At 74.8% G+C, this 56,427-nt stretch carries 51 protein-coding genes and 1 riboswitch (1 of these 52 only partly in view); of the genes, 25 read left to right on the forward strand and 26 right to left on the reverse strand.

The genetic code is table 11. The annotated features are described in order from the left end of the window. Positions 1 to 435 carry a VOC family protein gene (locus C5N14_RS25170; protein ID WP_207892865.1) on the reverse strand — a complete coding sequence of 145 codons (435 nt, stop codon included), beginning with the start codon at positions 433 to 435 and terminating at the stop codon, positions 1 to 3. Positions 436 to 545: 110 nt separating this feature from the next. Here C5N14_RS25170 and C5N14_RS31835 point away from each other — a divergent pair, with 110 nt between their 5' ends. After that, positions 546 to 761 (forward strand): hypothetical protein, encoded by a 216-nt coding sequence (locus tag C5N14_RS31835; protein ID WP_128763656.1) that lies wholly within the window; start codon positions 546 to 548, stop codon positions 759 to 761. A 60-nt stretch (positions 762 to 821) separates the two neighbouring features. Further along, the gene (locus tag C5N14_RS25175; protein ID WP_128763657.1) at positions 822 to 1,469 is read left to right on the forward strand and encodes a lipoprotein; all 648 of its coding nucleotides are present in this window, start codon (positions 822 to 824) and stop codon (positions 1,467 to 1,469) included. Positions 1,470 to 1,564: 95 nt separating this feature from the next. Here the strand turns inward: C5N14_RS25175 and C5N14_RS25180 are convergent, their stop codons facing one another. The 8 genes from C5N14_RS25180 to C5N14_RS25215 all read right to left on the reverse strand — a co-directional run bounded on the left by C5N14_RS25180 (position 1,565) and on the right by C5N14_RS25215 (position 11,384). Further along, complete coding sequence (locus C5N14_RS25180) at positions 1,565 to 2,494, reverse strand: ROK family protein (protein WP_243640014.1); 930 nt, start codon at positions 2,492 to 2,494, stop codon at positions 1,565 to 1,567. A gap of 127 nt (positions 2,495 to 2,621) precedes the next feature. Continuing rightward, positions 2,622 to 4,079: an argininosuccinate lyase gene (locus tag C5N14_RS25185; protein WP_117671332.1), complete on the reverse strand. Its 1,458-nt coding sequence runs from the start codon at positions 4,077 to 4,079 to the stop codon at positions 2,622 to 2,624. 65 nt (positions 4,080 to 4,144) lie between these two features. Then, on the reverse strand, positions 4,145 to 5,098 hold the full coding sequence (locus C5N14_RS25190; RefSeq protein ID WP_117671334.1) for an amidohydrolase family protein: 954 nt from the start codon (positions 5,096 to 5,098) through the stop codon (positions 4,145 to 4,147). Then, complete coding sequence (locus C5N14_RS25195) at positions 5,095 to 6,084, reverse strand: creatininase family protein (RefSeq protein ID WP_165878218.1); 990 nt, start codon at positions 6,082 to 6,084, stop codon at positions 5,095 to 5,097. The genes C5N14_RS25190 and C5N14_RS25195 overlap by 4 nt, the downstream gene beginning before the upstream one ends. After that, positions 6,081 to 7,874: an iron ABC transporter permease gene (locus C5N14_RS25200; RefSeq protein ID WP_243640015.1), complete on the reverse strand. Its 1,794-nt coding sequence runs from the start codon at positions 7,872 to 7,874 to the stop codon at positions 6,081 to 6,083. Before C5N14_RS25200 ends, C5N14_RS25195 begins: the two co-directional genes overlap by 4 nt. Next, the gene (locus C5N14_RS25205) at positions 7,871 to 8,944 is read right to left on the reverse strand and encodes an ABC transporter ATP-binding protein (RefSeq protein ID WP_117671338.1); all 1,074 of its coding nucleotides are present in this window, start codon (positions 8,942 to 8,944) and stop codon (positions 7,871 to 7,873) included. Before C5N14_RS25205 ends, C5N14_RS25200 begins: the two co-directional genes overlap by 4 nt. 185 nt (positions 8,945 to 9,129) lie before the next feature. Further along, the gene (locus tag C5N14_RS25210; RefSeq protein ID WP_117671340.1) at positions 9,130 to 10,182 is read right to left on the reverse strand and encodes an extracellular solute-binding protein; all 1,053 of its coding nucleotides are present in this window, start codon (positions 10,180 to 10,182) and stop codon (positions 9,130 to 9,132) included. A gap of 38 nt (positions 10,183 to 10,220) precedes the next feature. Continuing rightward, positions 10,221 to 11,384 (reverse strand): ROK family protein, encoded by a 1,164-nt coding sequence (locus C5N14_RS25215; RefSeq protein ID WP_117671342.1) that lies wholly within the window; start codon positions 11,382 to 11,384, stop codon positions 10,221 to 10,223. A gap of 415 nt (positions 11,385 to 11,799) precedes the next feature. On the opposite strand from C5N14_RS25215, the gene C5N14_RS25220 reads away from it, so the two are divergent. Further along, positions 11,800 to 14,493, forward strand: coding sequence for a sugar-binding protein (locus C5N14_RS25220; protein WP_117671344.1), 2,694 nt, complete (start codon positions 11,800 to 11,802; stop codon positions 14,491 to 14,493). Positions 14,494 to 14,569: 76 nt separating this feature from the next. On the opposite strand, the gene C5N14_RS25225 is transcribed toward C5N14_RS25220, so the two are convergent. Beyond that, positions 14,570 to 16,306 (reverse strand): glycoside hydrolase family 3 protein, encoded by a 1,737-nt coding sequence (locus C5N14_RS25225; RefSeq protein WP_117671346.1) that lies wholly within the window; start codon positions 16,304 to 16,306, stop codon positions 14,570 to 14,572. An 87-nt stretch (positions 16,307 to 16,393) separates the two neighbouring features. Next, the gene (locus C5N14_RS25230; RefSeq protein WP_117671348.1) at positions 16,394 to 16,885 is read right to left on the reverse strand and encodes a DUF3145 domain-containing protein; all 492 of its coding nucleotides are present in this window, start codon (positions 16,883 to 16,885) and stop codon (positions 16,394 to 16,396) included. A gap of 420 nt (positions 16,886 to 17,305) precedes the next feature. Between C5N14_RS25230 and C5N14_RS25235 the strand changes: the two genes are divergently transcribed. From C5N14_RS25235 to C5N14_RS25255, 5 genes are all read left to right on the forward strand, one after another. Then, positions 17,306 to 17,635, forward strand: a complete 330-nt coding sequence (locus tag C5N14_RS25235) for a hypothetical protein (protein ID WP_117671350.1) — start codon at positions 17,306 to 17,308, stop codon at positions 17,633 to 17,635. 279 nt (positions 17,636 to 17,914) lie between these two features. Next, positions 17,915 to 18,838 carry an alpha/beta fold hydrolase gene (locus C5N14_RS25240; RefSeq protein WP_117671352.1) on the forward strand — a complete coding sequence of 308 codons (924 nt, stop codon included), beginning with the start codon at positions 17,915 to 17,917 and terminating at the stop codon, positions 18,836 to 18,838. A 203-nt stretch (positions 18,839 to 19,041) separates the two neighbouring features. Beyond that, entirely contained in the window at positions 19,042 to 21,159 is a 2,118-nt protein-coding gene (locus C5N14_RS25245; RefSeq protein WP_117671475.1) for an AAA family ATPase, read from the forward strand. A gap of 105 nt (positions 21,160 to 21,264) precedes the next feature. After that, a complete protein-coding gene (locus C5N14_RS25250; RefSeq protein WP_117671354.1) occupies positions 21,265 to 22,179 on the forward strand; it encodes a cation diffusion facilitator family transporter in 915 nt (304 codons plus the stop codon). A 153-nt stretch (positions 22,180 to 22,332) separates the two neighbouring features. Further along, positions 22,333 to 22,462, forward strand: a riboswitch (cyclic di-AMP (ydaO/yuaA leader). A 3-nt stretch (positions 22,463 to 22,465) separates the two neighbouring features. Further along, positions 22,466 to 23,542, forward strand: coding sequence for a hypothetical protein (locus tag C5N14_RS25255; protein ID WP_117671356.1), 1,077 nt, complete (start codon positions 22,466 to 22,468; stop codon positions 23,540 to 23,542). 82 nt (positions 23,543 to 23,624) lie between these two features. On the opposite strand, the gene C5N14_RS25260 is transcribed toward C5N14_RS25255, so the two are convergent. Together C5N14_RS25260 and C5N14_RS25265 are read right to left on the reverse strand one after the other, a co-directional pair. Continuing rightward, entirely contained in the window at positions 23,625 to 24,095 is a 471-nt protein-coding gene (locus tag C5N14_RS25260; protein WP_117671358.1) for an SRPBCC family protein, read from the reverse strand. A 96-nt stretch (positions 24,096 to 24,191) separates the two neighbouring features. Continuing rightward, a complete protein-coding gene (locus tag C5N14_RS25265; protein WP_117671360.1) occupies positions 24,192 to 24,554 on the reverse strand; it encodes an STAS domain-containing protein in 363 nt (120 codons plus the stop codon). Positions 24,555 to 24,907: 353 nt separating this feature from the next. Here C5N14_RS25265 and C5N14_RS32385 point away from each other — a divergent pair, with 353 nt between their 5' ends. From C5N14_RS32385 to C5N14_RS25280, 4 genes are all read left to right on the forward strand, one after another. Further along, positions 24,908 to 25,054, forward strand: a complete 147-nt coding sequence (locus C5N14_RS32385; protein ID WP_165878219.1) for a hypothetical protein — start codon at positions 24,908 to 24,910, stop codon at positions 25,052 to 25,054. A 157-nt stretch (positions 25,055 to 25,211) separates the two neighbouring features. Next, positions 25,212 to 25,610 (forward strand): hypothetical protein, encoded by a 399-nt coding sequence (locus C5N14_RS25270; protein ID WP_117671362.1) that lies wholly within the window; start codon positions 25,212 to 25,214, stop codon positions 25,608 to 25,610. Between the two features lie 316 nt (positions 25,611 to 25,926). Beyond that, entirely contained in the window at positions 25,927 to 26,604 is a 678-nt protein-coding gene (locus C5N14_RS25275) for a BON domain-containing protein (RefSeq protein ID WP_117671364.1), read from the forward strand. Positions 26,605 to 26,668: 64 nt separating this feature from the next. Next, positions 26,669 to 27,217, forward strand: coding sequence for a DsbA family protein (locus tag C5N14_RS25280; protein WP_117671366.1), 549 nt, complete (start codon positions 26,669 to 26,671; stop codon positions 27,215 to 27,217). Between the two features lie 24 nt (positions 27,218 to 27,241). On the opposite strand, the gene C5N14_RS25285 is transcribed toward C5N14_RS25280, so the two are convergent. Next, positions 27,242 to 30,058: a LuxR C-terminal-related transcriptional regulator gene (locus tag C5N14_RS25285; protein ID WP_117671368.1), complete on the reverse strand. Its 2,817-nt coding sequence runs from the start codon at positions 30,056 to 30,058 to the stop codon at positions 27,242 to 27,244. 200 nt (positions 30,059 to 30,258) lie between these two features. Here C5N14_RS25285 and C5N14_RS25290 point away from each other — a divergent pair, with 200 nt between their 5' ends. The 5 genes from C5N14_RS25290 (at position 30,259) to C5N14_RS33835 (ending at position 35,384) form a co-directional block, all read left to right on the forward strand. After that, positions 30,259 to 30,714 carry a hypothetical protein gene (locus C5N14_RS25290; RefSeq protein ID WP_117671370.1) on the forward strand — a complete coding sequence of 152 codons (456 nt, stop codon included), beginning with the start codon at positions 30,259 to 30,261 and terminating at the stop codon, positions 30,712 to 30,714. Further along, positions 30,711 to 31,886 carry an alcohol dehydrogenase catalytic domain-containing protein gene (locus C5N14_RS25295; protein WP_117671372.1) on the forward strand — a complete coding sequence of 392 codons (1,176 nt, stop codon included), beginning with the start codon at positions 30,711 to 30,713 and terminating at the stop codon, positions 31,884 to 31,886. The genes C5N14_RS25290 and C5N14_RS25295 overlap by 4 nt, the downstream gene beginning before the upstream one ends. Before the next feature lie 89 nt (positions 31,887 to 31,975). After that, complete coding sequence (locus C5N14_RS25300; protein WP_117671374.1) at positions 31,976 to 33,154, forward strand: trans-acting enoyl reductase family protein; 1,179 nt, start codon at positions 31,976 to 31,978, stop codon at positions 33,152 to 33,154. Between the two features lie 95 nt (positions 33,155 to 33,249). Next, the gene (locus C5N14_RS25305; RefSeq protein WP_117671477.1) at positions 33,250 to 34,332 is read left to right on the forward strand and encodes a MerR family transcriptional regulator; all 1,083 of its coding nucleotides are present in this window, start codon (positions 33,250 to 33,252) and stop codon (positions 34,330 to 34,332) included. 140 nt (positions 34,333 to 34,472) lie between these two features. After that, positions 34,473 to 35,384 carry a L,D-transpeptidase gene (locus C5N14_RS33835; protein WP_117671376.1) on the forward strand — a complete coding sequence of 304 codons (912 nt, stop codon included), beginning with the start codon at positions 34,473 to 34,475 and terminating at the stop codon, positions 35,382 to 35,384. Between the two features lie 12 nt (positions 35,385 to 35,396). Here C5N14_RS33835 and C5N14_RS25315 read toward each other — a convergent pair whose 3' ends face one another. Next, positions 35,397 to 35,651: a hypothetical protein gene (locus C5N14_RS25315; protein WP_117671479.1), complete on the reverse strand. Its 255-nt coding sequence runs from the start codon at positions 35,649 to 35,651 to the stop codon at positions 35,397 to 35,399. Then, positions 35,648 to 35,962, reverse strand: a complete 315-nt coding sequence (locus tag C5N14_RS25320) for a DivIVA domain-containing protein (RefSeq protein WP_117671378.1) — start codon at positions 35,960 to 35,962, stop codon at positions 35,648 to 35,650. Before C5N14_RS25320 ends, C5N14_RS25315 begins: the two co-directional genes overlap by 4 nt. A 362-nt stretch (positions 35,963 to 36,324) precedes the next feature. Between C5N14_RS25320 and C5N14_RS25325 the strand changes: the two genes are divergently transcribed. After that, positions 36,325 to 37,203, forward strand: coding sequence for a helix-turn-helix transcriptional regulator (locus C5N14_RS25325; protein ID WP_207892866.1), 879 nt, complete (start codon positions 36,325 to 36,327; stop codon positions 37,201 to 37,203). Then, a complete protein-coding gene (locus C5N14_RS25330) occupies positions 37,196 to 37,387 on the forward strand; it encodes a DUF397 domain-containing protein (RefSeq protein ID WP_117671382.1) in 192 nt (63 codons plus the stop codon). Before C5N14_RS25325 ends, C5N14_RS25330 begins: the two co-directional genes overlap by 8 nt. Before the next feature lie 240 nt (positions 37,388 to 37,627). On the opposite strand, the gene C5N14_RS25335 is transcribed toward C5N14_RS25330, so the two are convergent. Then, positions 37,628 to 38,302 carry a cytidylate kinase family protein gene (locus tag C5N14_RS25335; protein ID WP_117671481.1) on the reverse strand — a complete coding sequence of 225 codons (675 nt, stop codon included), beginning with the start codon at positions 38,300 to 38,302 and terminating at the stop codon, positions 37,628 to 37,630. 399 nt (positions 38,303 to 38,701) lie between these two features. Next, complete coding sequence (locus C5N14_RS25340) at positions 38,702 to 40,792, reverse strand: prolyl oligopeptidase family protein (RefSeq protein ID WP_117671384.1); 2,091 nt, start codon at positions 40,790 to 40,792, stop codon at positions 38,702 to 38,704. Between the two features lie 91 nt (positions 40,793 to 40,883). Between C5N14_RS25340 and C5N14_RS25345 the strand changes: the two genes are divergently transcribed. Continuing rightward, entirely contained in the window at positions 40,884 to 42,026 is a 1,143-nt protein-coding gene (locus C5N14_RS25345; protein ID WP_117671386.1) for a site-2 protease family protein, read from the forward strand. Positions 42,027 to 42,162: 136 nt separating this feature from the next. Here C5N14_RS25345 and C5N14_RS25350 read toward each other — a convergent pair whose 3' ends face one another. From C5N14_RS25350 to C5N14_RS25365, 4 genes are all read right to left on the reverse strand, one after another. Further along, on the reverse strand, positions 42,163 to 43,401 hold the full coding sequence (locus C5N14_RS25350) for an FAD-binding protein (protein WP_117671483.1): 1,239 nt from the start codon (positions 43,399 to 43,401) through the stop codon (positions 42,163 to 42,165). Positions 43,402 to 43,562: 161 nt separating this feature from the next. Then, entirely contained in the window at positions 43,563 to 44,492 is a 930-nt protein-coding gene (locus C5N14_RS25355) for an LLM class F420-dependent oxidoreductase (protein WP_117671388.1), read from the reverse strand. Between the two features lie 85 nt (positions 44,493 to 44,577). Then, on the reverse strand, positions 44,578 to 45,255 hold the full coding sequence (locus C5N14_RS25360) for a response regulator transcription factor (RefSeq protein WP_117671390.1): 678 nt from the start codon (positions 45,253 to 45,255) through the stop codon (positions 44,578 to 44,580). 50 nt (positions 45,256 to 45,305) lie between these two features. Continuing rightward, entirely contained in the window at positions 45,306 to 47,558 is a 2,253-nt protein-coding gene (locus tag C5N14_RS25365; RefSeq protein ID WP_117671392.1) for a sensor histidine kinase, read from the reverse strand. Between the two features lie 430 nt (positions 47,559 to 47,988). On the opposite strand from C5N14_RS25365, the gene C5N14_RS25370 reads away from it, so the two are divergent. Beyond that, entirely contained in the window at positions 47,989 to 49,161 is a 1,173-nt protein-coding gene (locus C5N14_RS25370) for an acyl-CoA dehydrogenase family protein (protein ID WP_117671394.1), read from the forward strand. Positions 49,162 to 49,389: 228 nt separating this feature from the next. On the opposite strand, the gene C5N14_RS25375 is transcribed toward C5N14_RS25370, so the two are convergent. From C5N14_RS25375 to C5N14_RS25395, 4 genes are all read right to left on the reverse strand, one after another. Next, a complete protein-coding gene (locus C5N14_RS25375; protein WP_117671396.1) occupies positions 49,390 to 52,578 on the reverse strand; it encodes an ATP-binding protein in 3,189 nt (1,062 codons plus the stop codon). Next, positions 52,575 to 53,279 carry a hypothetical protein gene (locus C5N14_RS25380; protein ID WP_117671398.1) on the reverse strand — a complete coding sequence of 235 codons (705 nt, stop codon included), beginning with the start codon at positions 53,277 to 53,279 and terminating at the stop codon, positions 52,575 to 52,577. The genes C5N14_RS25375 and C5N14_RS25380 overlap by 4 nt, the downstream gene beginning before the upstream one ends. 15 nt (positions 53,280 to 53,294) lie before the next feature. Then, on the reverse strand, positions 53,295 to 54,374 hold the full coding sequence (locus C5N14_RS25385; RefSeq protein ID WP_117671400.1) for a DUF559 domain-containing protein: 1,080 nt from the start codon (positions 54,372 to 54,374) through the stop codon (positions 53,295 to 53,297). Between the two features lie 126 nt (positions 54,375 to 54,500). Continuing rightward, positions 54,501 to 54,902, reverse strand: coding sequence for a hypothetical protein (locus C5N14_RS25395; protein WP_117671404.1), 402 nt, complete (start codon positions 54,900 to 54,902; stop codon positions 54,501 to 54,503). 212 nt (positions 54,903 to 55,114) lie between these two features. Between C5N14_RS25395 and C5N14_RS32390 the strand changes: the two genes are divergently transcribed. From C5N14_RS32390 to C5N14_RS25410, 4 genes are all read left to right on the forward strand, one after another. After that, a complete protein-coding gene (locus C5N14_RS32390; RefSeq protein ID WP_165878217.1) occupies positions 55,115 to 55,405 on the forward strand; it encodes a DUF6403 family protein in 291 nt (96 codons plus the stop codon). A 29-nt stretch (positions 55,406 to 55,434) separates the two neighbouring features. Then, positions 55,435 to 55,977: a hypothetical protein gene (locus C5N14_RS33405; RefSeq protein ID WP_243640019.1), complete on the forward strand. Its 543-nt coding sequence runs from the start codon at positions 55,435 to 55,437 to the stop codon at positions 55,975 to 55,977. A gap of 135 nt (positions 55,978 to 56,112) precedes the next feature. Continuing rightward, positions 56,113 to 56,397, forward strand: coding sequence for a type II toxin-antitoxin system Phd/YefM family antitoxin (locus C5N14_RS25405; protein ID WP_117671406.1), 285 nt, complete (start codon positions 56,113 to 56,115; stop codon positions 56,395 to 56,397). Then, positions 56,394 to 56,427 carry the start of a Txe/YoeB family addiction module toxin gene (locus C5N14_RS25410; protein WP_117671408.1) on the forward strand. 221 nt of this gene lie beyond the right edge of the window, so only the first 34 of its 255 coding nucleotides appear in the window; it begins with the start codon at positions 56,394 to 56,396; the stop codon falls past the right edge of the window. The genes C5N14_RS25405 and C5N14_RS25410 overlap by 4 nt, the downstream gene beginning before the upstream one ends.

Consider the following 56,427-nt stretch of genomic DNA (forward strand, 5'->3'; position numbering starts at 1 on the left):
CTAGGACCTTTCGGCGAGGATTCCGGTGGCCTGGCCGAGCTCGATGAGGTAGCCGTCGGGGTCGCGCAGGTAGCACCGGATCTCCACGCCGTGGTCCTTCGGCTCGGTGAGGAACTGTCCGCCCCGCGAGCACCACAGCTCGTAGACGGCGTGCACGTCGGTCACCCGGACGTTGAGCGCGCTGTTGAGCAGGTTCGGGTCCGTCGGCGCCTGGGCGAGGACGGTCGGCTTGTCGTCGGTCGGGCCGCCCTCGTCGTTGATCACGAGGTAGCTGTTGTGCAGCCGCAGGATGGCGGGCTGGCGCTCGCGTACCACCGTCGCGCCGAGCACCGTCCGGTAGAACTCACGGGAGCGCTCCACGTCCCGCACGATCAACAGGTGGGTGAGCACCATGCCGTGTTCCGGCTGGAAGTAGTCCGGGGCCTCGTTCGTCACTGCCGCCTCCCTCGGGATGGCCCGTCGGGTACCCGCGTGCGGCGGCGGCACACCTGCGACGCCCGGTCAGGTCCGTCGCCGGACAGGTCCGGAAGGACCCGGCACGCGGCATGGCCGAGCCACCACCGGATCAGGTGTCCTGCCCGGCGGGGGTACGCAGACGGGTGACGAAGGTCCGCCAGGCCGAGGGGGCGAAGGCCCGGCAGATGTTCGAGGCCGACGCCGACCTGCGGGCGTTGCAGCCGGGCGGTCCGCCGCTCGGGGCCGAGATGTTCCGGCGGTTCCTGCACTGGGCACGCCGGCCGGCACCGCCCCCGACCGGCTAACATCCATCGGCCGTCCGGGGTGGACCGGGCGGCGCGGACGACCACGGGGGAAGTGGAACGGTGTTTCGACGTATCGGGGCGGCCGTGCTGGCCGTGCTCACCATCGCGACGGCGGCGGGCTGCGCCGGGGGCTCGCCGCGGCCGGCCTCGGCCCGGGCCGAGGCCGGCCCCGCACCGTCGCCCTTCGTGACCGGCCCGCCGTGGTACGACGAGGTCGCCCCGGCCGAAGCGGGCGTCACCGTCGGCGCGAGGGGCACCCCCTGCGAACTGCCGATCACGTTCTCCCTGCCGGCCCGCTGGATCGCCGAGCCGGTGGACGACGCGTCCGGGATGACGTTGGGCGGTTCCCGGCTGCGCTGCGAGGTCGACGCGAAGCCGGCCGGCAGCGTGGGCTTCCTGCGGGTCTGGGCGGTCGACGAGGCCACCGGCGACGTGCGCGCCGCGCTGGAGGAGTTCCTCGCCGAGTACGGCCGGGTCAGCGAGATCGAGTACCGGCGGGTGCGGCGCGGCCCGCTGGACCTGGTGGAGGCCACCTACCTCCAGCGCACCAGGCTGAGCGGCGGCCCGAACCGGCAGCGGGCGCTCGTGGCGCCCGCCTCCGGCGGCGGGGCGGTGCTGCTGACCTTCGGCGGAATGGACACCGGCGAGTTCGAGGCGATGTTCCCGGCGTACCAGCTCGCGACGGGCACCCTCCGCGCCAGCCGCTGACCGGGCCGGGCCCGCCCGGGCTCCGGGCCAGGTCGCGGGCTCCGGGTGCGGTTGTCCGTCCCTGGCGACGACAACCGCACCCGGAGATCACCCCGTCAGCGGGGGGCCGGAACCGCCTCCCGGGCCAGGACGACCGCGCCGAGCAGCGCGGCGTCGTCGGCGAAGCCGGAGAGCACCACGTCCGGCCGGTACGGCAGCACGGCGGCCAGCCGCTCGACCAGCAGGCCGCGGATCAGCTCGCTGCCGGCCACCCCGCCGACCAGCACCACCCGCTGCGGGTCGAGCAGCAGGCAGCAGGTGACCAGGTGGCGGGCCAGCTCGTCGACCCGGCCGGTCAGCGCGTCCCGGGCCGGGCCGGGCCGCTCGGCGGCGGCGGCCAGCCCGGCCGCCGCCCCCGGCACGCCGAGGTCGTCGGCGAGCCGGTCCAGCGCCCGGCCGGAGAAGTCCAGCTCCAGCATGGTGCCGGGCCACGGGCCGCCGGCCACGGCGTACCCGATCTCGCCGGCCGCGCCGTGGTGCCCGGCCAGCACCGACCCACGCACGGTGAGCGCCGCCGCGACCCCGGTGCCGAGGCCGACCACCAGGCCGGGGTCGGCGTCGCGGAGCGCGCCGAAGCGCAGCTCGGCCAGGGCGGCGGCGTTCAGGTCGTTGTCGACCGCCACCGCCGGCACGCCGAACCGGTCGCGGACCGCGTCGGCCAGCCGGAGCCGGTCCCAGCCGGGCACGTTCGGGGCCAGGTCGATGCCGTCGGGCCGGACCACCCCGGGCGAGGCGATCCCGGCCGCCGCGAGCGGGCCGCCGACCTCCCCCACCAGCTTCGCGGCCAGGTCCAGCGCCCGGTCCAGGGCCTGCGGGGCACCCCGTTCGGCGTGCGTCGGCACGCGCTCGCTGGCCAGCAGCCGGCCCTCGCCGTCAGCCACCCCGACGGCCATCTTGGTGCCGCCGAAGTCGATGCCGAGCAGCACGGGCGTGTCACCGGCCGCCGGCGCGGGCTGAGCAGCCCGACCGGCCACCCGCACGCTCACCGTGCGGTCCTTCCGTCCGCGACCGCGGGGCCCGCCTGCGCCGCGCCCGGCCACCGGCCCAGGCCGCGCCGCGCACTCCCCGCGCACACCGGGCCGCCCCTTCGACGTGCCCCGCGAAGGCCCCCGCTCATCGGCCCGCTCGCTCGGCGGCCACGGCGTCCAGCGCCTCGTCGGCCCGGGCCAGCCGGTCCCGCACGGCGGCCAGCCGGCCGGCCACGGTGTCGAAGGTGTCGCGCAGCACGGTCACCTGGGCCCGGACGGCGTACGCGCCGGGCCCGTCGACCTGGGCCCGGTCGAGCACCAGCTCGGGGCGGACGGCGGCGGCGATCAGGTCGCCGATCGCGTCGTCGTCGAGCCGGTCGGTGATCTGGTCGGCCGCCGCCCGGACGCCCTCGGGGGTCCAGGTGTCCGGCGCACCGCCCCGGACCAGCCGGCCGACCACCGAGTGGGCGGCCCGGAACGGCACCCCGTGCCGGGTCAGCGCGTCCGCGGCGGCGGTGGTGGTGGCACCGGAGGCGACGATCTCCTCCCGGGACGGCGGCTCCAGCGGCTCGATCTCGGCGAGGAAGCCGCCGAGCAGGGCGAAGAACCGGTCGGTGCGGTCGTTGCTGTCCCAGAGCCGCACCTGCACGTCGGTGGTGGCGTTGTTGGAGTCCTCCCACCAGGCCGCGCCCACGTTGTTGAGCACGCTGGCGGCGTCGGCGGCGGTGGCCCCGGCCATCGAGACCAGGTGCTCCAGCACCACCGGGTTGCGCTTCTGCGGCATGATGCTGCTGCCCTGGGTGAAGTCGCCGGGGGTGGTCACCCAGCGCCAGGTCAGCCAGTCCATCAGGGTGCGGGCCAGCCGGGCCCCGGTGGCCAGGGCCTGCGCGTTGAGGGTGCCGACCCGGACCAGGTGGTCGGCGCCGGCCACCGCCTCGTACGAGTTGGTGACCAGGCCATCGAAGCCGAGCAGCTCGGCCACCCGGGCCGGGGCGATGTCCAGGTCGGTGCCGGCGAACGCGCACGAGCCCAGCGGCGAGGTGTTGAGCTGGTCGATCAGGTCGGCGTACGCGACGGCCTCGCCGGCCAGGGCCTCGGCGTACCCGGCTAGGGCGTGGCCGATGGTGGTCGGCTGGGCCGGGCGGCGGTGGGTGTAGCCGGTGATGACCACGTCGGCGTACCGGTCGGCGGAGTCCAGGGCGGTGGCCCCGGCCGCGAGCACCCGGTCGAGCACCCCGAGGAGTTGGTCGCGCAGCAGCATCCGGAACACCCCGGCGTCGAGGTCGTTGCGGCTGCGCGCCATCTGCACGTCCAGCTCGGAGGTGGGGAGGCCGCACGCCGCCGCGAGCCGCTTCTCCATCAGGTAGTAGGTGTCCTCGAAGCTGCCGTCGAAGGCGGGCGCGGGGCCGGTGTCGGCGCGCAGCTCCGCCAGCCCGCGCAGCAGCCGGGCACCCCGCTCGGCGGGAATCAGCCCCTGCTCGGTCAGCATGACCACGTGCGCCTGGCTGGCCCGCACCATGGCCGGGAAGAGGTACCCGACGTGGTGGTCGTATGTCGGCCGCAGGTGGTGCCGCTGGTAGGTGGTCAGCGCGGGTGTGCTCATCAGGAGTCTCTGCTTCCTTCCAGGCCGGGCGCGACGCTGCTCGCCGCGCCCGGACGTCAGCCGGTCTACTCGTGCAGGCCGAGCAGGCGCTCGGCGTTCCCGGCGAAGATCGCGCCCAGGTGGTCGTCGGGTAGGCCCAGTTCCCGGCAGATCCGGAGCTGGTCGTCGAGGTAGCGGGTGACGTACCCGCGCGGGAACCACGACGAGTCGCTGCCGTACACGATCCGGTGCGGGCCGATGGTCTCGTAGCAGCGCCGGAACAGCTCCTCCAGCGTGAGCTTGTACGGCATCCACCGCACCCACTGGTTCGACCCGGACGTGTCGACGTGGACGTTCGGGCAGCCCCAGGCGGCGAAGAGGAGGTCCTGCACGTGCTGGACGCCGAAGTGCGGCACCACCACGGCCAGCTCGGGGAAGCGGCGGGCCATCCGGGCCAGCTCGTCCGGGCCGCCGTACCGGCCGTGGGACAGGCCGCCGGCGCTGCCGTAGTGCCCGATGTGGATCAGCACCGGCACGCCGAGCCGCTGGGCGGTGGCCCAGAGCGGGTCCAGGTCGGCGTGGTCGAGGGGGCCGCGCAGCAGCGGGGCGAACAGCTTCAGCCCGCGCAGGCCGCGTTCGGTGACCGCCCGGTCCAGCTCGCCGGCCGCGTCGGGGCCGTACGGGTCGTGGTGGGCGAAGCCGAGCAGCAGGTCCGGGTGCCGGTCCACGACGTCGGCGACGGTGTCGTTGCCGCCGCCGGTGACGAAGACCGCCCGGCGGACGTTCACCCGGCGCAGCTCGTCGGCCCACCGGTCCGCCTCGTCCTGCCAGCGCTCGGCCGGCGGCTCCGGGTCGGGGAAGGCCCACGCCTGCCGCCACTGCCGGGCGTACGGGGCGGAACCGGCGGCCCGGACGGCCCGCTCGTGCTCCCCGCCGGGGTGCATCCCGGCGGCGTGCTCGCACGCCTGGATCGTCGGGTCGGTGCCGATGCGGAAGTGCAGGTGGAAGTCGACGATGTCGAGTCCCCGGTCGACGATCATGATTCTCCCTCGGACGGCAGCGGGTCGGCGGTGGGCGGGGCGGGCGGCGGGGCGGCCACCCAGGCGGCCACCACCTCGCGCAGCCGCGTCCCGGCCAGCTCCCGCACCCGCCGGCCGGCGGGCTCGCCGGCCAGCGAGATGTGCCCGGACCAGCCCTGCCACGGGTCGGGCCGGGACTCCACCAGCACGTACGGGTGGGTCACCGGCAGCTTCGGCCTCGGCGGCAGGTCGTCGACCGCGTCGAGCCGGACCGCGCCCGGGTCGAAGCCGAGCACCCCGGAGGTCTCGTACGCCCCGCCGTGCCCGCGCGAGGTCAGCGGGCCGTACAGCTCGGTGGTCTCGGCGGGGGTGACGAGCTGGAACCAGTTGACCAGCAGCAGGCTGGCGGTGCGCCGCCCGGAGACCCACTCCATCGCGGCCCGGACGGTGGACATGTTGGCGTCGTGCCCGTTGACGATGAGCAGCCGGGGGAAGCCGGCCGCGACGATGCCCTCGATCACGTCGGCCAGGTAGCCGACCGCGATCTCGGGCCGGATCGCCACGGTGCCGGGCCACGGCCGGGTCTGGCCGGGGCAGGCGGCGTACGGCACGGCGGGGAAGAGCACCCCGCGCGGGCCCGCCGGGGTCGCGGCCTCGTCCGGGGTCCCGCCGCCGGACGAGGCCGCGTCGACTCCGGCCGTCGGGGCGAGGCCGCCCCCGACCGGCCAGGCCGCGCCGGGGCCCGCCGCGCCCCCGCCGGGCCGGGCGGGCCCGGTCGCGGCGGAACTGGTCGCGCTCTCGGCGGCGAAGCCCTCGGCGAGGATCAGGTCGGTGCCCAGCGGCAGGTGCGGGCCGTGCCACTCGACCGCGCCGACCGGCAGCACCGCGAAGTCCGCCGCCCCGGCGACCGCCGCCAACTCCCCGCCGGGGACCCGGGCGACCGGGACCAGCCCGCCGTGGGCGAGCCAGGCGGCCACGTGGTCGCCGTCGGGGGTCACGCCCGTCACGCCGTCCACCGCGCCGCCTCCCGGCTCGACCGCCGGCCGCCCTCCAGCCGGCCGGAGACCACCATCACCACGAAGATCAGGACCACCTGGAGCATGCCGTACGCGGCGGCGGTGCCGACCTCGAACGAGTACATCCGGTTGTTGATCTCCACCGAGATCGGCGCGGTCTGCGAGGTGTAGATGAGCACCGAGGCGACGAACTCGCCGACCCCGTGCACGAAGGCGAGCAGCGCGCCGGCCAGCACACCCGGGAGCATCAGCCGCAGGGTGACCGTGCCGAACGCCCGCCACCAGGACGCCCCGAGGTTGCGGGCGGCCTCCTCCAGCGACGGGTCGATCTGCGCCAGGGTGGCCGAGCTGGACCGGAACACCAGCGGCAGGAACCGCACGAAGTAGGCCAGCGGCATGATCCAGAAGGTGCCGATCAGCACCTGGCCGAAGCTGAACGCGTTGCCGGTGCTGAACGCCGAGATCAGGTTGATCGCCACCACCGTGCCGGGCAGCGCCCAGGCCAGCATGACCGCCACGTCCAGCAGCCCCCGGCCGCGGAAGTTCAGCCGGCGCACCGCGTACGCGATGAGCACGCCGACCACGACGCAGGCGACGGTCGCGATCAGGCTCATCTGGAGCGAGTTCAGGATCGGCTGGAACGCCCGGGGCTCGGAGAAGATCGTGACGAAGTTCTGCATGGTGTACTGGGCCGGGATCACCTCGGTGGTCCACGAGCCGTCCTCGGAGAACGCCACCAGGGCGATGGTCGCCACCGGGGCCAGCAGCACGGCCGTGGCCAGCAGCGACGCGGCCAGGGCGAGCCACTTGCCGAGCGGGTTGGTGATCTCACGCCGGTGCGCGGCCACGCCCTTGGACTGGGAGCGGTAGCTGCGCCGCCCCTCGTACCAGCGCATGCCGAGCAGGAACAGCACCGAGACGACGCCGAGCACGGAGGCGTACGTGGAGGCCATCGGCAGGTCGCCGTTGGTGCGGTTGATGTAGATCTGCATGGTCATCGTCTGGTCCACCCCGAACAGCAGCGGGGCGGTGTACGACGCCAGCGAGGTCATGAACACCAGCAGCGACGCGGAGACCAGCGCCGGGGTGAGCATCGGCAGCAGCACCGTGCGCCAGACCCGGACCCGGCCGGCCCCCAGGTTGTACGCCGCCTCCTCCACCGACGGGTCCATCCCGCCGAGCGCGGCCGAGGCGGACAGGTAGAAGTACGGGTACATGGTGAACGTGTGCACCACCAGCACCCCGGCGATGCCGCTGAACGGCAACACCGGGTTCTCCGCGCCGAAGAGCTGCTGGAGGCCGCGCGGCAGGATGCCGGTCTCGCTGTAGAGGAGCTGGAACGAGATCGCCCCGATCAGCGGCGGCAGGGCCGCCGGCACCAGGATGATCGCCTCGATCAGCTTGCGGCCGGGAAACGAGAAGCGCTTGAGCAGGAACGCCATCGCCACGCCGACGATCCCGCAGAGCAGCACGCTGGCCGCGGAGATGACCAGTGAGGTGACCAGGGAGGACCGGGCCACCCCGTCGCTGGTGAGGAAGCTGCCGTAGTTCTCCACCCCGTCCACGCCGACGCTCTCGGCGAAGGTGGCGAACATCGGCTGCACCACGTACCCGAACAGGACCAGGGCGAGCGGGAAGACCAGCACGTACGGGAACCAGCGGGAGCCGGTGCCGCCGGCGAACCGGGCGGCGAGCCGGCGGCGCGGTCCCGGCGGCGGCGTCGGGTCCTTGGTCACCGGCGCGACGGTCGCCGGGCTGGGGGTCGCGGGAATGGTGGTCACGGGCGCACCACCCACATCCGCTCGCGGTTGAGCCGCAGCCCGACCTGGTCGCCGACGGTGATCCCGGCCGGCACGTCCACGGCGGCCACCTGCACCTGCTCGCCCGCGGTGTCCACCACCAGGTTGGTGGCCATGCCGGTGAACTCCAGCTCGGTGACCCGGCCGGGCAGCGCGCCGGGCTCGGTGGTGGCGGTAAGGCCGATGTGCTCGGGACGGACGGACACCAGGGCGGTCTCCCCCTGGCTCAGGCCGTGGTCGGCCGGCGCGGGGACGACGATCTCCCCGCCGCCGGGCAGCCCCACCGTGACGGTCTGCGCCGTGCCGGCGAGCACCGGCAGGGTGAGCACGTTGCTGCGGCCGATGAACCGGGCCACGAAGCTGGTGGCCGGGCGGTGGTAGATCTCCTGCGGGGCGCCGATCTGCTGCACCCGGCCGGACTGCATGACCGCGATCCGGTCCGACATGGCCATCGCCTCGGCCTGGTCGTGGGTGACGTAGATGCCGGTGGTGCCGGCCTCCTTCTGGATCCGGCGGATCTCCGTCCGGGTCTCCTCGCGCAGCTTGGCGTCGAGGTTGGACAGCGGCTCGTCCAGCAGCAGGGTCTTCGGCCGGATGACCAGGGCGCGGGCCAGCGCCACCCGCTGCTGCTGGCCGCCGGACAGCTCGTCGATGCGCCGGTCGCCGTACCCGCCGAGGTGCACCTGGCCGAGCGCCTCCTCGACCCGCCGCCTCGACTCGGCCCGGTTGACCTTGCGGATCTTCAGCCCGTACGCGACGTTCTGCGCGACGCTCATGTGCGGGAAGAGCGCGTAGTTCTGGAACACCATGCCGGTGTCGCGCTTGTTCGGCGGGCGCCGGGTGACGTCCTCCGCGCCGAACCGGATCCGGCCCGAGGTCGGGAAGTAGAACCCGGCCACCATGCGCAGGGTGGTGGTCTTGCCGCAGCCGCTCGGGCCGAGCAGGGTGAAGAACTCCCCGGCGGCGATGGTGATGTCGACGTCGTCCACGGCTGCGGTGTCGCCGCCGCGCGCGAAGCGCTTGCTCACCGACTCCAGCGTGACATCGATCATGATGTCCTCTCCTTACTGCGGTACCGGACCGGGGTCGGTCGTGTGACGGGTGGGCGGGAGACCGAAGGACGGCCACCCGACGCCTCCGGCGGGGAAGGGCTCCCCGCCGCACACCGTCTTCGGGCGCCCCGCGAGCGGGCGGCGCCGGGGGCGGACGGTTCCCGTCCGCTCCCGGCGCCCGCCGGTCAGCCCTTGTTCTTGATCTGGCTGTTCCAGTGGTTGATCCACTCGGTCTCGTTCTTGCCGATCACGTCCCAGTTGACGTCCAGCGGCTTGAGGTTGAGCTGGGCCAGCCACTCCGGCTTCTCGGCGATGTCCACGGCCGGGATCTGGAAGTAGTCCTTGGCCAGGTCGGCGCGCAGCTTGTCGTCGAAGAGGAACTCCATGAACTTCTGCGCGCCGGTGGTGTTGCCGCCCTTGACCGCGGCGATGCCGTCGACCAGCACCGGGGCGCCGGAGGCCGGCATCACGTAGCCGAACGGCATGTTCGACTGGTTGGCCTGGAGCAGCACGTCCTGGAGGTTCCAGGCGCTGAGCACGCCCTGCTGGCGGGAGAGCTTCAGGTACAGGTCGGCCGGGTTGGCCGCGTACGAGCCGGTGTTGGCGTCGAGCTTCTTCAGCCAGTCGTAGCCGGGCTGCGGGTTGCTGCCGTCCGCGGACTGCCGCGTGATCATCGCGGCGTAGATCGACCGCATGGTGCCGGACGCGGCCACGTCCCGAATGATGATCTTGTCCTTCCACTCCGGCTTGAGCAGGTCGTCCCAGTCCTTCGGGGCCTGCTCCGGGGTGAGCGCCTTGTTGTTGTACATGATGACCTCGGGCAGCAGGATCTCCCCGAACCAGCGGCCCTGGGCGTCCTTGTACTTGGCGTCCATCTTGCCGGCGAACGCCGGCTGCCAGCCGGTCAGCAGGTCCTCGGACGCGCCGGCGGAGAGCCCCTGCTGGGTGCCGCCCCACCAGACGTCGGCCTGCGGGTTGGCCTTCTCCGCCCGGACCCGCTCCAGGATCTCCTGCGCGCCCAGGTTGAGGACCTCGACCTTGCCCTTGTACTCGGGGTACTTCGCGGTGAACTGGTCCACCACGTAGGTCGAGACCTTCTTGTCGCGGGCCGTGTAGATGGTGAGCTTCTCGGCGCTCGCGCTGCCGGTCTTGTCGTCGTCACCGCCGCCGCTGCCGCAGGCGGTGCCGGCGGCGAGGACGGTGGCGAGCGCACCGGCGAGGAGAAGACGACGTCTCATGGGGTACCTCCGAGGGGATATAGGGGGAAACTCGTGGGTCAGGGACTGGGTAGCAGGTTCGGCAGGCCGGCCGTGGCGGCCGAGAGCGCGTAGCTGACCGCGCCGTGCAGCACGGCCCGGTCGCCGAGCACCGCACGGCGGACCTCGGTGGCGCTCGGCGCGACGGCGGCGACCAGCGACTGGAGCCGGTCGACGGCCGGGTCGTCGAGCTGGGCGGCGGCCCCGCTGAGCAGCACCCGGCCGGGGTCGATGACGCAGACGCAGGAGACGATCAGCCGGGACCAGGCGGTCAGCACCTCGTCCAGGTACGTGGCGGCCCGCTCGTCGGCGCGGGCCAGCTCGGCCAGGGCGGCCACCGGCGCGTCCGGCCGGCGCCCGGGGGCCAGGGCCACCACCCGCTCGGCGATGGCGTTCTCCGACCAGCGGGCCTCGAACGGGCCGATCCCGTCGTGGCCCCGGTCGGCCGGGTCCAGTGGCAGGAAACCCACCTCGCCGGCGGCCCCGCCCGCGCCCCGGCGGACCTGGCCGTCGAGCACCAGGCCGGCGCCGATGCCGTCGGCGACGTGCAGCAGCAGCAGGTCGGCGACGTCGCTGCCGGCACCGACCGCGTGCTCGCCGGCCGCCATCAGGTTGACGTCGTTGTCCACCACCACCGGCACCCCGAGGTGCCGCTGCACCGACTCCCCTATCGGCCGGCCCTCGACGAGGCCGACCGAGGGGGCCAGCCGGACCGCCCCGCCGGAGGAGACGCCGGGCGCGGCGATGGCCACCCCGCGCAGCGCCGGCAGGCCGTCGCCGGCCAGCTCGGGCACCGAGCGGCAGATGGTGTCGATGATATCGCCGGTGAGCCGGACGGCCCGGTGGGCGACCACCGTGCCGTCGCTGTCGGCGATCTCGCAGCTGATCCGGGACGGCTCCAGCGAGACGGCGGCGACCAGCTCGGCGCGCGGGTTGAACTCCAGCATCGCCCGGGGGCGGCCGGAACGGGACGTTCCGGGCCCCCGCTCGATGAGGTATCCCTCGGCGATCAGCTCGCGCACGAGCGGGGTGAGCGTGGCGGGGCTCAGGCCGGTGAGCTCGGTCAGCTCGGCGCGGGAGAGCAGCCGGACCTGGCGGGCGGTGGAGATCACGGATAACCGCTTGATCTCCTTCGACCGCTCCCGGCTCACCGGGCTCGTTGGTGGCGTCACCACGTCAGTCACACTTCCTTCCTACGGCGAACGAACTATGGAGTCAAGTAACGAAACCGTCTCGGACTTCGACGAACCCCTCCGCCATCAGGGGAAACGTCCCCCTTTGGCACCGCAGTCGGGTTGGGCACATACGGCCACGCCGGCACTGACGGGGGCAGTCCGGGCGTACTTTCTTTCTTTCGCAAAGAAAGAAAGACCTTGCAAAGCATTGACTGGCCGCCGCACCGGTCCTTAGCGTCACCGGGCGAAGGCCTTCCAGTGTGTACGGACCACCGTGCCACTGCTGTACCCGGTGACCCCTGCGCCCATCGGCGCCCACCGGCCCGTCCCACCCACTCGCCGTCCGCTCACGACCCCCGCGTCGACGCCCCGCGTCCGACGACGGTGGTCGCTGCCCGGACCTCGTGGTTCCGGAAGGATCTGCATGCGTATCAAGGCGTTCCTGCTACCCACGGCGCTCGCCCTGGCCCTGTCCGGGGTGCCCGCCACCGCTCTGGCCGCCCCCGCCGGCGGCCCCGCCGCCGACACCGTCGACCTGGACGTCCTCTTCGTCAGCGCCCACCCCGACGACGAGGCGGGCAGCCTCGCCACCCTCGGCCAGTGGAAGGAGAACCACCGCGCCAAGGCCGGCGTCGTCACCATCACCCGGGGCGAGGGCGGCGGCAACGCCGTCGGCCTCGAGGAGGGCCCGCCGCTCGGCATCATCCGGGAGCGCGAGGAGCGCACCGCGATCGGCAAGGCCGGCGTGGAGAACCTCTACAACCTCGACCGGGTCGACTTCTGGTACACGGCCTCCGCTCCGCTGTCCGAGCAGATCTGGGGGCACGACGACACCCTGGCGCAGATCGTCCGGGTGATCCGGCAGACCCGGCCCGAGATCATCATGACGATGAACCCGTCGCCGACCCCGGGCAACCACGGCAACCACCAGCAGGCCGCCCGGTTCGCCGCCGAGGCGTTCCAGGCCGCCGCCGACCCGGCCGCGTTCCCGGAGCAGATCAGCAAGGAGAAGCTGAAGCCGTTCCGCGCGGCGAAGTTCCTGCGCAGCGGGGGCACCGGCACCTCGGCCGCCGGGCCGCAGTGCGCCACCAGCTTCGTTCCCACCGTCCCGACCGACCAGGTCTTCGGCGTCTGGGAGGGCACCCGGAGCAGCACCGGCAAGACCTGGGCCGAGATCGAGGTCGACGCCCGCCGGGAGTACGTCACCCAGGGCTGGGCCGGCACCGCCGCCGCCCCCACCGACCCGGCGAACATGCGCTGCGACTTCTACACCCTGATCGACAGCCGCGTCCCGTACGACCCGGCGGACACCTCCCCCGAGGCGATCCTGCGCGGCTCCGTGCTGCCGAACGCGGCCGGCGGCCTGCCCAAGGGCACCGAGCTGTACCTCACCACCGACCGGTTCGACCTCGCCCCCGGCGAGACCGTCGAGGTCACCGCGCACGTGCGAGCGCCCCGGGACCGGGCACTGGCCGCGCCGCGGATCGACCTGCGGCTGCCGCAGGGCTGGACCGCCAAGGGCGCCGGGACGCTGAACAGCGCCGTACCGGCCGGCAAGGAGCGGACCAGGAAGTTCACGGTCACCGTGCCGGCGAACAGCGACACCAACCAGCAGCAGCTCATCGGCGCGACCCTGACCACCCGCCAGGGCGTCGGCCGCACCGACCGGGCCGTCCGGGTCGTCGCCGACGTGCGCGGCACCCTGGAGCCGCTGGAGGAGGTCGGGGTGTTCCGGCAGTGGGCCGGCGAGGGCGGGTACCCGCAGCTCGACACCCTGATCAAGCCGGTGCTCACCGTCGGCTCCGGCCAGAGCCGGTCGGTCCGGATCGACCTGCGCAACCACGGCAAGGCCGCCCAGAGCGGCACCGTCACCCTCGGCCTGCCCGCCGGCTTCACCGCCGACGCCACGACGAAGAGCTACGCCGACCTGGCCCCCGACGCGACCGGGGCGGTCACCTTCACCGTCACCGCCGACGCCAGCCTGCCGACCGCCAACGAGGGCGGCACGGGCGGCGACTACGGCATCACCATCACCACCACCAGCGCCGCCGGCAGCACCGTCGAGACCGGCGCCCTGGAGATCGTGCCGACCACCGAGGTGCCGCAGGCCGGTCACGACCACGCCGTCGACGGCGTGGCCTCCCCCGGCGAGTACCCCGGCGCGGAGCTGGACCTCTCCCGGATCTGGGAGGGTCAGGCCACCACCCCGCAGGACGCCTCGGCGAAGGGCCGCATCGCCTGGACCGCCGACGCGCTGAAGGTGTACGTGCAGGTCACCGACGACGTGCTCGGCACGAAGGTGGTGCCGCAGGACTGCAAGCGGCAGCGCCGCACCGACAGCGTGGAGATCATCGTCGACCCGAAGGGGAACTCGGCGGACACCTCCACCGTGTTCAAGGCCGGCATCTTCCCGATCACCGACGACCCGGCCAACGGCAACCCGCCGTGCTGGCAGCGCGACGCCGACAACCGGCAGGGCCCGGGTGCCACGACCGCGCCGGGGATGACGGTGGTCAGCAAGGTCACCAGCCCGTACACCGGCTACACCATCGAGGCGAGCATCCCGTTCGCGGTGCTGCCCGACGCGGTGGACCCGGCCCGGATGGGCTTCAACGTGCTGGTCTACGACTCGGACACCCAGGACCTCAGCTCCCAGTCCCGGCTGGGCTGGTCCACCTTCACCGGCGTCCGGGCCGACCCGTACCGCTACGGCCTGGCCACCCTGCCCGGTTACACCCCGGCGCAGCAGCAGCCCAGCACCCCGGTGTTCCCGGACACCTCCGCGCGCAGCGTGCACAGCCCGCAGACCATCGCCCAGTCGGCGGTGGACGGGGTGGCCCCGGCCGCCGTTGCCAAGCTGCCCGAGAAGGCACTGCGGCTGACCGACCAGCGCCGGGTGGCCGGCGGGGTGCTGGTCACCCTGCGGGCCGACCGGGCCGGCACGGCGTACCTGTACGCCTGGGACGGCACCAACGCCCTCGGTGACAAGACGGTCGAGCTGACCGCCGGCCGCCCGGTGACCGTCGTGGTCCCGGTCGCCTCGGGCCGCTCCAAGGCCCTGCTGGCCGCGTTCGAGTCGAACGGCTCGGCCCTGGCCAGCCAGCTCCCCCTGAGCTGACGCGCCGATCGGGGCCTGTCGGCGACGCAACGCGTCGCCGACAGGCCCCGCCCCGTCCGCGCAGCCGGGGTGGGGGTCAGGTGTCGCAGGTGGTGGGGGGTAGGCCGGAGACCGGGACCGGGGAGCGGCCGGTCGGGCGCGCCTTGCCGGCCAGCACGTTCGCCAGGGCGGTCATCGACGCCCGGCCGGAGGAGTACGTGGCCAGCAGGGTCGGCGACTTCGCCTTCGCCAGCAGGTACGGGGTGTCCATCGCCACGGTCACCGCGGCGTCGCCGCTGAGGTCGGCCGCGCCGTCGCCGTACCCGACGAGGTGCACCCGCGTGCCGCCGCTCGGGACCACCCGCACCCCGGCGGTGGTGAGCGCCTCGGTCAGCAGGGCGCGGGTCTTCTCCCGCCCGCCGGAGGAGGTGACGGTGACCGGGCCGCGCACCCCGGTCGCGCAGGAGCCGCGCAGCACGGTCACCGCGCCGGCCGCGAGCGCTTCCGCGGCCCTACGGTGCTCGGGGCTGTTCAGCGTGGACATCGCCGGGGCGGGCGTTCCGGCCAGGGTGAACTTCATGGTCAGCACCCGGGTCACCGCCTCGACCAGCCGGGCCCGGGGCAGCGAGCCGTCGCGCAGCGCGGCGAGCAGCCCGTCGTACGCCTGGGTGACGTTCGGGGGCATCAGGATCAGGTCGTTGCCGGCCTTGAGCGCCCGCACCGCCGCCTCCCCCGGCGCCCAGCGCTTGGCCGGCGGCATGTTCATCCCGTCGGTGACCACCACGCCCTTGAACCCGAGCTGGCCGCGCAGCACGTCGGTGAGGACCTTGCGCGAGAAGGTGGCCGGGGTACCCGGGTCGATGGCGGTGACGTCGAGGTGGGCGGACATCACCGCGAGGGCGCCGGCGTCGATCCCGGCGCTGAACGGCGGGAACGCGGTGCCGTCGAGCACCTTGCGGCTCTGGGTGATCACCGGGACGTCCTTGTGCGAGTCGGTGGCGCTCAGGCCGTGACCCGGGAAGTGCTTCACGCTGGCCGCCACCCCGGCGCTCTGCAACCCCCTGACCGCGCCCGCGACCTGCGCCGAGGCCCGCTTCGGGTCGGCGCCGAAGGACCGGGAGCCGATCACCGTGCTGCGGGTGGCGAGCACGTCGGCGACCGGGGCGAAGTCCATGTTGATCCCCATCGCGGCCAGCTCGGCGCCGGCGGCCCGCCAGGCCGCCTCGGTCAGCGCCGGGTCGCCGGCCGCACCGGCGGCCATCGGGCTGGGCAGCAGCGTGACGCCGTCGGTGATCCGGGTGACCACGCCGTACTCCTGGTCGGTGCCGACCAGGAAGGGCGCGGCACCGGCGGGTAGCTTCCCGGCGGCCTCGCGCAGGCCGGTGGTCAGCTCGCGGACCTGCTTCGGATTGTCGACGTTGGTGGTGGCCTGGTTGCCGGAGGTCGGGTCGTCGGCGCTGAAGCCGACCAGGATCACCCCGCCCAGCCGGTACTTCGCGACCATCTCCGCCGGGGTGGCCACCCCGGCGAGGGCCCGGTTGCCGGCGGCGGAGCCGGCCGAGACATTCGCCGCCGAGCTGCCGTACGCGTACGGCATCAGCACCTGGCCGACCAGGTCCTCGTCGGCGAGGGCGCCGACCAGGGCGGCGGCCCGGGCGGCCGGGTCGGCGGCGGTCGGGCCACCGGACGCGGTCGGGCCGACAGCGGCGGCCGTGCTGGCCGACGGCGTGGGACGGGGCCGGTCCGGCTCCCCCGAGCACCCGGTGACGAGCACTGCGGTCAGGGCGGCGAGCGCGACGCCGGCAGTTCGCGGGGTAATCGACACGCGGACCATCCCACCAGTTCCCCCCTTATCGGGGCAACCTGACCTCGTCGAACGCGGCGTGCCGCAACCTCTACTGGGACGCGCGGCGGGCGCGGTTCAGCCGACCCGGGTGAGCAGGGTCACCGGCGCGCCGTCGCCGGCATACCGGTAGGGCTCCAGCTCGGCGTCCCAGGCGGTGCCGAGCGCCTTGTCGAGGGCGTGCGCCAGGGCCTCCGGGGCCCGGGCGGCGGCCATGATGGCGCGCAGCCGGTCCTCACCGAGCTGGATGTCGCCGGCCGCGCCGACGGTGGCCCGGAACAGTCCCCGGCCCGGTACGTACATGAAGCGCTCGCCGTCGACGCCCGCGCTCGGTTCCTCGGTCACCTCGAAACGGATCATGGGCCACTGCCGGAGGGCAGCAGCCAGTTCGGCGCCCGTCCCCGGGCGACCGGTCCACCCGCACTCGGCGCGGCGGGCGCCGGGGTCGACGGGCTGGGCCGTCCACTGCAGGTTGACCGGCGCGGCGAGGACGCGCGCGATCGCCCACTCGACGTGTGAGCACACGGCGAGCGGGGTCGAGTGGACGTATACGACGCCACGCGTTGGCACGGTGACCTCCCGGAGAGCGAGGTGCGTCTTCCCCTACGACCTCGACCACCCGAGTGGTTGTTGGAACACATGATGACTGGTGTGACGGATGGTGCGCCAGAGAATCGGAGAATTCGCCGGAGCGGGCACCCGGATCCACCCGTCCGGGACGGGCCGGCGGCCGGGATGGGCCGGTGAGACGGGCAGACCGGCGGGCGGGGCAGACCGGCGGGCGGGCGCGTCGGGCCAGCGGAATGCCGGGCCGGTGTCCGTGGTTGTGCCCTCGGACAGGCACGGTGACCAGCCAGGCATCGCGGTCGTGTACAGTTCTCTCGGCGGCTTGTGCCGCGCACAACTTCGGCGGGCCGATGCTCATTCGGGCGTCTCCCGTCACAGCCCCCGGACGTTACCGTCCTCCCGTACGTCTCAAGGAGTACCTCCGTGGCGAGCAACACCTCTAAGACCGCGCGCGCGTCAGTCCGGGCCGGCCAGGCAGGCCAGGGTGGCGCCCTCAGCGTGCTGGGCGAGTTCAAGTACGTCATCCCGCTCAACGGCGGCAAGCACGCCTACGTGCGCAACCTGACCAACGGCAAGACCGCGCACCTGCGCACCGACTCCGAGGCGTTCGTCGAGGAGATCCGGGTGCTGGCCGCCGCCGGCCACGCCGCCAAGATCCGGGCCGAGCTGAATACCCTCGCGGCCACCCACCCGGACCACGGCTGGGATGCCACCGAGAAGCGCCTCGCCGAGGCCGGCGTCTTCGGCGGCTGACCCCGCCCACCGCGACACCAGGACCGCCCGTCGGGTCACCCCGGCGGGCGGTTCGTCGTCTCCACCCGCCGCCCGCCAGGGGCGTCAGGGCGTCACCTCCCCGCCCCGCCGCAGGCGTCCCGCCCGCCCACCGCTGGCCCGGCCTCCCGCCCACCGCAGGCGTAGGCCGGGATCCCTGCTTCCCCCGGTGAGGGTTGGCGTGGTGTCATGGCGGGTAGCCGGTGTCACCACCGGGTCACCCGGTGGTGAAGTTGTCGCGACGGCCCGGGGGAGGCGGCGATGCCGGAGCAGACCGAGGTACGGCTTGCCGACGACGTGCGGCTGCACGTCGAGGTGTCCGGGCCGGCGGACGCCGAGGTCACCGCGATCCTGCTGCACGGCTGGACGCTGGACGGGCGGAGTTGGCACCGGCAGCTCGCCGGGATCCACGAACGGTTCGGCGGCCGGATCCGGGTGGTGACCTACGACGCCCGGGGGCACGGCCGGTCGAGCTGCATGGCGCTGCGCACCGCCACCCTGGCCCAGCTCGGCGACGACCTGGTCGCCGTGCTCGACGCCGTCGCCCCGACCGGGCCGGTGGTGCTGGTCGGGCACTCGATGGGCGGCATGACGATCATGGAGTACGCGCACCGCCACCCCGGGCACTTCGCCGCCCGCACGGCCGGGCTGGTCTTCGTCTCGACCACGGCCGAGGGGCACACCCACACCGTCTACGGCCTCGGCCCGCGCGTCGCCCGGCTGATCCGGCTGGCTGAGACCACCGGGGCCGGGGTGCTGGCCCGGTGCGGCGCGTGGCGGCCGCCCGGGGCGCTGCTGCGGGCCCTGCGGCCCAGCATCCGCTGGATGCTTTTCGGCGACCGCTGCGAGCCCACCGACATCCGGCTGGTCACCTCGGCGGTGGCCCGCGCCTCGCTGCGCTCGATCGGCGGCTTCCGGGCCTCGATCGGGACGCAGCACCGGCTGGACACTCTCGCCGCGCTGGCCCACCTCCCGGCGGCGGCGCTGGTCGGCGACCGGGACCGGCTCACCCCGCCGCCGTGCGCCGAGTCGATCGCCGCGGCGCTGCCGGCGACGGAGCTGACCGTCTGCCCGGGTGCCGGGCACATGCTGATGATGGAGCGGCCGGACCAGGTGAACGCGGCCGTGACCGGCGTGCTGCACCGGGTCCTGGCGGACGCCCCGCACGCCGTCTCCCCGGCCTGACCGGGGCGCGCGGCGTCGAACGCGGCCACACCGATGTCGCCCCTCGACGCGGGGGCTGACCGGCGGTCCGGGACGTGGGCTGGATCGCGGTGGCGGCATGGCCCCGCGTCCCGGTCGGCCGGTGGCCGTACCCTCTCCGGTTAGCCCGGCGCGCGGCCCGCGCCCCGGCGCGGCCGTCCGCCGCCGTCTGCGAGGAGCTGTGCGTGACCGACCGGACCACCCTGGAGCAGGAGATCGCCGTCGAGCAGCGGCATCTCGACCGGGTGTACGCCCGCCTCGCCGAACTGCGCCGCTCGGCCGCCCAGGCCGAGAAGGACGGCTACCGGCTGGCCCGGGTGGGCAACTTCGGCGCGTTGGTCGAGCGGGACGCGATGGTCTTCCACGCCGCCCAGCGCCGGCACCTGCTCGACGCCGAGCACGAGGGGCTGGTCTTCGGCCGGCTGGACCTGCTCGACCGGCAGGTGCTGCACGTCGGCCGGCTCGGGGTGCGCGGCGAGGACGCCGAGACCATGGTGGTGGACTGGCGGGCCCCGGCCGCCGCCGCGTTCTACCAGGCCACCCCGGCGCAGCCGCTGGGCGTGGTGCGCCGGCGCACCATCGGGTCCTCGCGCGAGCGGGTGACCCGGATCGAGGACGACCTGCTGGACCCGGCGGCGGCCCCGCCGGAGATGGCGGTGGTGGGCGACGGGGCGCTGCTGGCCACCCTGTCCCGGGCCACCGGCCGGGGCATGCGGGACATCGTCGCCACCATCCAGCGGGAGCAGGACGAGGCGATCCGCTCCCCCGGCTCCGGGGTGACGATCGTCGCCGGCGGCCCGGGGACGGGCAAGACGGCGGTCGCCCTGCACCGGGCGGCGTACCTGCTCTACTCCGACCGCAGCCGGTACGCCGGCGGCGGCATCCTGGTGGTCGGCCCGTCGGCGGTGTTCGTGGAGTACATCGCCTCGGTGCTGCCGTCGCTGGGCGAGGAGACCGCGACGCTGCACTCGCTCGGCTCGCTGTTCCCGGGGATGAGCGCGACCCGCACCGACCCGCCCGACGTGGCGGCGGTGAAGGGGTCGCTGCGGATGCGGCGGGTGCTGGAGCGCGCGGCCCGGGACGCGGTCCCGGGCGGGCCGGGCGAGCTGCGCCTGCTCTACCGGGGCGCACTGCTCCGGCTGGACCGCCGGGAGCTGGACGGCATCCGGGACCGGGCGCTGCCCCGGGGGGCCCGCCGCAACGAGGTGCGCCGGGCCGGCTTCGACGGGGTGTTCGCCGCGCTGTGGGCGCAGGCCCGGCGGCTGAACCTCGGGCGGCTGCCGGAACAGCGCGCGTTCGAGGACGAGATCGCCGAGCGGCCCGAGTTCCGCGAGTTCCTCAAGGCGTGGTGGCCCCGGCTGCACCCCCGGCACGTACTGGGCTGGCTGGCCCGCCCGGACCGGCTGCACCGCTATGCCGGGGGGATCCTGTCCCGGTCGGAGATCGGTTTGCTCGCCGAGGCGTACCGGACGCTGGACGCCGAAGGGCTGACGATCGCCGACATCGCCCTGCTGGACGAGCTGGACGCGCTGCTGGGCAAGCCGGTGCGGCCGAGGAAGCCGAAGCGGGACCCGTTCCAGCTCGCCGGGGGCGTGCGCGAGCTGAGCACGCACGCCGACCGGCAGCGGGCGGCCCGGGAGGCGGCCCGGCAGCGCCCCGAGGACTACCGCGAGTACGCGCACGTGGTGGTCGACGAGGCGCAGGACGTCTCGCCGATGCAGTGGCGGATGATCGGCCGGCGCGGCCGGCTGGCGTCCTGGACGGTGGTGGGCGACCCGGCGCAGACCGCGTGGACCGGCCAGGAGGAGGAGCTGACCCGGGCCCGGGACCAGGCGCTGGGCCGGCGGCGCCGGCACCAGTTCGAGCTGACCACCAACTACCGCAACTCGGCGGAGATCTTCGCGGTGGCGGCGGCGGAGATCCGCCGGCTCTACCCGGACCTCGCGCTGCCCAGGGCGGTGCGGTCCACCGGCGTGCAGCCGGTCGCGCTGACCGTGCCGCCGGCCGAGCTGGAACGGGCCACCGTCGCGGCGGTCGCCGCGCTGCTCGGCGAGGTGGCGGGGACGGTCGGGGTGATCACGCCGGTGCCGCGCCGCGACGAGGTCGCCGGCTGGCTCGCCGGCCTGGCCGCGCCGCGCCTCCAGGTGGTGACCAGCCTCCAGGCCAAGGGCATGGAGTACGACGGGGTCGCGCTGGTCGCCCCGGCCGAGATCCGGGCCGACCCGGGCTCCGGCGTGCGGACGCTGTACGTGGCGCTGTCCCGGGCCACCCAGCGGCTGACCACGATCGACCCGACCGGCTGACCGGCCGGCGTCCCGGCACCGGTCGGACGTCCGACCTTCACTTGCATACATAGCGATGTGAGCATACATTGGGCCGGGTCGGGATCGGGGACGGAGGGTGTTGGCGTGGGCGCAGGTCATGACCACCACGGCGCGGTGGCGAACGCCGCGGACCGCCACTCGGGGCGGCTCTGGGCGGCCTTCGCGCTGCTCACCGCGCTGATGATCGTCGAAGCGGTGGCCGCGTTCGGCACCGGCTCGCTGGCGCTGCTCTCCGACGCCGGGCACATGTTCACCGACGTGCTCGGCATCGGCATGGCACTGGCCGCGATCACCGCCACCCGGCGGGCCACCGCCGCCCCCCAGCGCACCTTCGGGCTCTACCGGCTGGAGGTGCTCGCCGCGCTCGGCAACGCCGTCCTGCTCAGCGGCGTCGCGGTCTACGTCCTCGTCGAGGCGGTCCGCCGGTTCGGCGACCCGCCCGAGGTGACCACCGGCCCGATGCTCGTGGTGGCGACGCTGGGCCTGCTCGCCAACGTGGTCGCGTTCGCGCTGCTGCGCAGCGGGGCGAAGGAGAGCATCAACCTGCGCGGGGCGTACCTGGAGGTGCTGGGCGACCTGCTCGGGTCGGTCGGCGTGATCAGCGCCGCGGCGCTGATCGCCGTCACCGACTGGTGGTGGGCGGACCCGCTGGTGGCCGTCGCGATCGGCGTGTTCATCCTGCCCCGCACCTGGCGGCTCGGGCGGGCCGCGGTGCGCATCCTGGTGCAGGCCGCGCCGGAGCACCTCCAGGTGACCGCGGTACACGACCGGCTGGCGGCGGTGCCCGGCGTGGTCGAGGTGCACGACCTGCACGTCTGGACGCTGACCTCCGGCATGGAGGTCGCCTCGGCCCACCTGACCATGGCACCGGACGCCGAGGTGGGCGCGGTGCTGACCGCGGCCCGCACCGCCCTGCACGAGGACTTCCACATCGAGCACGCCACGTTGCAGGTGGAGCCCGAGGCGTCGGCGGGCCCCTGCGGGCCGACCGGCTGGTGATACCCACACCCATCAATCAGGTGGTGTATTGTGCCTGTATGCCGGTTTTGGAAGCATTGGTCTGCGCACCGTCCGTCACGAACGCAGCGCGAGCCCCATCCGCACCGGTAGGCTCTGATCCGGTCTCCGCCGGGCGGCGCCCTCCGGCGCCTGCGGTGGCCGCCGCCTAATCGCCTCCTGGCGAGCCGGGGAACCATGTTCGTGGGGTGCATCCGCCTGAGCGGTAGGGATCTTCCGTCCCGAACCCGTCAGCTAACCCGGTCGGCGGCTGACGGAAGGACTGCGTATGCCAGTAGTGGCACCTGAACGAAGGACCGCCGCCCGGATGGCGGCGATGCTGGTGCTGACGCTCGCCGTCGGCCTCGGGCTCGGGCCGGTGGCCCCGGCCGGTGGGGCCCCGCCCACCGGCCTGCGCGCCGCCGCGCCCGGCCAGGACGAGGAGGGCGGCACGCCGGCCCTGCGCGCCCAGCTCGAAGCGGCCAGCAAGGGCTACCTGGACGCCAAGAGCGCCCTGGCCCGCTCGGTCAAGCGGCAGCAGCAGCTCGGCGGCCAGCTCAAGACGGTCGAGGCGGAGCTGATCGTGCGCGGCGCCAAGGTCGACGAGATCGCCGGGGTGGCGTACAAGTCGGGCCGGCTCAGCCCGGTGTCCGCGCTGCTCAACAGCACCAGCCCGGCTGGCTTCCTGGACCGGGTGGCCGCGCTGGACGCGGTCGCCACCAACGAGGACCGGGCGCTGCGCGACCTGCTGGAGAGCCGGGACCAGGCCACCCGGACCCGGCTGGCCCTCGACGGGGAGATCCGCGAGCAGCGCAAACAGGTCACGGTGATGGCCAAGCGCAAGGCACAGGCCGAGCAGGCCCTGACCGTGGCCAACGAGAAGGCCAGCGCCAGCGCCAGCGGCGGCGGGGCCAACCGGGGCACCTCCAGCGCGAACGCCACCCCCGCGAAGCGCAACCCCGACGGGTCCTGGCCGTCGGAGTCGTGCAGCGTGAACGACCCGACCCCGGCCAACGGCTGCATCACCCCGCGAACGCTGCACGCGCTCCAGCAGGCCAAGTCGGCCGGCTTCACCCGGTACGTCTCCTGCTACCGGCCCAGCGGCTCCGGGGAGCATCCCAAGGGGCGGGCCTGCGACTTCGCCGCCCAGAAGGGCGGCTTCGGCGGGGTGGCCTCCGGCGGGGACCGCACCTACGGCAACAACCTGGCGGCGTACTTCATCCGCAACGCGGACAACCTCGCCGTGCTGTACGTGATCTGGTTCAAGCAGATCTGGCTGCCCAGCAGCGGCTGGAAGGCGTACAGCGGGGGCAACGGGGACCCGTCCAGCGACCACACCAACCACGTGCACCTGTCGGTGTACTGACCGCGCGTCCGGTGGTCCGCCGCCCGGCGGGCCACCGGACGCCACGTCACTGGGCGCACCCGGTCGTCGCCGGCCGCGCCGCTCAGGTCGGCTGAGCCGGGCCGTCCCCGGCACGGTCCAGCACCTCGCCCAGCCTCCGGGCCAGCCCGAGGTGCGCCGATCGGGCCTGCTGGAAGGCGTACCGGAACAGCAGCGCCGGGGCGGCGAGGGTGATCTCCACGTCGATCCGGACCACCCCGCCCGGCTCGTCGCGAAGCCGGGTGCGGTTGCGCACGATGGTCGCCGGCCGCTGCCGGGCCACCGTGACGACCTCGTCGTCGGTGACGACCAGCACGTCCGCCTGGTACGTCACGGGGAAGCGCAGCGGCCCGGCGGCGAGCCGGTCGGTGATGGCGTAACTGGCCCGGGCGCCCGGCCGGGGCGGCAGCCGGCGTACCCGCGTGATCAGCGGATGCAGCTCGCCCTGCCGGGCCGGGTCGCCCAGCAGCGCCACCGCCTCGGCCCGGGGGCAGCGGGCCTGGACCGAGTACTGGAAGCTGTCTCGCCGGAGCACGCCCCGATCGTCCCCCACCCGGCTCCCGGAGGGAAGGACCACTGCCCGGCCCACGTCGAACCCGGCAGGGGTCGGCGAGGACCGGGTGGGCGGCCGTCAGGCGCCCGGCAGCACCTCGGGGGTGGCGGTGCCGGCGTAGTAGGGCTCCGGTGCACCGAACAGACCGAGCAGCCCGGTCACCCAGAGCTGGCGGTGCACGAACCGGCTCGGCTCGGTGACGACCAGCTTCACGCCGCTGACCTCAGCGGTCTGGAAGCCGGCCACCATCGCGCTGATGCCGACGGAGTCGATGAAGGTGACGAGACGCATGTTGAGCTCGACGCGGGCGGGACGCCCCTTGGCGAGCACCTCTGCGATGGCTTCGCGCACCTCGTACGCGGTGTCGACGTCGATCTCACCGCGCGGGGCGATCTCGATGACACCACCCGGCAGAACCGACTTCACGATCGACAGGCTCACGCGAGCACCTCCACTCGCCCGTTCACGGGCGCCTCATCAGTACGCGGGCCGCGACCGAGAGTATTCCTCCGACGGCCTCGGTCGCCACCCCTCGGGATGAGCAATTCATGGATAAGGGCGCAGCGAGCCCGCCCTTATCCGGACTTTTCAGATCCTGTTCTACAAACGATCGGCCTGGGGCCGATGTCGCCGACCCAGGGTAACGGTGACCCCCGACCTTCGCGCGCACATTGTGCGCCGGGCGCGCCCAGCCCCGGGAGCGGGTGAGAGACGTCACCCCGGCGACCCCCCGCCGTTGCCCGCCCCGCCTACGATCGGCGGCGTCCGTCACCCGTACCACGGAAGGACCGCTCATGATCCGGAGACTGGCCGGCCTCGCCGGCGTCGGCGCGTTGCTCGCTCTCATGCTGGCCTGCGGCTTCGGCGGCGCGGGCGACGACGACGATGACGACGACGATGACGACTTCGCCCGCGGCGCGGCGGTGGTGTCCGTCCGCTGACCATCGCCGCCGGGTTTGCGGCCGGGCCCGGCCGCGGCACTGCCCCCCGGGTGGGCGGACCGCCAGACCACGCCGGTGGGCGGGGCTGCCCGAGCCCTGCCCCAGCCGAGAGTCCGAAGTAGCCGCAAGCTTCGGCACCCCCGAGGAGGTAAGCACGATGTTCGGAACCGAGCTGCTGGAACGCCGCAGCAAGCCCGAGCGGATCGCGGACCAGGCGTGGCAGCACCTGGTCTCCGCCGTCAGCTCCGCCGGGGACAGCGTCCGGGACACCGCCCGGTCGGCCCGCCGCAGCGGTTCGGGCCTCGCCGACGACGCCGGTGACCTGGTCGGCTCCGCCGCCGAGGAGGCCCGCCGCCGGGCGGTGCTGGCCTTCGACTCGCTCGCCGGCCGCCGCCCGGCCCTGCCGTGGGCGCTGCTGATCGGCGCCGCGCTGGTCGGCGCGGCGGTCGGCTGGGCCGCCGGGTCGGCCGCGCGGGCCGCCGGCGGCCGGGACGCCGACGACATCGAGTTCGTCGACGTCGACCGGCCCGACTCCCCCGTCGGCCTCGACGGCTGACCCGCCCGGCCCCCGAGGCACGCGGCGCGGCGGGACACCGCCGCGCCGCCGGGCCGCCGGGCCGAGCCGCACGGACCCCGGAAACCGGAACCGGGCCGGCCCCCGGGTGGGTGCCGGCCCGTGACCTCTCCCCGGGGCGAGCTCGGAAGCGCTCCCAACCAACTCGCCGGGCCGCCACCAGCCCGGGACAGCCGGGCGCGGGAGCCCCTCACCCGACCGGGGTGGGCCCGGTTCACCCGCCTCGGCGGCAGGATCGGCCCTGGCGGGCGTACGCGCCGCCGCCGACCGACCGTCGACACCCCGGGAGGATGCAGCGATGGCCACCGCGACGACCACCCGTACCGACCAGGACATCCAGTCCGACGTGCTGGACGAGCTGACCTGGGAGCCGCGGGTCCAGCCGCACGAGATCGGCGTGACCGTCACCGCGGGTGTGGTCACCCTGACCGGCTGGGTGGACAGCTACGCGAAGAAGTGGGTGGCCGAACGCGCCGCCCACCGGGTCGCCCGGGTCCGGGCGGTCGCCAACGACCTCACCGTGCGGCTGCCCGGCTCGGCCGAGCGCACCGACGCCGAGCTGGCCACCGCCGTGGGGCGGGCGCTGGAATGGGACGCCTTCGTGCCGGTCGAGCAACTGGAGGTGACCGTCGCCGACGGGTGGGTCACCCTGCACGGCGAGGTGGAGTGGGAGTACCAGCGCCGGGCCGTGGAACGCGTCGTCGGCCGGCTGACCGGCGTACGCGGGCTGAGCAACGGGGTCACCGTGCGGCCGACGGTCCGGCCGGACACCGACAACCTCGCCGACCGGATCGTCGACGCGCTGGCCCGCGCCGCGGCGGTCGACGGCGAGCAGGTGACCGTGCGGGTGCGCGGCGACGCCGTGCTGCTGGAGGGCACGGTGCACTCGGTGCCGGAACGCGAGGCGGTGGAGCGGACGGTCTGGTCCGCGCCCGGCGTCCACGAGGTGCACAACCACCTCACGGTCCTGCGCTGACCCGGTGGGAACCACCCCGGCCGGGTGAGCCGGCCTCACCCGGCCGTGGGCGAGCGTGGGAGTCATGACCACGCCGTTGCAGGTGACCGCCCGGCTGCGGGTGCCGGTGACCGGGACCGACCATGTCCGGGGGCCGGCGGACGCCCCGGTGACCATCGTCGAGTACGGCGACTTCCAGTGCGGGCACTGCGGCGCGACGTACCCGAACCTCGCCGAGCTGCTGCGCCAGCGGGCCGACGTGGTCCGACTGGTCTACCGACACTTCCCGATCACCAACATCCACCCGTACGCCGAGAGCGCCGCCGAGGTCGCCGAGGCGGCCGGGCGGCGGGACCGGTTCTGGGAGATGCACGACTGGCTGTACGAGCACCAGGACCAGCTCGACCCGGTGCACCTGGCGCTCGGCGTGGAGCAGCTCGGGCTGCCCGCCGACGAGGTGGGCGGCGAGGTGGAGCGGCACGCGCACGCCGACCGGGTCCGCCGGGACTTCGTCGGGGGCATCCGCAGCGGGGTGAACGGCAGCCCGACGCTGTTCCTCAACGACGTCCGGTACGAGGGCGGGCACGCCCTGCCCGAGCTGCTCGCCGCCGTCGACCAGGCCGCCACCACCTGACCCCGGGCGGGGCCCGCCGGCGGCTCAGATCAGGTGCAGCTCCCGGGCCCGGCGGACCGCGTCCCGGCGGCGGGTGGCGTCCAGCTTGCGGTAGATGTTGCGCACATGGGTCTTGACCGTGTTGACCGACAGCGACAGCTCGCCGGCGATCTCCACGTTGGACAGGATGCTCTGTAGGTAGCGCAAAATCGTCAGCTCTCGCTCGGTGAGCGGCTCCTCCAGCGCCCGGCCCGGCTCCGGGCCCGGCTGACCGGCCGGCTCCCGCGCGACCCGGACCAGGTCGCTCACCGTCGGCCAGTGCGCCGTGCCGGAGTCCAGGTGGGCGGCGAGCAGGTCCCGCATCTCCGGCTCGGCGCGGGTGAAGGCCCGCCGGTACCCGTCCGGCCCGGCCAGCTCCAGGGCCCGTTCCAGGACCCGCCCCGCCCGCCGCGCGTCGCCCGCCCGCCGGGCCAGCACCGCGTCGAGCAGCGCCGCGTCGAGGCGCACCGGCGGCGGCCACGCCGCGGCGGCCAGGTCGTCCCAGTTCGGCAGGGCGTACCCGGCGGCGCGCGGGTCGCCGGCGCGCAGCTCGACCCGGGCCAACGCCACCGCCGGCGCCGCCCCGTCCGGGCCGGGCGGGGAGTCGGCGAGCAGGCCCCGGGCGGTGCCCAGGTCACCGTGGCCGGCCCGCAGCCCCGCCTCGGCGGCCAGCAACCAGCCGGCGATCTCCCGCGCGCCGGCCGATCCCTGTCCCGCCGCGGGCAGGTGGTCCCGCGCCGCCACGAGCAGGCGCAGGCCGGCGGCCGGGTCACCCCGGTCACGCAGCAGCTCCGCCCGGCACAGCGCGGCGAGCGCCGCGACCACCGGTTCCCCGGCGTCGCCGGGGTCGTCGCCGCCGGTGGCCGGGGCGGCCAGCGCCAGGTGTGCCGCCGCCTCGTCGGGCAGGTCCCGGTGCAGCGCCACCAGGGCCAGCGCAAGGTGACCGTGCGCGCAGTCGACCCGGCAGGACCAGCCCTGGCAGGCCGGCAGGGCCAACGCCTCCCGGGCGCTCCGTTCGGCCGCCCGCAGCTCGCCGAGGGCCGCGTGCAGCAGGGCCGACCGGCTCGCGCAGAGCAGCTCCGTGCGGGGCCGGTCGCCCTCCCGGGCCGCCGCCAGCGCCGGCCCGAACTCGGCCGCCGCGCCGCGCAGGTCGCCGGCGGAGAGCGCGACCAGGCCGAGGGCCGCGCCGGCCGTCGCCCGCACGTCGGCGTCGTCGGCCGCGCCGGTGCGCGGGTCGTCCGCCGACCCCTCGGGGGTACGCGTGGCGAGCAGCCGGTGCGCCGCCCGGCGTACCTCCTCGTGGTCGCCGGCCAGCCGGGCCAGGGTGACCTCCAGCGCGGTGGCCAGCCGGCGGAACCGGTCCCGGCGCGGCACGGGCAGCGACCGGGCGTGCCCGGCGGCCCGCCGGAGCTGCGCGGCGGCGGCGGCCGGGTCGCCGGCGTGGGCCCGCTCGGCGGCGGCGGCGAGCCCCAGCTCCGGGTCCCGCCGGACCGACTCCTCCGGCGGCGCGGCCGGCGACGGCCCGCCCGCGCCCTCCCGGTCGTACGGGACCAGCTCCGGCCAGCGGGTGACCAGCAGATCGGTGGCCCGGTCCCAGTGGCCGGCGGCGAGGTCGTGCCGCAGCGCCTCGGCGGGACGCCCGTGCCCGGCGTACCAGCCGGCCGCCCGCAGGTGCAGCTCGCGCCGCTCCTCGGCGGGCAGCCCGGCCAGCTCGGCCCGGAGCAGGTCGGCCAGCAGCGGGTGGCAGCGGTACCAGGGCGGCCAGTTGTCGTCGCTGCGCACGAACCCGCCGGTCGCGGCCAGCGCGGCGAGCACCGGCTCGGCGCCGGGGCGACCGGTCAGCGCGTCGACCAGGTCGGCGCGGAACGCCTCCGCCACCGCGCCGCGGCGCAGGCAGTCCCGGGCCGCCCCGTCGAGCGGGTCGAGCACCTCCTCACGCAGGTAGCCGGCGACGTCCGGCTGGTCCCCGCCGAACTGCTCCAGCCAGCGCACCGGGTCCGGCCGGTCCCGCACGGCCAGCGCGGCGAGCCGCAGCCCGGCCGCCCAGCCGCCGGTCCGCTCCCGCAGCCGGGGCACCGCCGACGCCGGAAGCCGCACGCCGTGCGCGGTGAGCAGGTCCGCCACCTCGTCGTCGGTGAAGGCCAGCTCGTCGGGCCCGACGGTGGTCAGCTCGCCGGCCAGGCGCAGGCGGTGCAGGCCCGGCGGTAGGTCGGTGCGCGCCCCGACCAGCAGGCGCAGCCGCTGCCCGGCGTGGCGGAGCAGGAACTCCAGCCCGGCCAGCGCCGCCGGGTCGGCGATCCGGTGCAGGTCGTCCAGGACGAGCAGTACCGGGCGCTCCCGGGCGGCGAGCTCGGCGGCCAGCAGTTCGAGCTGGTCCGGGCGGGGCGGCGCGGCGGGCGGGGGCGGTACGGGCGGGGGCGGCTGCGCCGGGTCGGGCCGCTGGTCCGCCGCGCCGCGCAGCGCCGCCGCCAGGTACGACCAGAGCCGCGCGCCCGTGTCGCCCGCCTCGACCGACACCCACGCCGGGGTCGGCTCGACCGTACGGGCCCAGGAGCCGAGCAGGGTGGTCTTGCCCCAGCCGGCCGGGCCGGAGACCAGGGTGACCGGTCCGGCCGTCCCCTCGTCCAGCCGGCGCAGCAGCCGGGGCCGGACCAGCACCGGCCCGGCCAGCGGGGCGGGGGCCAGCCGGGACGCCAGCAGCGGCGCCGACCCGCCCGCCGGAGGGCTCCCGGCGGCGGGCCCCGGGACCGGGTACCCGGCGTCCGTCCCCGGCCCGGCGCCCGCTGCGGCCACGGTCCTGGCCTCCCAGTCGTCCTGCGGCATCCGGCCCCACCCCCACGGACGCGTCCACTTCCCCAGGTCGTGCGGCGGGCGGTTACCCGGCCCCGGCCGGTTCACCCCTTCGGGGGGAACCCGCTTCACCCGGCCGGCGGGCACCCTGGGGGCACGCGGGCGACCGGTCGCGCCCGACCGGGTGCCCGCCGGCCGACGGGGCCACCGACGACGAGGGGCGGGTGCGACGGATGGGACGCGGGACGCGGGGGGCGCGGGCGGTGGCCCGTACCGCCGGGGTGGTGGCGGCCGGCGCGGTGACGGCGGCGCGGGCGCTGCGCGGGCCCGGGCGGGCGGGCCGGTGCCGCCCGGCGGACGTCACCGGCCGAGCGGGCCGCTGGCAGGTGGTGACCGTCGACCGGCCGCCGGAGCGGGTGCTGCCGGGCGGGCGGCGACCCGAGCCGCTGCGCCGCCTCGGCGACGGGGTGGAGGTGGCGCTGCGCCCGGCGCCCGGCGGGCGGGGCACCGAGTTGGCCGCCCGGTCGGCCGGCGGCGGGCCGCTCACCGGGCCGGCCGCCCACCTGGTCGGGGACGACCCCGGGCTGCTGATCCGGGAGACCCTGCGGCAGGTCAAGCAGCTCGCAGAGACCGGTGAGCTGCTCCGCCCGGACCGCTCCCCGCTGGACGGGCCGGTGGGGCCCGGATGAGGGCGCTCTGCTGGCTCGGCGCGGACGGCCTCGGGGTGCGCGAGGTGCCCGACCCGGAGCTGCGCAACTCCGCCGACGCGATCGTCCGGGTACGGCGCAGCGCCACCTGCGGGGCGGACCTGCCGCTGCTCGGCGGCCGGGGGCCGAGCCTCGCCGTCGGCGACGTGCTCGGGCACGAGTTCCTCGGCGACGTGGTCGAGGTGGGCCCCGGGGTGCGCCGGCACCGGGTCGGCGACCGGGTGGTGGTCTGCGCCGCCGTGGCCTGCGGAGGCTGCTGGTACTGCCGGCAGGGCCTCTACGCCTGCTGCGACAACGGCAGCACCGGGGCGGCCGTGGCCGAGCAGGCGTGGGGCCAGCCCACCGGCGGCTGCTACGGCCAGCCCCGCTCGGCCGGTGGCTTCGCCGGCAGTCACGCCGAGTACGTCCGGGTGCCCTACGCCGACGTCGGGGCGTTCGCCGTGCCCGACCCGGTGGACGACGACCGGGCGGTCTTCGCGTCCGACGCGGTGCCGACCGGTTGGCTCGGCGCCGAGCTGGGCGAGGTGCGCCCCGGCGACGTGGTGGCGGTCTGGGGAGCCGGGGCGGTGGGCCAGATGACCGCGCGGGCCGCCCTGCTGCGCGGTGCGGCCCGGGTGGTGGTGATCGACCGGTACCCCGACCGGCTGCGGTCGGCCGAACGGCACGTCGGCGCGGAGACCCTCGACTACCAGGCCACCGACGTCGCGGCCGAGCTGCGCGAGCGCAGCGGCGGGCGGGGCCCGGACGTCTGCGTGGAGGCGGTCGGGATGGCCTGGGACGGCACCGGACCCCGGTCGCTGGCCGACCTGTTCGCCGCCGCCGGGCGGGGCGGCGCGGTCCCGGACCGGCCGATCGCGGTACGCGAGGCGGTGCACGCCTGCCGCAAAGGCGGCACGGTCGTCGTGCTCGGCACGTTCACCGGGTTCGTCGACACGTTCCCGCTCGGCGCGGTGATGCACAAGGCGCTGACCGTGCGCAGCGCCCGGCAGCACGGGCAGCGGTGGATCCCGATGCTGCTGGACCGGATGGCCCGGGGCGAGATCAGCACGGGGCACCTGGCCACCCACCGCCTTCCCCTAGAGCAGGGCGCGCACGGCTACGACCTGTTCCGCGAGCGCGCGGACGGCTGCCTGCGCGCGGTCTTCACGCCCTGAGCCCGCTGCCCGAGCCCGCTGCCCGAGCCGTTCCCCGAGCCGTTCCCTGAGGCCGGGCGGGGTTCCGGCCCGGGTGGGACACTCGCAGGATGCGTGAGGACCGGCCGTACGACGTCGTTCTGTTCGGGGCCACCGGGTTCACCGGGGGGCTCACCGCCGAGTACCTCGCCCGGCACGCGCCGGACGGGCTGCGCTGGGCGCTCGCCGGCCGCAACCCGGCGAAGCTGACGGCCGTCCGGGACCGGTTGGCCGGCATCGACCCGGCGCTGGCCGGGCTGCCGCTGCTGACCGCCGACGTCACCGACCCGGGGTCGCTGCGCCGGTTCGCCGGGGACGCCCGGGTGGTGGCCAGCACGGTCGGGCCGTACGTGCACCACGGCGAGCCGCTGGTCGCCGCGTGCGCCGCGGCCGGCACCGACTACCTCGACATCACCGGCGAGCCGGAGTTCGTCGACACGATGTACGTGCGTCACCATGCCGAGGCGGTGCGCACCGGGGCCCGGCTGGTGCACGCCTGCGGCTTCGACTCCATCCCGCACGACCTGGGCGTCTGGTTCACCGTCAGGCAGCTTCCGGCGGACGCGCCGATCACCGTGGACGGGTTCGTCCGGGCCGGCGGGCGGTTCTCCGCCGGGACGTACCACTCGGCGCTCACCGCGTTCTCGCGTACCGCCGAGGCGGGCCGGGCGGCCCGGGAGCGCCGGGCTGTCGAGCCCCGGCCGCCGGGCCGCCTGGTCCGGGCGGTGCCCGGCCGGGTGGGCCGGTCGAAGGAGCTGGGCGCCTGGGCCGTTCCGCTGCCGACCATCGACCCGCAGGTGGTCCGCCGGTCGGCGGCGGCCCGCCCGGAGTACGGCCCGGACTTCCGCTACCGGCACTTCGCCGCCGTGCGGCGGCTGCCGACGATCGTGCTCGGCGCGGCCGGGCTGGCTGGCCTGGTCGGGCTGGTGAAGCTCCCGCCGACCCGGCGCTGGCTGCTCGGCCGGCTCGCCTCCGGGCAGGGGCCGAGCCCGCAGCAGCGGGCGAAGTCCTGGTTCCGGGTGCGGTTCGTCGGCTCGGGCGGCGGCCGGCGGGTGCTCACCGAGGTCTCCGGCGGCGACCCCGGGTACGACGAGACCGCGAAGATGCTCGGCGAGTCCGCGCTCTGCCTGGCCCTGGACGAGGGCCTGCCGGCCACCTCGGGCCAGGTGACCCCGGTGACCGCGATGGGCGACGCCCTGCTCGACCGGCTGCGGAACGCCGGCCTCACCTTCCGCACGATCGAGGCGTGATGAGCCCACCCGGCCCGGCCCAAAAGGGCCGAGGCGACGCCTGGCTTGACCCTCGACCTGGTCGAGGGAACAGGATCCTCGGCGTGGAGAGCGAACTGCGCAGCATCGGCGAGCTGGCCCGGGCCAGCGGGCTGACGGTCAGCGCCCTGCGGTTCTACGACCGCTCGGGGGTGCTGGTGCCGGCCCTGGTCGACCCGGTCACCGGTTACCGCTGGTACACCGACGACCAGGTGGCCCCGGCCCGGCTGGTGGCCGGGCTGCGCCGGGTCGGGATGCCGCTGGCGGAGATCTCCGCCGCGGTGCGGCACCGCGCCGAGCCGGCCGTGGTGGGCCGGCTGCTCGACGCGCACCTGCGCCGGCTGGAGGACGGCCTCGCCGACGCCCGCCGTGAGCTCTCCCGCGTCCGCGCCCTGATCGACCCCGAGGAGAACCCGATGACCACCCACCTCGTCCTGTCCCGCGCCGCCCTCGCCGCCACGATCGACGCCGTCCGCTTCGCCGTCGGCGCCGACCCCGACCTGCCGGTGCTGTCCGCGGTCCTGTTCGAGGCCGAGGACGACGGCGTACGCCTCGTCGCCACCGACCGGCACCGGCTGGCGGTGTCCCGGGCACCCGGCCGGGTCGACGGCCCCCCGGTGCGGGCGCTCGCCCCGGTGGACCTCGTCGACCGGGTCCGTGCGCTGCTGGACACCGACGCCGGCAGCGCCGCCGAGGCGGGGCTGCGGCTCGACGGGTCCACCGTCACCGTCTCCGTGGCCGGCCGGGAGGTCACCGGCACCGCGCTGCCGTACGACTTCCCGGACTACCGGCGGCTGCTGCGCGGGCACGTCACGGGCGCTCCGACGTACCGGATCCCGGTGGACGTGCCGGCGCTGCGGGCGGCGCTGAGCGGCGCGGCGCCGGCCCTGGTACGCGAGCACGAGGGGGTGGCCGTGCCGGTGACCGTGCTGGGCCTGGACGACCGGGGCGCGCTGCGGGTCTTCGACGGCGACGCGCTGGCCGGCGACGACCCGGGCGCGGTGCGGGTCGGGGTCAACGGACGGTACCTGCTCGACGCCCTGGACGCGGGCGACCGGGGACAGCTCGTGCTGGAGCTGGACGGGCCGATCGCCCCGCTGGCCGTGCGCCGCCCCGACGACGCCGACGCGTTCTCGATCCTGATGCCGATCCAGCTCTGATACCCCGGATACGTCGCGGCCCACGACGCGATCGCCATCCACGTCGGCACGAGGCTGGGCTGAGCTGACGGGCGGGCCCCCTCCACACGCGTTCCGGCCAAGAGGGGGCCCCGCCCGACCCGCACCGCTACAGTGCTTATGTGCTGTTTGACCGTTTTCCCTCACGGTGGGCGCTCGGCTGGCTGGCCGCCGCGCTCGGCGTACCGCTGCTGCTCGCCGCGCTGCTCGCCGGCTGGGCCGTGGCCCCCGACCGGGCCCGCCCGGCGCCCCCGCCCGCCGCCGCCCCCACCGGGGCCGCCGCGCCCACCGGGACCCCCGCCCCCACCGACGAGCCGGTCCCGGCGGCGGCCCCCGCGCCCGCCACCCTGCCGGTCGTCGACTACGACCCGGCGCCCGCCGGCTTCCCGGCCGACCCCCACCCGCTGGACGCCACCCCGCTCACCGAGGGGCTGCGGCCGAGCCGGAACGTCGCCGCCTACGACGCGCCCGGCGGCCGGCCGCTGGCCTTCCTCGCCCCCACCATCAACGGCGTCAAGCTGACCGTGCCGATCGTCGAGCGCCGGACCGGCTGGACGGCGGTGCTGCTGCCCTCGGCCAACCGGCGGCTCGCCTGGCTGCCGCCCGGCGACGACCGCAGCGTCGTGCCGCTGCGCGACCAGATCGTGGTGGAGCGCCGGCAACACCGGCTCACCTGGTACCGGGACGGCCGGGCGATGAAGTCGTGGCCGGTCAGCCTCGGCATGCCGGGCCAGTCCACCCCGCTCGGCCGCACCTTCGTCCTCGGCCGCACGCCCCCGCCCGAGGCGGTGTACGGCGGCGTGGACGTCTACGCCCTCGGCGCGGTCCCCGACGACCCGGACGCCGTCCCGGCCGGGCTGCGCGGCGCGCACATCGGCGTGCACAGCTGGCACAACGACGACACCCTCGGCGAGGACGTCACCAACGGCTGCATCCGGCTGACCCGCAGCGGCCAGCGCAAACTTCTCGCCGAGGTCCCGCCCGGCACCGGCGTACTGGTGGTCGACGCCCTGCCCACTCCCCCGACCGCCTGACTGAGGCCGCGCTCACCGCAGCCTCGGCCGGCGGGAACACTCGCCGTCGTGGTCGGGCCGGAGCAGGCATCGCCGGCCGCCGGGCAGGAGCCGGTCGCAGAAGACCCAGTGGCGTACGTTCTGGTCGTCCTCGGCCGACACGGTGGTGCCGCCCGGTTCGCTCTGCGGCAGAACGTGCGTCCAGTGCGCCACCACCCGGGCGAGCCGCTGGGCGGAGACCAGGTCGTTGGCGACCACCGGCAGATGGATGACGAAGCGTTCGCTCACCGGTCCCACTCCCGCTCGTTGCGGGTGTGCGCCCGCTCGGACCGCAGGTGACACAGCGCGAGCTTGATCCGGCTGACCTCCCGCCGGCTCTGCGAGAGCGCATCGTAGACGGCGGCCAAATCACCGGCAACCCGGTCGAGAAACTCCCCCACCTCCTGCGGATCGAGCCCGCGCCGGCCAAGCAGGGTGGGCCGGAACCGCTGCTCGCGCACCTGCCAGGGCAGCAGCGGGCGGTACGCGGCCGAGCGCTGGCCGGCTGGCCCGTGGACCGCCCGCTGGCGACGGCGGACACGCCGGAGGAAGACACGCATGACAGGACCTGCCTCTCGCCGAGATTGACCTGTGGAAGGGCGGGCCCACCGGCCCGCCGCGCACCGGCGGACCCACCCCAGCACCTACCACCGCAGCCTTCGATCAGCGGTACGACAGCAGGGCACACATAGCCACTGAGCAGCAGGAACTTCTCGGTGGCCGCAGAGGCAGTCAAGCACCGGAAAGCACCAGTTGCAACATCGCAATAGCGAATTCCGATGAGTCACCTATCCCTCAAGGCGCACCCTGTGTAATGTGTCTATCGCTTCTGAGCCATCACCTCGTCTGAATTGGACGGGCGCGTGTTGAGGCCATCTGAGCTGGGAGGACGGCGGTGTCACAATCAGTGACCGGATCGACCATGTTGCGGCGACAGGTCGGGCGCAAGTTCGAGTCGCTTCGCAAGGCGGCAGGGCTGACGATGGAACAGGCCGCCGAGCGACTGGACCGGGCACGTGCGACGCTGCACCGGATCGAGAACGGTGCGGAGCACGTCCGTTTCCGGCAGGCCGACGTGCAGCAGATGCTCGACCTCTACGGCGCTTCCGCCAAGGACAGTGAGTTGCTTCTCGCGATGACGGCGGCCACCCGGGAGAACAAGAACTGGTGGCACGACTACATCGGCTCCGGCCTTCCGCGCTGGTTCCAGCTCTACATCGGACTGGAAGCCGGGGCGTCGAACATTCGGCAGTACGAGGCGGAGCTGGTTCCCGGTCTACTCCAGACCCGCGCCTACGCGGAGCAGGTCTTCCGGATGCCCGGTGGTGCGGTCGACGCAAAAGTTGCGGACGAGCAACAGCGCGCCGTCCAGCTCCGCGTCGAACGGCAGGCACTTCTCACCCGGTTCTCCGCTCCGCAACTCAGCGTGATAATCAACGAGGCAGTATTGCGCCGTCCGGTCGGCAGCGCCACGATCATGGTCGAGCAGCTACAGCAGATCCTGAAGGCCGCAGAGCTACCCAACGTAACCGTGCAGGTGCTGACTTTTTCTGCCGGACTGCACGCCGGGGCGATGGCCGGAGCCTTCTCGATCCTGGAGTTCCCCGAGGACAGCAGCGGCAAGGAGGTGGAACCACCGGTGACGTACCTGGAAGCCGCCACCGGAGCGATCTACCTCGACAAACCGCACGAGACGGCCGCCTACGACACCATCTGGGCCGACATGACGAGCCGCGCTCTCAACGAGTCCCGATCCAAGAGCCTGATCCAGCAAGTCGCAGAGGAGTACTCCCGTGCCTGACCTGACCGGTGCCGTCTGGCGCAAGTCGACCCGCAGCAACAACGGCGGCAACTGCGTCGAAGTCGCCGACAACATCCCCGGCATCGTCGGCCTACGCGACAGCAAGGACCCGACGGGCCCAGTGCTGACCTTCGCCCCGAACGCCTGGGGCACCTTCATCCAAGGCGTCAAGGCGAGCCGCTGACCGCCGGTCGCGCCCCCTGCGAAGCAGTTCGGAGGCGGCGCGCCGGTGTTCCCGGACCGATTCGCGTCCCTCGCTGACACCCGAGTGCTCATAGCCCACTTCGTTGTGTCGTACTCCGCTTGATGCGGGACTTCAGTTGATGGGTTACACGGGCCTTGAGCATGCCGGATACGGACCGTGACGCCAACTGTCCACGACGGCTGGTGTGCCAGGCGTCCGCTTCTGTCGAATTGAGTGCGGTCAGTGTGTTTGGGTTGCCCAGACCGGCTGCTGGGGCTCGTCGTTGTGCACGATGATGTCGACGTGATCGGTCGGACGGACCATAGCAAGGTAGAGCTGTTGGGAGGGGATGTAACGCTCGCGCCAGCGCCGTTCGACTTCGGCCCGAGATGACACCCGGCGCTCTCGGATCACGGCACGATCCACGGTCTTTTCGAGCGCGGTCGACACGAAGATGCGCAGGTCCCACCGGTCAATCAGTTCCGGGCGCATGAGGAAGACGCCGTCGAAGACCAGCACGGCGTCGGCGGGGACCGTCGTGACCGGTGGGGACAGCGCGGTATCCGCTGTGCGGTCGTAGACCGCGTGTTGGAAGCGTCGATCCCCGCCGGGGCCGAGCGGATCGAGCAGAACCCGGTTCAGGGCGTCGTAGTCGTGGGTGTCGAAGTAGCAGCCTTCGGCCGAGTACTCGCCGCGCGGGTAGCGCTGTGCTCGGGGGAAGAGGAAATCGTCGATCGTCGCGCGGATGACGTCGCGGCCCTGTGTGCGCAAGACAACGGCCAACTCGTCGGCGAGCGTGGTCTTACCTGCGGCGGGCGGTCCGTCGATGGCAACCCGCGTCGGGTGTGCGACTGTGACGGACCCGACTGCCTCAACCAGGCGGCCGAGCAACTCGTCGCGGGTGCCTTGGTCCATGTCCTGCCCCGTCCTACCCGCTCGGCCGACACCCGCGGGAAACCCGATGATCGTTTCCTGGACCTGCGTTCCTTCTGGAAGTCTGCGCCGAACCGCGCTCAGTTGATCCTCAGCCATGACCGAACCATTATCAGCCGTCTCGCGTCGACCGGCATACACGGATCAGAGGGGCAGCAGGGACGCGGTCCGGACGACATCCTCATCTGCCGCTGACTGCGCGTCTTGACCGGCGTCGAGAATCGCATGGCCCAGCGATCGGCGGCACGCCAGTTACGCACCGTGACAGCCGAGCCCGGTTAGAGCCGGCCCGAGATCACACCGTCCGCGACGACACCCTGACCGTCGCTGTGACGACAAATCGGCAGGCGTGACGAGCGCCGCTGTCACCCCGGCTCTTCGTCACACCGCTGCCTCCCGCTCCGACGCACCGATGGATGACCGCTGGTGCGGCAGGGTCGGACGCGCCTCCCCGCTCAGGTTGCGCCACAGGAACTCCAGCGTCAGCGCCCAGACGAAGGCGCGTTGCGCGTTGTTCGCCGCCGCGCCGTGTCCGCCCTCGACGTTCTCGTAGTACGCCACCTCGTGGCCGTGTTCGCGCAGCCGGGCCGCCATCTTGCGGGCGTGCCCGGGATGCACCCGGTCGTCCCGGGTCGAGGTGACGAACAGGGCCGGCGGATAGGGCTGGTCGCCACGGACGTTGTGGTAGGGCGAGTACCGGCGCAGGTAGGCCCAGTCGGTCGGCTCGTCCGGGTCGCCGTACTCCGCCATCCACGAGGCGCCGGCCAGCAGCCGGTGGTAGCGCCGCATGTCCAGCAGCGGCACGTGCGCGACGACCGCGCCGAACAGCGCCGGGTAGCGGGTCAGCATCACCCCCGCCAGCAGCCCGCCGTTGCTGCCGCCCTGGACGCCGAGCCGCGCCGGCGTGGTGATTCCCCGGGCGACCAGGTCGGCCGCCACCGCCGCGAAGTCCTCGTACGCCCGGGGTCGGTCCTCCCGGAGCGCGGCCCGGTGCCACCCGGGGCCGTACTCGCCGCCGCCCCGGATGTTCGCCACCACGTAGCTGCCGCCCCGGGCCAGCCACCCCCGGCCGATGACGCCGCTGTAGTGCGGGGTCAGGGAGACCTCGAAGCCGCCGTACCCGGTGAGCAGGGTCGGTCCGCCGGCCGCGTCCGGGTCGCCCACCACGAAGTACGGCACCCGCGTCCCGTCGGCCGAGGTGGCGAAGAACTGCCGTTCCGCCAGGCCCTCGCCGGCGAAGAACGCCGGTGCCCGCTTGAGCGTCTCGACCGGGCCGCCGACCCGGCCGAGCCGCAGGGTCGCCGGTTCCCGGAACCCCTCGGACGCGAGCAGGTAGTCGTCGCCGGTGTCGGGGTCGGTCTCCACCAGCCGGCTGTGGCCGGACTCCGGTACGCCCGGCAGCGGCTCCCGCCGCCAACCCGTCGCGTCGGGGGTCAGCACCTCCAGCCGGCTCCGCACGTCCGCGAGGATGGCCAGGATGAGATGTTTGCGGGTCCACGCGTGCCCGCCCAGCGCGGTGCGGTCGTCCGGCGTGAACAGCACCGCCAGGTCCCGCCCACCGGCGAGGAACGCGTCGAACCGGGCCGCCAGCAGCGCGCCCGCCGGATGGGTGACGCCCTCGACCGTCCACGGCGAGCGCAGCCCGATCACGAGCCACTCCCGGTGCACGTCCCACCGGGCGTCGTCCGGCACGTCGATCCGCAGCCGCTCACCCTCCCGCGTCAGCAGGTAGCTCTCCCTGCGGTAGAAGTCCAGGTCCCGGACCAGGAAGGTGCGCTCGAACCCGGGCGTGCAGTCGTACGAGGCGTGGGCGGCGACGTCGTCCGCCTGCCCCTCGAAGACGACCTCGGCCGCCGACAGCGGCGTGCCCCGCCGCCAGCGCCTGGCCACCCGGGGATGGCCGGAGATGGTCAGCGACCCGGGCCCGAAGTCGGTGGCCACGTAGATGTGGTCGGCGTCGATCCAGCAGACCGTGCTCTTGGCCTCGGCAAGCGTGAAGCCGTCCTCGACGAAGGTGCGGCCGACCAGGTCGAACTCGCGCACCACGACCGCGTCGGAGCCGCCTCGGGACAGGCTGACCAGGCAGCGCTCGTACCCGGGGCGCAGCACCGTCGCACCGTCCCAGACCCAGTTCTCGCCCTCCTCGGCGGCCAACGCGTCGAGGTCGAGCAGCACGTCCCACTCGGGCTCGGGCCGGCGGTACTGGTCGAGGGTGGTCCGCCGCCACCTCCCCCGCGGATGCGACGCGTCGGTCCGGAAGTCGTAGTAGAAGTGGTCCCCGCACCACCCCGGGTAGGGGATGCGCTCGTCCGAGTCGAGCACCTGCCGGATCTCGCCCCGCAGGGCGGCGAACCGCCCGCCCCCGGTCAGCGCGGCCAGGGTCTCCGCGTTGCGCTCCCGCACCCATTCGGCCGCGCCCGTCCCGTCCAGGTCTTCCAACCACAGGTACGGGTCGTCGCCCTCGTCCGTCATCCTCGCCACCTTCGCCACTATCCCCCACCCGTCAACTCAACTGTGACCGTCTGCCTGGCATGGCCCTGAACTGGCGGGGTATGACCGGAACATGAGGGCTAGCTTCCGGATCGGCCGGATCGCGGGCGTGCCGGTCGGGGTCAACTGGAGCGTCCTGGTCATCTTCCTGTTGATCGCCTGGCTGTTGTCGGCCAGCCAGTTCCCCCGGTCGTACCCCGACCGGCCAACCTGGGCGTACGTGCTGGCCGGGCTGAGCGCCGCGGTGGTCTTCTTCCTCGGGCTGCTGGCCCACGAGGTCGCGCACGCGGTGGTGGCCAAGCGCAACGGCATCGAGGTCGAGGGGATCACCCTGTGGCTCTTCGGGGGCGTCTCCGAGCTGCGCGGGGAGGCCCGCGACCCCGGGGCGGAGCTGCGCATCGCCGGGATCGGGCCGCTGGTCAGCCTGATCATCGGTGTCTTCTTCGGCGGCGTGGCGGCGCTGCTCGCCCTGGCGGGGGTGCACGGGCTGCTGCTCGGCGCGCTGGCCTGGCTGGCCGGCATCAACGTCCTGCTGGCGATCTTCAACGTGCTGCCGGCCGCCCCGCTGGACGGGGGGCGGCTGCTGCGCGCCGCCGTGTGGAAGGCCACCGGCGACCGGACGAGGGCGTCCGTGGTGGCGGCGCGGGCCGGCTGGATCCTCGGTGTGCTGCTGATCGGGCTGGGCCTGTGGCAGTTCCTGCGCGGCGCCGGGGTCGGCGGGCTCTGGCTGGCGTTGATCGGCTGGTTCCTGATCGGGGCCGCCGGGATCGAGGAGCGGCAGGCCCGGATGGGCAGCGCGCTGCGCGGGGTGCGGGTGGCGGACGTGATGACCCCCCAACCGCAGACCGCGTCGGCCGAGATGACCGTGGCCGACTTCGTCGACCACTACCTCTTCGCGTACCGGCACTCGGCGCTGCCGCTGACCGAGGACGGCCGGCCGGTCGGCCTGGTCACCCTCGACCGGGTACGCGGCGTGGCGGCCGACCGGCGGGCCGCGACCACGCTGGCCGAGGTGGCCTGCCGGGCCGACCAGCTCGTGCTGGCCTCCCCGGACGAGCAGCTCACCGACCTGCTCCCCCGGCTCAGCGAGTGCGCCGACGGCCGGGCGCTGGTGGTGACCGAGCAGCGGCTGGTCGGCATCGTTTCGCCCAGCGACATCAGCCGGGCGGCGCAGCGCGGCAGCCTCCGGGACCAGGTGGCCGCCGGCCGGCGCTGAACCGGCCGGCGGCCCTCTTGATCGTCTGCTGTTCGCGGACACCCGCTCCGGCGTGTCGTCTCACTCCGGCGCAGCCGATCAAGGGAAGCCGGGGCGGTGGGAGTGGTGGGGGTGGTGGGAGTGGGGATCCGGCCGGTCAGCGGGGGAAGTGGCGGTCCAGCAGGGCTGTGCGGAACTTGCCTGCCGGGTCCAGGGTGCGCAGCAGGGCCAGGAAGTCCGCGTGCCGGGGGTACGCCGCGGCGACCGCCGCCGGGTCGAGCGTGAACACCTTTCCCCAGTGCGGCCGGGGCGCGAACGGGGCCAGTCGCGCCTCCACCTCGGCCAGCACCGGGGCCACCGCGTCGGCGTCGGCAGTCCAGGTGAAGTGCACGGCGACGCTGTCCCGCCGGTACTGCGGGCTCAGCCACAGCTCGTCGGCGGCGACCGTGCGCAGCTCGCAGACCTGGAGCACGGCGGCGATCCGGTCCGCCACCGGGTCGAGAGCGGCCAGCGCGTCGGCCGCCGCCGCCCGGGGCAGGTGGTACTCCGACTGGAGTTCGTCGCCGCTGCTCGGGGTGAAGCCGAGCCGGAAGTGCGCCAGCCGCTCGTGCCACGGGCCGGGCTCGCCGAGCTGGGCGGTGCAGCTCTCCGCCGGCATGCCGGGCACCGGGTGCACCGGCCCGGCCGCCGTCGTGGTGCCCAGCCAGCCGGCCTCCGGTGGCGGGGCGTCGGCGAGCTGCTTGCGCCACACCTGCCCGATCCGGCCGCCGCGCCAGTCGGTGAAGAGGCTGACGCTGTACGCCGAGACGAACGCCTCGTCCAGGGCCGCGCGGGGCAGGCCGAGCCGGACGTACTGCCGCACCTCGAAGGCGGGCACCAGGTCCAGGGTGACCCGGGTGACCACGCCCAGCGCGCCGAGGGCGACCACCATCCCGGCGAACCGGTCGCCGTCGGCGTCCCGGCGCACGGTCAGCAGGTCGCCGTCGGCGGTGACCAGCTCCAGGGCGGCCACGGCGGTGGCCAGGTTGCCGATCCCGACGCCCGAGCCGTGGGTGGCGGTGGCCACCGCGCCGGCCACCGAGATGTGCGGCAGCGACGCCATCGTCGGCAGGGCGTACCCGGCGGCGTGCAGCCGGATGGCCAGGTCGCCGTAGCGCACGGCGGCGGCCACCGTGACCGTGCGGCGTACCCGGTCCACCTCGACGGTGGGCGGCAGGCCGGCCAGCGACACCAGGTCGCCGGTGGTGTCGCCGAACCGGTTGAAAGAGTGCCCGGTGCCGACCGCCCGGACCCGGTCGCCGGCGGCGACGAGCCGGCGCAGTTCGGTTACCGTGGACGGTCGGTGCCGCCGGGCGGCGGCGTACCGGACGTTGCCGGCCCAGTTGTGCCCCGGCACGCCCGGTGCCCGGTCGGCGGGCCCCGCCCCGCGCGCGCCGACGCCCGGCCGCGGCCCCCGGTCCCCTGCGTCCACGTCGTGCTCCCGTCGCTCGGCGTCGTCGGGGAACCCTACGCCGATGAGCGGCTGTCCCGATCCCGCCCCGCGCGGCGACGGGCTCGTCAGAGCTGCGGCATGACCTCGGCGGCGACCAGCTCGACGTGGTCCAGGTCGGCCAGGTCGAGGACCTGGAGGTAGATCCGCTCGCTGCCGATCTCCGCGTACCGGCCGATCTTGTCGACGATCTCGGCAGGGGTGCCGGCGAGCCCGTTCTCGCGCAGCTCCGCCGGCTCCCGGCCGATCGCCTCGGCGCGCCGCCGCACCTGCGCCTCGTCCCGCCCGCAGCACAGCACCAGCGCGTTCGACCAGCGCATCCCGGCCGGGTCCCGGCCGAGTTCGGCGCAGGCCGCCCGGACCCGGTCGAACTGGGCCACCGAGTCGGCGACGGAGACGAACGGCAGGTTGAACTCGTCGGCGTAGCGGGCCGCGAGGCGGGGCGTGCGCTTCGGCCCCTTGCCGCCGAGCAGGACCGGCGGGTGCGGCTGCTGCACCGGCTTGGGCAGGGCCGGCGAGCCGGTCACCGGGTAGTGGCGGCCGGCGAAGTCGAACGTCTCGCCGGCCGGCGTCCCCCAGAGCCCGGTGATGACGGCGAGCTGCTCCTCCAGCCGGTCGAACCGCTCGGCCACCGAGGGGAAGGGGATGCCGTACGCGGTGTGCTCGTCGGCGAACCAGCCGGCGCCGATGCCCAGCTCCACCCGGCCGCCGCTCATCTGGTCGACCTGGGCGACGGTGATCGCCAGCGGGCCGGGCAGCCGGAACGTGGCCGCCGTCATCAGGGTGCCGAGCCGGATCCGGGAGGTCTCCCGGGCCAGGCCGGCCAGGGTGGTCCAGGCGTCCGTCGGGCCCGGTTCGCCGCTCACCGCACCCATCTTCAGGTAGTGGTCGGAGCGGAAGAACGCGTCGTAGCCGGCTTCCTCGGCGCAGCGGGCCACGGCGAGCAGTTGGTCGTAGCTGGCGCCCTGCTGGGGTTCGGTGAAGATCCGCAGTTCCATGCCCCGAGCATAGGGAGCCCGTCGGGCCCCCGCCGCGAAAGGACGGCCCAGGGGACGCCGCCCCGGCCGGGTCGGCGCGTACCGGTCAGGGTTGGCCGAGACCGGCCTCGCGGGCCCGCTGGATCGCCTGGCTGCGGTCGGCGACCTGGAGCTTGCCGAGCACGTTGGACAGATGGTTGCGGACGGTCTTCGGGCTCAACGTCAGCCGGCGGGCGATGACCACGTTGCTCAGCCCCTGCGCGACCAGGTCCAGCACCTCGCGCTCCCGGTCGGTCAGCTCGGGGAACGGCGCCGGCCCGCCGGCCCGCCCGCCGGCCAGGAAGCCGATCGCCCGGCTGGCGATCACCGGGCCGAGCAGCACCTCGCCGTTGGCGACCGCGCGGACGGCCCGCTCCACCTCGCCCGGCGCGGCGCCCTTGAGCAGGTAGCCCCGCGCCCCGGCGCGCAGCGCGGCGAACACCGAGTCGTCGTCGTCCAGCATCGTCACCACCAGCACCCCGGTCCCCGGGTGCCGGGCGACGATCTCCCGGGTGGCCTCCACGCCGGACCGCCCGCCGAGGTGCAGGTCCATGATGATCACCTCGGGCCGGGTCAGGTCGGCCACCCGGACCGCCTCGTCGGCGTCGGCGGCCTCGCCGACGACCTCCAGCCCCGGCGTGGACGCCAGCAGCGCCGTCATGCCGAGCCGGAACACGGGATGGTCGTCGACCACCGCCAGCCGGATCACCGCCGCGCCACCGTCCACCGCACCGTCACCCGTCATCGCCGCACCACCAGGGTTCGTCGCGCCACCGTCCACCGCACCGTCACCGGTCACCGCCGCACCACCAGGGTTCGTCCCGTCCGCGTCCCCGGCACCGTACCGGCCTGCGCCGGCCCGCCCGGCGCCTGCCGCTGGTCCGCCGACGATCCGACCGGGTCGGGGACGGCGTCCGCCGGCTCCGGTCCGGGGTCGACCGGAGCCCACCCGCGCGGGGTGGGGACGGCCGGTGGCCGGTCCCCGTCGACCGGCGGCAGCCGCTCGGCGGGCACCCGGACGACGACCTCGGTGCCGCCGTCGGGCCCCGGGCCGATCACGCACGCCCCGCCGACGCCCTCGGCCCGCTCCCGCATGGAGAGCATGCCGACCCCGGCCGGCGTGCCGACCTCGACGCCCCGGCCCGGGTCGGTCACCCGGACCGTGAGCCCGCCCGAGTCCCGCTCGACCGCCACCCGGCAGGTCGGTGCGCCGGAGTGCCGCAGGGCGTTGCGGACCGCCTCGGAGACGATGCCGTACACCGCGGTGGCGACCGGCTCGGGCAGCGGCAGCGGCGTCGCCTCGACCTGCACGGTCAGCCCCGAGCCGTCGTACCGTTGGGCCAGCTCGTGCAGCGCGGGGACCAGGCCGCGCTCGCCGAGGACCGGCGGCAGCAGCCCGCGGGCCAGGTCGCGGACCTGCTCGACCCGCTGGTCCGTCTCGTCGCGCAGCCGGTCCAGCAGCCGTCCGGCCGCGCCCGGGTCGGTGCCGAGCAGGTTGCGGGCCGCCTGGAGGCCGAGCGCCACCCCGGCCAGGGCGGGCCCGAGCCCGTCGTGCAGGTCCCGGCGCAGCTTGCGGCGTTCCGAGTCGCGGGCCTCGGCCAGCCGGGCCCGGGAGGCGACCAACGCCCGGCTGGTCGCGGCCAGGCTGGCCGCCGAGGAGACCACCGGCACCATATCGACCAGCGCCGAACGGGTACGCCCGTCCAGCCGCTCGCCGGCCCGGGCCCACGCGGTGAGCCGCCCCACCTCCCGCTCGCCCCGGCGCAGCGGCAGCACCAGCGGCTCCCCCACCGGCCCGGCGGACGCGCAGTGGGCGGTGCACGGGTCCGGGCCGTCCACCTCGATGCCGCAGGCGCCCAACCGCAGCGACTCGGTGAGGCTCCGCGCCACCCCGGTCAGCACGTCGGTCGGGTCCTCGCTCGCGCTGATCCGGTCGCCGACGCCCCGGACCACGCCGAGCGGTTCCGCCGCCGCGCCGTGGATCAGCCGGTCCACCCGTCGCTGCACCCACCACCGTCCGGGCTGCACGGCCGCCGCGACCAGGGCGGTCACCAGCACCCCGGGGACCGCCTGGCTGGCCGGGAGCAGGGCGTCCAACGTGGTCACCCCGACGACGTACGCGGCGACCAGCAGGAAGGTCAGCAGAAACCAGACCAGCGTGCGGCGGACCGCGATCTCGATCCCCCACAGCCGCTGCCGCAGCACCACGGCCAGCACGGCGGCCGGGAAGAACGCCTGCGCGGCCAGCATGGCGGTCGGCGGCAGCGACTCCGGCACCAGGCCCGCCCAGTCGGCGGGCAGCGCCATCGGGGCGAAGCTCACCGCTAGCAGCGCCGTGCCGACCGCGAGCCAGCCCAGGCCGACCCGCTCGACGGCCGGCGAGACCCGCCGCCGCCACAGCAGCCCGGCGGCGGCGACCAGCCCGAGCAGCGGCACCAGGGCGGTGAGCACGGGCTGCACCCGGGCGACGAACTCGGCCCAGTCCGCGCTGCGGATCGCCAGCGGCGCGCCGGACGGGGCACCACCCAGCCCGGGAAAGGTCAACTGGAACAGCTCGGTCGCGGCGACCACCACGGCGCCGGCCGTCACCGCCACCCGGGGGCCCAGCGTGAGCCGGCTCTCCCGGACCAGCCAGGGCAGCACCACGATCAGCGACAGCATTCCCGGCACCCAGCCCCAGTGCCGGGCCGAGGTCAGCAGCGTGACCTCGGGCAGCCCGGGACGCACCCGGAGCAGGTCGAGGTACTGGGCGCCCAGGGCGGCGATCCCCCCGCCGACCCCGGTGACCGCCAGCAGCCAGGCCACCGGGTGACCGCGGCGCAGCAGGATCAGCCAGCCGGTCGCGCCGTACACCGCGCAGTCGGTGTAGTCGACGAGGAAGTAGAGCTGGGACAGCCCCCAGGGGCGGTGGGCGAGGGCCCAGCAGAGCGTCGTGGCGGCGAGCAGCAGCACGCAACTGACCAGCACCGTCCAGGCGGCGACCGGTTGGCGGGAGTCGTCACCGGCGTTCGGGGCGGTCAGCGCGCGCGGCACCGGGTCGACCAGCATGGCGTGATCCTGTCAGTCGGGACGTCGGTTGCCGAGACCCCGGCGCCACGCAGCGGGTGTCGGTCCGGCGACAGTCGCCCGGAGCCCGGCCGGGACGGGGGCGAGGAACGGCAACGGGTGGGCGGGGCCGGACACGGGCGCCTCCCGGGCGGGGACGTGGTCGTCGGTGGGGCCGGCGGGTCGTGGTACGGGCGACACCGCCGGTCCCCCCGAGCATGCCGGTCCCGGCGTCCCGGCCGCCTGGTGCGCGCCGTCCCGGCCACCCGGGAACTTCCGCCGGGCAGGAGTGCCCGGCGGGTCGGTACTGCCGTCCCTTCCCGCCGGGACGTCGGGTCGTCCAACGTCTGCACCGCGGGCGCCGCAGGCTGGCGCCGCGAGTCCGACGGCGCCGGGGCGGCGCCGCGACGCCCGGGGCGAGCAGGAGGCAACCATGGACGAGCAGGACCGGATCCGGCTGACAGGCGCGGTACGGGAGCTGGTGCCGGAGCTGAGCCGGCGGGCGGAGGACATCGAGGCGAGCCGGGAACTGCCCGCCGACCTGCTCGACGGGCTCCGCGCCGCGGGCTGCTTCCGGATGTTCGTGCCGCGCAGCCACGGCGGGTACGAGGCGGACCCGCACACCGGGCTGGCGGTGCTGGAGGCGCTGGCCCGCGCCGACGGCTCCACCGGCTGGACGGTGATGATCGGCGCGGAGACGCCGCACCTGCTGGCACTGCTCCCCCGGGACCGGTTCGACAAGCTCTACGCGGCGGGCCCGGACGTCGTGGTGGCCGGCGGTTTCGCCCCGCAGGGCCGGGCCGAGCTGGCCGACGGCGGGTTCCAGGTCACCGGGCGGTGGGGGTTCGCCAGCGGTTCCCGACACGCCGACTGGATCTTCGGCAACTGCGTGCTCACCGGGGACGGCCAGCCGCTGCCCGGCCCGGGCGGCCAGCCCGTGGAGGTCCGCTCGATGCTGCTGCCCGCTGGCGCGGTGCGGGTGCAGGACACCTGGCACACGCTGGGGCTGCGCGGCACCGGCAGCCACGACGTGCTGATCGAGTCGGTGTTCTGCCCGGCGGAGCAGAGCTTCGACCTGTTCACCGGGGTCCCGTGCGTGCCGGGGCCGGGGTTCGTCGCGCCGCTGGCGCAGTTCGTCCTGCACCTGGGCGCGGTGGCCGTCGGGATCGCCCAGGGCGCCCTGGACGACACGGTGGCGCTGCTCGACGGCGGCCGGCAGCGGCTGTACGCGCGGCAGTCGCTGGCCGACTCGCCGGCCTTCCGGGTGCAGCTCGGCCGGGCCGACCTGAACGTCCGGGCGGCCCGGGCGCTGGTGCGGTCGCTGGCCGACGACCTGTACCGGGCGGCCTGCGCGGAGGACCCGGTTGCGGTCGAGGCGCTGCGCCCGCAGGTCTCCGCCAGCCTGCCCTGGGTGACCGAGGTCGCCACCGCCGCCGTGGACGTCTGCTACCGGGCGGGCGGGGGCGGCGCGGCCCGCGACTCCTCCCCGGTGCAGCGCCGCTTCCGGGACATCCACACCTTCGCCCAGCACGCGGCGGCGGCGGAGGGCTGGCTGGGCAACAACGGCGCCCACCTGCTCGGCCGCCCGGTGGAGCTGGCCTACTAGCGCGGACCAGGCGCCGGCGGAGGGGCCGGCGTCGCGGGGGCGACCCGCGCGCCGGCCGGAGGGGGCCGGCGCACCAGGGGAAGGTCCACCCGCCGGCCGGGGAGGCCGGCGTCGCGGGGGCGGTCCGTGTGCCGGGGGTCGGTACACGGGCCGCACCCGACGTCGTCCGGCGTGCGGCGGCCCTCCGGCGTGCGGCGGCCCTGGCCCTCCGGCGTGCGGCGGCCCGACTCAGCCCGCCCGCCGCACCACCTCCTCCGGCGTCAGCGGCGCCTTGGGATGGTGGGTCAGGCACAGCGGGGTGTCCACCTTGACGAAGGGGAAGCCCTCCCCCGCGACATAGAACTGGCCGCTGTTCAACAGCCCGATGTCGGGCAGCCGGCCGCCCTTGGCCTCGGCGAGCTGCCGCGCCGCGTCGATCTGCGCCGGGGCGTTGAGCAGACCGAAGAACTGGGTGGTGGCGTTGCCCGAGATCTGGTTGTGCAGGCCCTTGGGTGCCTGGGTGGCGAAGACCAGCCCGAGGCCGTACTTGCGGGCCTGCGAGGCCAGGGCGATGGAGCTGGCCGTGCAGGCGGTGTTCCCGGTCGACGGGGCGAGGGTCTGCGCCTCGTCCATGACGAACAGGCCGCCCAGCGGCCGGTCCCCGGCCGGGTGCCGCCTGACCCAGGCGAACAGCGCCATCTGCAACTGGTTGACGAAGCTCTGCCGCTCCTGGTCGGAGGTGAGCCCGACGAAGCTGACCACCGACACCCGGGCCCGCCGGCCGGGCGTCGGGGTGAGCAGCAGGCCGGGATCGGCCGGGGCGCCCGCGCCGCCGAACAGCGGGTCGGTGACCATCGCCGCCTTGAGCGTCTCGGCCAGGTCGAGGGCCAGCTTGTCGGCCCGGGCCAGCCGGCTCACCCCGTCGGGCAGGTCGGCGAGGAACTCGGTGAAGGCGGGCAGGCCCACCAGGTCGGTCCTCGCGTACGCCAGCAGCGCCTCCGTCAGCACGGCCTTGCCCTGCTGGGCGAGCCGGGTGGGCCGGTCCACCCCGGCCCGGGGCGCGAGGGCCTCCACCGCCGAGCGGATGGCCTGGTCGAACTCGTCCGGCGAGTCCCGCACGGGACTGAAGTCCGGCAGCGGCTGGAAGCTCAACGGCCGCCCGGCGGTGACCCGGGGCGTCCAGACGACGACCTCCGTGTGGTCGAGGTAGTCCCGGGCCCGCTCGTCGTCGCCCGGCCCCCAGCCGACCGGCGGCTGCGGCCACGCGTCCCCCAGCCGGGCCAGGTCGTTGTTCGGGTCGAGCACGATCGAGGACACGCCCTGCCGGGCGCACTCCTCCACCAGCCGCCGGATCAGCACCGTCTTGCCAGATCCGGAGCCGGCGAAGACGACGGTGTGCCGGCGCAGCGACTCCAGGTCGACCGAGAACGGCTGTCCGTCGGTGGTGTTCCCCAGCCGGATCGCCGCCGCGCCCGCTACCCGGCCGTCGCCCGCAGAACCCGCCACCGGAGCGTCGTCGTGACCCGGTCCCGCAGCGTCGGCCGTCCCCGCCACCGGGCCGTCGGCGTCCCGCGACACCGGCGTCACGGGTCCGTTCCCGTCCGCGGGGCAGGCGGGGGCCGGGTCGCCGAGCACCGTACCGAGCAGGGTGGTGCCGCTCGCCGGACGGCGGGCGACCAGCCACTCCTGGAAGGTGGCGTCGGGTTCCCGGGCCAGCTCCCGCAGCGCGGCGAACACCCGCAGGTCCGCCTCCGCCACGGCGCAGCGCAACCCGCCGGCCGCGTCGAACTCCGCCAGCACCTCCGAGGTGCGCTTCCCGGTCGGCCAGGGGCCGTTGCGCAGCAGCACCAGCCGCCGCTGCGGGTACTGCCGGTCCAGGCCGGCCATCGTGCAGGCCGCCCTGACCCGGGCGATCGTCGCGATCGCGTTCGGGTGGGCGATCCCCCGGAAGCACCAGTGCGCCTCGTTCTCGGTGGCCTCGTCGAGCACCTCGATCAGGCGGCCGTGCAGCGCCGGCTTGCGGCCCGGCGGCGGGTCGTGCTTGTACGTGGCCCCGGTCGGGGCCTGCTCGGCGATCCACGCGGCGAGCCCGGCGGCGAGCAGCGGCGGCAGGTGCTCGTCCTCGGTGCGGTGCTCCAGCGCGGGCCGCACCTCGGCCGCCGCCACCAGCCGGGCGAACCGCTCGTCCAGCGGGCGCAGATCCGCCGTACCGGCCAACCCCGGCGGCGGGGCGACCGGAGGGCCCCCGCCGTCGACGAACCGGTCGAGCAGGGTCACCTCGTCGGCGTCGCGGCACCAGGCGACGTGCCGGTCCACCCGGCGCAGCAGGGCCCGCGGAGTGAGGTTCGGGGCGTCGGCAAAGGCGTCGGGGCTGATCGGCCACGTCGGATGGGGCGGGGCGAACCGTCGCTCGGTGAACACGGCGGCGAGCCGCTTCGCCACGATGGCCTGCCCGATCTGCGGCGTCGGAATCCGGTCGGGCAGCAGGGAGACCCGGAACCGGTCCGCCACCGAGGTCGGCGCGCTGCGGGTCAGCAGCTCCCAGGTGTCCGGCAGGCAGGACACCACGAGCAGGGTCCGGCGGGTAACGTCGCGCAGGGTCAGCAGGCCGTCGGCGATCGGCCCGAACGCGGTCGCGTGGGCCTCGTCCAGCTCCGCGCGCGGGTCGAACATGGACGTGCTGGTCTGGGCGAAAAGCGTGTCGAGCTGGTCGACGGCGATCACCGTCGGGTCGAGCGTCAGCGCCATCAGCCGGGAGATGTCCTGGACGACCTGCTGCGGGGGGCGTACGCCGTGGGTCAGCCCCCACTCCGCCCGGCGCGCCGGGTCGCCCGGCTCGCTGATCAGGTGGGCGTAGCCGATGTCCTGGTCGTCGAACTCGTGGGACCCGTGCAGCACCAGCGCCCGGACGGTGTCCTGGCAGTCCCGGCCCACCTCGCGGTGGTGGGTGCGCAGGGCGCGGACGAAGGTGTCCAGGTGCTCGCGGGTGAGCGGCTCGGTGCCGGACACCGCGTCCCGGACCTCGGCGGGGATGCCGAGCTGCGAGGTGAGCCGGCGCAGGAACTTGCGTAACTGCGTGTCCCAGCCACCGGACTCCCGGCCCATCCCCTCGACCATGGCCAGCGCGACGCTCGACCAGAAGGTCCGGCCGCTGACCATGTTGACCAGGAAGAAGTAGCCGCCGTCCTGCTGGATGCGCTCCCGGACGGCGCCGAGCAGGTGGGTCTTCCCGGAACCGGCCCGCCCCTGCATGGCCACCCCGAGGGGCCGGCTGGTGTCGTCGGTGCGGGCGCGGGCCACCCCGCGCAGGATCTCGGCGACCACCCGCTCGTGCAGCTCGGGCACGTCATACGGGGAGGGCCGCCACACGTCGTCGGGGGTGACGGCCGGGTGGAAGGTCAACGCCTCCAGCGCGGCGCGCTCGTCGTCAGGGATCATGCCGCCCCGATCGCCAGCATGTGGTTGTCCTCGTCCCCGATGCGTACCGCCGCCGCCCGGTCCCGCGCGGTCAGCGACTTGCTGTTGGCGACCGGGATGATCCGTACACCGTCCTGCCGGACCAGTGCCCGCAGCGCCGTGTCCACCGCCGCGCGGTCGGCACCACCGAGGTGATCGCGCAGGTCGGCGAGGCCGACCCAGGCGCCGGGCCGCGCGGCCAACTCCCGGTACGCGGCCCGGACCAGCGCCTCGGTGTCGCCCCCGACGGACGACCGGGCCGGCGTGGGCGCGACCTCCGTGGGCGACGTGGGCGCGACCTCCGGGGCCGGCTCGGCGCCGGTCTGCTTGAAGAAGTCACCGTGGCTGATCCGCAGCCGGTCCAGCCCTCGGTGCAGGTTGGTGAGCAGGGTGAACAGTGAGCGGCTGGCCGAGCGGCCCGCCTTGGGCGGGGCGGCGGTGTGCAGCTCGCGCACCACCCGCCAGCCCTCATCCGTCAGCTCGTGCGAGAGCAGGCGGCGGCTGCGGTCGGTCTCGACCAGGCCCAGCTCCACCAGCTTCTTGTTGTCCTTGCCGGTGAGCGTGAATCCGGCCAGCTCCTGCAGCTCGGCGTTGGTCAGCTTGCGTGCCTCCACCATCAGCACGACGAGCGCGTTGATCTGGTTCGGGGTCAGGCTCGGAAGGTCCGCAGTGCTGCTTGACATGGGGCCTCATTCCTGTCAGGGGTGCGCGCCGGCCGCGCGTCGTCGGGCCAGCAGTTCCCGGATGCTCCGGACCACGGCCTGGACGTCGGTCAGCACCTGCTCGTTGGTGAACCGGAGCACGTCGAGCCCGAGGAGCTGGAGCTGCACGTCGCGCCGCCGGTCGTCGGCGAACATTATTCGTCCCCGATGCTCCGGGCCGTCCACTTCGATCGCAAGCCCCTCGACCGTCCAGAACAGATCCAACCGATACGAACGGCTCAGGGGATGCCATTCGTAGGTGTGGTTCCACCGCCGGCCCCGGGCCCACCCGTGCGGGGCGAGAGCCCGCTCCAGTGCCTGCTCGGCGACGCTGTCCGGGCGCGGTGCCCCGGCCAGCGGCGGGTACACCAGCTCCGCAGCGGCAGCGCTGTCAGAGGCCCGACGGGCGTCGCCGGTCAATTCGTCGAGGTGCGCCGGGAGCCGGAGCCGCACCGGCCGGACCCGGTCGGCTCCGTGCCGGAGCGGGCCGACCAGCCACACCGCGCACCGGCCGTGCTGGACCAGCCACTCGGCCGCCGCCACGAGGACCCTCTCGTCCTCGGGCCCGGCCCCCTCCGGCTGCTCGGCCACCAGCACGCAGGACTCCCGGTCGTACGCGTCGGCGAGCACCCGGGTCAGGCCGGCGGCCCGCACCTCGGCGGGGAACCGCGACCGGCGACCGCTCCGGCCGGCGGCACCCGGGACGACTGGGTCGCGCAGCGCCCGCTCGGCGAGGTCGGCGAGGAACGGTCCGAAGTGGTCCGAGCGGGCCGCGAGCCGGGCGGCGAGCCCCCGGACGGCGGCCACGCCGAGCGTTCCGCCGCCGTCCAGCCGGCCCGCGCCCGGCAACCAGCGGGGGAACAACGCCCGGGCCGCGTCCGCCAACTGGTCGAGGAGGGCGGCGACCAGGCCGGGCAGGGGGAGGCCCCGCTCCGGACGGTGGGTGAGCACGGCCGGCGCGGCCGGGGGTAGCGGGTCGAGGGCCAACCGGAGCAGCTCGGGGTCGACATCCACGAGATGGCTGACCCGGCGCGGCGGGACGGCCGCCCACCAGTCCGCACCGGCCCCGTCACGCATGGTCGGGCACCCTACCGGGGCCTCGGCACGCCCGCTGCCCCGTGCCTGCGGCGGCACGACGGGAACGGGCAGGGCGGGCAGCCGCGCGGGCCGGCGGGCGGCGGCGCAGGGGGCGGGGAGGGCGGGTCAGCTTGCGGCGGGGCGGTGTCGGCGGAACAGGCGGACGCCGGCGCTGACCGCGGTGGTGCCCGCCGCCATCCCGAACAGGACCAGGAGCGCACCGACCGCCCACAGGCCGGAGTCGTCGCTCGTCGCCGCCTGCCACGCCCAGGCCACGGTGAAGGCCACCGTCATGACCGGTGCCACCAGCCAGGGGCTGAGCGTCCAGCCGCCGACGGCGGCGATCACCACCAGGGACAGGACGCACCCGACGACCTGCCACACCTCGTACGGGCCGCTGACCGAGTCGGTCACCGGGTCGACCGTGTACTCCGTGTCCCAGCCGAGCCAGGCCCACCAGGTTCCGACCGTCGCCACCGCGAGGACCAAGCCACCGAGCAGAGCACGCGTACGCGTCGAGGTATGCACGACACGATCCTTCCCTGGCGAACCGCGCGACGGATGAGCACCCCCACCCACCACCCCATGCCCACACCCGAACGCAACCCGTAGGCGGCCGATCACCGCGGCCACGCGCCGGCAGCCCCGGATGGATCAGCTCGCCTCGATCAGCCAGACTCGGCCGTACCCTCGCTCGTCACGGAAGTGGATCCGGGCCCCTCGGCACAAGCCTGGTGCGCATGTCACACACCCTCCCGATCTGGCTGGTCGGCGGCCTGCTGCTGGTGGGTGCCGGCTTCGTGACGGCCCTGCTGCCCTGGTGGCGGGCCCGGGCGCAGGCGCACCGGACCGCCTGGTCCACCGCCCGCGCGGAGATCGACAGTGCGGCCGTCACCCGGGACGCGGCAGCGTCCCGGGTGCCCGAGGCCGAGCAGTTGCTCACCCGCGCCGAACTGATCGCCGGTGGGCGCGGGGGGACGGGTCGCCGTCGTCCTCAGCGGGGGTCGAGGAGGGGTCGGCCGGCGAGCTGAGCGACGCGACCGTGCCCTCGGTCGCCGAGATGACCGCGCTGGTGGCCGCCGACCCCGTGGTGCGGCTCCCCGGGTCGGTCGCGCGGTGGAACGAGCAGCGGGTACGGGAGGCCATCGGGAACCAGCAGGTCCGCATCCTGGTCGCGCCGCCCGGGCTCGACAAGGACGTACGCGACCGGGTCCGGGACGTGAAGAACGCGACCCTCCGGGTGATCGGCACCGAGGTGAGCGGCGGCCTCTACCAGGCCGTCGCCGACGATTTGCCCGGCTGGCGCGCCCAGTTCGCCACCGGTGACGTGACGGATCTGCGCGGGCTCACCGAGCGCGTCGACGCGCTGAGCCTGCGCCGAGTCCGGGCCAGGGTCCTCACCGCATGCCAGGACCGGTGCGAACGCACCAGAACAGCGTTGCCGCCCTCTCACCCGCTTGCTTCGCCTTCACACGCGTCTTCCTGCCCGACGAACCGCCCTGACCGGAGCCCTGCTGATCGAAGCCGCACTCGCCGCCGCCACCAGCAGACCTCACTGACAGCGTCCAAGGCCCCCGGAGGCACCACCATGCGAACCAGATGATGATCGTGGCCGGCGAGCCGCTTCCGCTACATCCGCGCTGCTCCAGCGCTTGATCGACAGCCCAGCACGGCGCAGGACTCACACACAACCCTATCCGGTTGTACAATTTCTTGTACGCCATGCTCGGGAGGCATCATGCGCACCGTCCCCTACTCAGAAGTCCGGCAGAACCTGGCCAAGATGCTCGACCATGTTGTGGACGACGCCGAGGAAGTCGTGGTCACCCGCTCCGGCCGTGAGGCCGCCGTCATCATCTCGCTGCGTGAGTACGAGTCGCTGAAGGAGACGGCGTACCTGATGGCCAGCCCCGCCAACGCGCGCCGTCTGAACGAAGCCGTCGAAGAACTGCGCAACGGGGGTGGGGAGATGCACGACCTGATCGACCCCGATGCCAGTCCAGGCGAGGCCTCGGCGGCGTGAAGGTCCAGTTCGCCAGCCGGGGCTGGGAGG

Source organism: Micromonospora sp. MW-13, assembly GCF_003434305.1.
Taxonomy (GTDB): Bacteria; Actinomycetota; Actinomycetes; order Mycobacteriales; family Micromonosporaceae; genus Micromonospora.

Bases quoted from the DNA above. Each gene is read 5' to 3' on its own strand.
- C5N14_RS31835 (WP_128763656.1), top strand. From the start codon at position 546: ATGGCCGAGCCACCACCGGATCAGGTGTCCTGCCCGGCGGGGGTACGC.
- C5N14_RS25185 (WP_117671332.1), bottom strand. From the start codon at position 4,079: ATGAGCACACCCGCGCTGACCACCTACCAGCGGCACCACCTGCGGCCG.
- C5N14_RS25190 (WP_117671334.1), bottom strand. From the start codon at position 5,098: ATGATCGTCGACCGGGGACTCGACATCGTCGACTTCCACCTGCACTTC.
- C5N14_RS25205 (WP_117671338.1), bottom strand. From the start codon at position 8,944: ATGATCGATGTCACGCTGGAGTCGGTGAGCAAGCGCTTCGCGCGCGGC.
- C5N14_RS25210 (WP_117671340.1), bottom strand. From the start codon at position 10,182: ATGAGACGTCGTCTTCTCCTCGCCGGTGCGCTCGCCACCGTCCTCGCC.
- C5N14_RS25220 (WP_117671344.1), top strand. From the start codon at position 11,800: ATGCGTATCAAGGCGTTCCTGCTACCCACGGCGCTCGCCCTGGCCCTG.
- C5N14_RS25225 (WP_117671346.1), bottom strand. From the start codon at position 16,306: ATGGTCCGCGTGTCGATTACCCCGCGAACTGCCGGCGTCGCGCTCGCC.
- C5N14_RS25240 (WP_117671352.1), top strand. From the start codon at position 17,915: ATGCCGGAGCAGACCGAGGTACGGCTTGCCGACGACGTGCGGCTGCAC.
- C5N14_RS25255 (WP_117671356.1), top strand. From the start codon at position 22,466: ATGCCAGTAGTGGCACCTGAACGAAGGACCGCCGCCCGGATGGCGGCG.
- C5N14_RS32385 (WP_165878219.1), top strand. From the start codon at position 24,908: ATGATCCGGAGACTGGCCGGCCTCGCCGGCGTCGGCGCGTTGCTCGCT.
- C5N14_RS25270 (WP_117671362.1), top strand. From the start codon at position 25,212: ATGTTCGGAACCGAGCTGCTGGAACGCCGCAGCAAGCCCGAGCGGATC.
- C5N14_RS25275 (WP_117671364.1), top strand. From the start codon at position 25,927: ATGGCCACCGCGACGACCACCCGTACCGACCAGGACATCCAGTCCGAC.
- C5N14_RS25280 (WP_117671366.1), top strand. From the start codon at position 26,669: ATGACCACGCCGTTGCAGGTGACCGCCCGGCTGCGGGTGCCGGTGACC.
- C5N14_RS25285 (WP_117671368.1), bottom strand. From the start codon at position 30,058: ATGCCGCAGGACGACTGGGAGGCCAGGACCGTGGCCGCAGCGGGCGCC.
- C5N14_RS25290 (WP_117671370.1), top strand. From the start codon at position 30,259: ATGGGACGCGGGACGCGGGGGGCGCGGGCGGTGGCCCGTACCGCCGGG.
- C5N14_RS25295 (WP_117671372.1), top strand. From the start codon at position 30,711: ATGAGGGCGCTCTGCTGGCTCGGCGCGGACGGCCTCGGGGTGCGCGAG.
- C5N14_RS25300 (WP_117671374.1), top strand. From the start codon at position 31,976: ATGCGTGAGGACCGGCCGTACGACGTCGTTCTGTTCGGGGCCACCGGG.
- C5N14_RS25320 (WP_117671378.1), bottom strand. From the start codon at position 35,962: ATGCGTGTCTTCCTCCGGCGTGTCCGCCGTCGCCAGCGGGCGGTCCAC.
- C5N14_RS25325 (WP_207892866.1), top strand. From the start codon at position 36,325: ATGTTGCGGCGACAGGTCGGGCGCAAGTTCGAGTCGCTTCGCAAGGCG.
- C5N14_RS25335 (WP_117671481.1), bottom strand. From the start codon at position 38,302: ATGGACCAAGGCACCCGCGACGAGTTGCTCGGCCGCCTGGTTGAGGCA.
- C5N14_RS25340 (WP_117671384.1), bottom strand. From the start codon at position 40,792: ATGACGGACGAGGGCGACGACCCGTACCTGTGGTTGGAAGACCTGGAC.
- C5N14_RS25345 (WP_117671386.1), top strand. From the start codon at position 40,884: ATGAGGGCTAGCTTCCGGATCGGCCGGATCGCGGGCGTGCCGGTCGGG.
- C5N14_RS25355 (WP_117671388.1), bottom strand. From the start codon at position 44,492: ATGGAACTGCGGATCTTCACCGAACCCCAGCAGGGCGCCAGCTACGAC.
- C5N14_RS25360 (WP_117671390.1), bottom strand. From the start codon at position 45,255: ATGACGGGTGACGGTGCGGTGGACGGTGGCGCGGCGGTGATCCGGCTG.
- C5N14_RS25365 (WP_117671392.1), bottom strand. From the start codon at position 47,558: ATGCTGGTCGACCCGGTGCCGCGCGCGCTGACCGCCCCGAACGCCGGT.
- C5N14_RS25370 (WP_117671394.1), top strand. From the start codon at position 47,989: ATGGACGAGCAGGACCGGATCCGGCTGACAGGCGCGGTACGGGAGCTG.
- C5N14_RS25375 (WP_117671396.1), bottom strand. From the start codon at position 52,578: ATGATCCCTGACGACGAGCGCGCCGCGCTGGAGGCGTTGACCTTCCAC.
- C5N14_RS25380 (WP_117671398.1), bottom strand. From the start codon at position 53,279: ATGTCAAGCAGCACTGCGGACCTTCCGAGCCTGACCCCGAACCAGATC.
- C5N14_RS25385 (WP_117671400.1), bottom strand. From the start codon at position 54,374: ATGCGTGACGGGGCCGGTGCGGACTGGTGGGCGGCCGTCCCGCCGCGC.
- C5N14_RS32390 (WP_165878217.1), top strand. From the start codon at position 55,115: ATGTCACACACCCTCCCGATCTGGCTGGTCGGCGGCCTGCTGCTGGTG.
- C5N14_RS33405 (WP_243640019.1), top strand. From the start codon at position 55,435: ATGACCGCGCTGGTGGCCGCCGACCCCGTGGTGCGGCTCCCCGGGTCG.
- C5N14_RS25405 (WP_117671406.1), top strand. From the start codon at position 56,113: ATGCGCACCGTCCCCTACTCAGAAGTCCGGCAGAACCTGGCCAAGATG.